54 protein-coding genes and 2 pseudogenes (1 of these 56 only partly in view) are annotated in these 55,463 nt (G+C 63.3%); 26 read left to right on the top strand and 30 right to left on the bottom strand.

Annotated elements, in window-relative coordinates; all coding sequences use genetic code 11:
- The first annotated feature begins 218 nt into the window (after positions 1-218).
- The 3 genes from AB4Y31_RS16565 to AB4Y31_RS16555 all read left to right on the top strand — a co-directional run bounded on the left by AB4Y31_RS16565 (position 219) and on the right by AB4Y31_RS16555 (position 3,080).
- Positions 219-1,007 (top strand): LysR substrate-binding domain-containing protein, encoded by a 789-nt coding sequence (locus AB4Y31_RS16565; RefSeq protein ID WP_368674846.1) that lies wholly within the window; start codon positions 219-221, stop codon positions 1,005-1,007.
- A complete protein-coding gene (locus tag AB4Y31_RS16560; protein WP_368674845.1) occupies positions 1,000-2,109 on the top strand; it encodes an NAD(P)H-dependent flavin oxidoreductase in 1,110 nt (369 codons plus the stop codon). The genes AB4Y31_RS16565 and AB4Y31_RS16560 overlap by 8 nt, the downstream gene beginning before the upstream one ends.
- 83 nt (positions 2,110-2,192) lie before the next feature.
- A complete protein-coding gene (locus AB4Y31_RS16555) occupies positions 2,193-3,080 on the top strand; it encodes a LysR family transcriptional regulator (protein WP_368674844.1) in 888 nt (295 codons plus the stop codon).
- 10 nt (positions 3,081-3,090) lie between these two features.
- Here the strand turns inward: AB4Y31_RS16555 and AB4Y31_RS16550 are convergent.
- Positions 3,091-3,231 (bottom strand): annotated as a pseudogene (locus AB4Y31_RS16550) (glyoxalase); the annotation flags it as partial.
- 179 nt (positions 3,232-3,410) lie between these two features.
- On the opposite strand from AB4Y31_RS16550, the gene AB4Y31_RS16545 reads away from it, so the two are divergent.
- Complete coding sequence (locus tag AB4Y31_RS16545) at positions 3,411-4,394, top strand: LysR family transcriptional regulator (RefSeq protein WP_368674843.1); 984 nt, start codon at positions 3,411-3,413, stop codon at positions 4,392-4,394.
- On the opposite strand, the gene AB4Y31_RS16540 is transcribed toward AB4Y31_RS16545, so the two are convergent.
- From AB4Y31_RS16540 to AB4Y31_RS16525, 4 genes are all read right to left on the bottom strand, one after another.
- The gene (locus AB4Y31_RS16540) at positions 4,322-5,488 is read right to left on the bottom strand and encodes a YbfB/YjiJ family MFS transporter (protein WP_368674842.1); all 1,167 of its coding nucleotides are present in this window, start codon (positions 5,486-5,488) and stop codon (positions 4,322-4,324) included. The two genes, AB4Y31_RS16545 and AB4Y31_RS16540, sit on opposite strands and share 73 nt — an antisense overlap.
- Before the next feature lie 143 nt (positions 5,489-5,631).
- Complete coding sequence (locus tag AB4Y31_RS16535) at positions 5,632-6,516, bottom strand: oxaloacetate decarboxylase (protein ID WP_018438670.1); 885 nt, start codon at positions 6,514-6,516, stop codon at positions 5,632-5,634.
- 42 nt (positions 6,517-6,558) lie between these two features.
- Complete coding sequence (locus AB4Y31_RS16530) at positions 6,559-7,464, bottom strand: amidohydrolase (protein ID WP_368674841.1); 906 nt, start codon at positions 7,462-7,464, stop codon at positions 6,559-6,561.
- A 32-nt stretch (positions 7,465-7,496) separates the two neighbouring features.
- Positions 7,497-8,798: an MFS transporter gene (locus tag AB4Y31_RS16525; RefSeq protein ID WP_368674840.1), complete on the bottom strand. Its 1,302-nt coding sequence runs from the start codon at positions 8,796-8,798 to the stop codon at positions 7,497-7,499.
- A 133-nt stretch (positions 8,799-8,931) separates the two neighbouring features.
- Between AB4Y31_RS16525 and AB4Y31_RS16520 the strand changes: the two genes are divergently transcribed.
- Entirely contained in the window at positions 8,932-9,855 is a 924-nt protein-coding gene (locus AB4Y31_RS16520; protein WP_368674839.1) for a LysR family transcriptional regulator, read from the top strand.
- A gap of 30 nt (positions 9,856-9,885) precedes the next feature.
- Here AB4Y31_RS16520 and AB4Y31_RS16515 read toward each other — a convergent pair whose 3' ends face one another.
- From AB4Y31_RS16515 to AB4Y31_RS16505, 3 genes are all read right to left on the bottom strand, one after another.
- Entirely contained in the window at positions 9,886-10,437 is a 552-nt protein-coding gene (locus AB4Y31_RS16515; protein ID WP_368674838.1) for a cytochrome b, read from the bottom strand.
- Positions 10,434-11,462, bottom strand: coding sequence for a catalase family peroxidase (locus AB4Y31_RS16510; protein WP_368675309.1), 1,029 nt, complete (start codon positions 11,460-11,462; stop codon positions 10,434-10,436). Before AB4Y31_RS16510 ends, AB4Y31_RS16515 begins: the two co-directional genes overlap by 4 nt.
- A gap of 187 nt (positions 11,463-11,649) precedes the next feature.
- On the bottom strand, positions 11,650-12,651 hold the full coding sequence (locus AB4Y31_RS16505; RefSeq protein ID WP_368674837.1) for a cupin domain-containing protein: 1,002 nt from the start codon (positions 12,649-12,651) through the stop codon (positions 11,650-11,652).
- Between the two features lie 114 nt (positions 12,652-12,765).
- On the opposite strand from AB4Y31_RS16505, the gene AB4Y31_RS16500 reads away from it, so the two are divergent.
- Positions 12,766-13,305 carry a carboxymuconolactone decarboxylase family protein gene (locus tag AB4Y31_RS16500; protein WP_368674836.1) on the top strand — a complete coding sequence of 180 codons (540 nt, stop codon included), beginning with the start codon at positions 12,766-12,768 and terminating at the stop codon, positions 13,303-13,305.
- An 86-nt stretch (positions 13,306-13,391) separates the two neighbouring features.
- Here AB4Y31_RS16500 and AB4Y31_RS16495 read toward each other — a convergent pair whose 3' ends face one another.
- Positions 13,392-14,480 (bottom strand): patatin-like phospholipase family protein, encoded by a 1,089-nt coding sequence (locus AB4Y31_RS16495; RefSeq protein WP_368675308.1) that lies wholly within the window; start codon positions 14,478-14,480, stop codon positions 13,392-13,394.
- Positions 14,481-14,730: 250 nt separating this feature from the next.
- On the opposite strand from AB4Y31_RS16495, the gene AB4Y31_RS16490 reads away from it, so the two are divergent.
- Positions 14,731-15,159 (top strand): VOC family protein, encoded by a 429-nt coding sequence (locus AB4Y31_RS16490; RefSeq protein WP_368674835.1) that lies wholly within the window; start codon positions 14,731-14,733, stop codon positions 15,157-15,159.
- Between the two features lie 190 nt (positions 15,160-15,349).
- Positions 15,350-16,276, top strand: coding sequence for a polyphosphate kinase 2 (ppk2, locus tag AB4Y31_RS16485; protein WP_368674834.1), 927 nt, complete (start codon positions 15,350-15,352; stop codon positions 16,274-16,276).
- 93 nt (positions 16,277-16,369) lie between these two features.
- Here ppk2 and AB4Y31_RS16480 read toward each other — a convergent pair whose 3' ends face one another.
- The 3 genes from AB4Y31_RS16480 to AB4Y31_RS16470 all read right to left on the bottom strand — a co-directional run bounded on the left by AB4Y31_RS16480 (position 16,370) and on the right by AB4Y31_RS16470 (position 20,946).
- Positions 16,370-17,953, bottom strand: a complete 1,584-nt coding sequence (locus AB4Y31_RS16480) for an inorganic phosphate transporter (RefSeq protein WP_368674833.1) — start codon at positions 17,951-17,953, stop codon at positions 16,370-16,372.
- 236 nt (positions 17,954-18,189) lie between these two features.
- Positions 18,190-19,887 (bottom strand): porin, encoded by a 1,698-nt coding sequence (locus AB4Y31_RS16475; protein ID WP_368674832.1) that lies wholly within the window; start codon positions 19,885-19,887, stop codon positions 18,190-18,192.
- A 372-nt stretch (positions 19,888-20,259) separates the two neighbouring features.
- The gene (locus AB4Y31_RS16470; RefSeq protein ID WP_368674831.1) at positions 20,260-20,946 is read right to left on the bottom strand and encodes a DJ-1/PfpI family protein; all 687 of its coding nucleotides are present in this window, start codon (positions 20,944-20,946) and stop codon (positions 20,260-20,262) included.
- A gap of 175 nt (positions 20,947-21,121) precedes the next feature.
- Between AB4Y31_RS16470 and AB4Y31_RS16465 the strand changes: the two genes are divergently transcribed.
- On the top strand, positions 21,122-22,111 hold the full coding sequence (locus AB4Y31_RS16465; RefSeq protein WP_368674830.1) for a GlxA family transcriptional regulator: 990 nt from the start codon (positions 21,122-21,124) through the stop codon (positions 22,109-22,111).
- Positions 22,112-22,136: 25 nt separating this feature from the next.
- Here AB4Y31_RS16465 and AB4Y31_RS16460 read toward each other — a convergent pair whose 3' ends face one another.
- Complete coding sequence (locus tag AB4Y31_RS16460) at positions 22,137-23,480, bottom strand: sugar efflux transporter (protein ID WP_368674829.1); 1,344 nt, start codon at positions 23,478-23,480, stop codon at positions 22,137-22,139.
- 79 nt (positions 23,481-23,559) lie between these two features.
- Entirely contained in the window at positions 23,560-24,801 is a 1,242-nt protein-coding gene (locus tag AB4Y31_RS16455; protein ID WP_368674828.1) for an ABC transporter substrate-binding protein, read from the bottom strand.
- A gap of 286 nt (positions 24,802-25,087) precedes the next feature.
- On the opposite strand from AB4Y31_RS16455, the gene AB4Y31_RS16450 reads away from it, so the two are divergent.
- From AB4Y31_RS16450 to AB4Y31_RS16440, 3 genes are all read left to right on the top strand, one after another.
- Entirely contained in the window at positions 25,088-26,122 is a 1,035-nt protein-coding gene (locus tag AB4Y31_RS16450) for a LacI family DNA-binding transcriptional regulator (protein WP_368674827.1), read from the top strand.
- Positions 26,123-26,266: 144 nt separating this feature from the next.
- Positions 26,267-27,820: a carotenoid oxygenase family protein gene (locus AB4Y31_RS16445; RefSeq protein ID WP_368674826.1), complete on the top strand. Its 1,554-nt coding sequence runs from the start codon at positions 26,267-26,269 to the stop codon at positions 27,818-27,820.
- Between the two features lie 137 nt (positions 27,821-27,957).
- Positions 27,958-28,692: a TetR/AcrR family transcriptional regulator gene (locus AB4Y31_RS16440; RefSeq protein WP_368674825.1), complete on the top strand. Its 735-nt coding sequence runs from the start codon at positions 27,958-27,960 to the stop codon at positions 28,690-28,692.
- Positions 28,693-28,723: 31 nt separating this feature from the next.
- Here AB4Y31_RS16440 and AB4Y31_RS16435 read toward each other — a convergent pair whose 3' ends face one another.
- The gene (locus AB4Y31_RS16435; RefSeq protein WP_368674824.1) at positions 28,724-29,320 is read right to left on the bottom strand and encodes a nitroreductase family protein; all 597 of its coding nucleotides are present in this window, start codon (positions 29,318-29,320) and stop codon (positions 28,724-28,726) included.
- A gap of 231 nt (positions 29,321-29,551) precedes the next feature.
- Between AB4Y31_RS16435 and AB4Y31_RS16430 the strand changes: the two are divergent.
- A pseudogene (locus AB4Y31_RS16430) lies at positions 29,552-29,974 on the top strand (ComEA family DNA-binding protein); the annotation flags it as partial.
- A 98-nt stretch (positions 29,975-30,072) separates the two neighbouring features.
- Here the strand turns inward: AB4Y31_RS16430 and AB4Y31_RS16425 are convergent.
- Positions 30,073-31,278, bottom strand: a complete 1,206-nt coding sequence (locus tag AB4Y31_RS16425) for a hypothetical protein (protein WP_368674823.1) — start codon at positions 31,276-31,278, stop codon at positions 30,073-30,075.
- A gap of 303 nt (positions 31,279-31,581) precedes the next feature.
- Positions 31,582-33,165, bottom strand: coding sequence for a DHA2 family efflux MFS transporter permease subunit (locus tag AB4Y31_RS16420; protein WP_368674822.1), 1,584 nt, complete (start codon positions 33,163-33,165; stop codon positions 31,582-31,584).
- 288 nt (positions 33,166-33,453) lie between these two features.
- Here AB4Y31_RS16420 and AB4Y31_RS16415 point away from each other — a divergent pair, with 288 nt between their 5' ends.
- A complete protein-coding gene (locus AB4Y31_RS16415; protein ID WP_368674821.1) occupies positions 33,454-34,299 on the top strand; it encodes a sulfotransferase in 846 nt (281 codons plus the stop codon).
- A gap of 170 nt (positions 34,300-34,469) precedes the next feature.
- Positions 34,470-35,825, top strand: a complete 1,356-nt coding sequence (locus AB4Y31_RS16410; protein ID WP_368674820.1) for an MFS transporter — start codon at positions 34,470-34,472, stop codon at positions 35,823-35,825.
- A 66-nt stretch (positions 35,826-35,891) separates the two neighbouring features.
- On the opposite strand, the gene fusA is transcribed toward AB4Y31_RS16410, so the two are convergent.
- Positions 35,892-37,943, bottom strand: a complete 2,052-nt coding sequence (gene fusA / locus AB4Y31_RS16405; RefSeq protein ID WP_368674819.1) for an elongation factor G — start codon at positions 37,941-37,943, stop codon at positions 35,892-35,894.
- A 188-nt stretch (positions 37,944-38,131) separates the two neighbouring features.
- The gene (locus AB4Y31_RS16400; RefSeq protein WP_368674818.1) at positions 38,132-38,674 is read right to left on the bottom strand and encodes a DUF488 family protein; all 543 of its coding nucleotides are present in this window, start codon (positions 38,672-38,674) and stop codon (positions 38,132-38,134) included.
- Between the two features lie 178 nt (positions 38,675-38,852).
- On the opposite strand from AB4Y31_RS16400, the gene AB4Y31_RS16395 reads away from it, so the two are divergent.
- Positions 38,853-40,598, top strand: coding sequence for an FAD-dependent oxidoreductase (locus tag AB4Y31_RS16395; protein ID WP_368674817.1), 1,746 nt, complete (start codon positions 38,853-38,855; stop codon positions 40,596-40,598).
- Here AB4Y31_RS16395 and AB4Y31_RS16390 read toward each other — a convergent pair.
- Genes AB4Y31_RS16390 through AB4Y31_RS16370 form a run of 5 tightly spaced genes read right to left on the bottom strand, consistent with a single transcriptional unit; the run spans position 40,592 to position 45,345 of the window.
- On the bottom strand, positions 40,592-41,128 hold the full coding sequence (locus AB4Y31_RS16390) for an ABC transporter permease (RefSeq protein ID WP_368674816.1): 537 nt from the start codon (positions 41,126-41,128) through the stop codon (positions 40,592-40,594). The genes AB4Y31_RS16395 and AB4Y31_RS16390 overlap by 7 nt on opposite strands.
- Positions 41,128-41,586, bottom strand: coding sequence for an ABC transporter permease (locus AB4Y31_RS16385; RefSeq protein WP_368674815.1), 459 nt, complete (start codon positions 41,584-41,586; stop codon positions 41,128-41,130). The genes AB4Y31_RS16390 and AB4Y31_RS16385 overlap by 1 nt, the downstream gene beginning before the upstream one ends.
- Before the next feature lie 7 nt (positions 41,587-41,593).
- Positions 41,594-42,613 carry an ABC transporter permease gene (locus AB4Y31_RS16380; protein ID WP_368674814.1) on the bottom strand — a complete coding sequence of 340 codons (1,020 nt, stop codon included), beginning with the start codon at positions 42,611-42,613 and terminating at the stop codon, positions 41,594-41,596.
- 4 nt (positions 42,614-42,617) lie between these two features.
- Complete coding sequence (locus AB4Y31_RS16375) at positions 42,618-44,168, bottom strand: sugar ABC transporter ATP-binding protein (protein WP_368674813.1); 1,551 nt, start codon at positions 44,166-44,168, stop codon at positions 42,618-42,620.
- Between the two features lie 49 nt (positions 44,169-44,217).
- On the bottom strand, positions 44,218-45,345 hold the full coding sequence (locus AB4Y31_RS16370; RefSeq protein ID WP_018438633.1) for a substrate-binding domain-containing protein: 1,128 nt from the start codon (positions 45,343-45,345) through the stop codon (positions 44,218-44,220).
- Between the two features lie 330 nt (positions 45,346-45,675).
- On the opposite strand from AB4Y31_RS16370, the gene AB4Y31_RS16365 reads away from it, so the two are divergent.
- Genes AB4Y31_RS16365 through AB4Y31_RS16350 form a run of 4 tightly spaced genes read left to right on the top strand, consistent with a single transcriptional unit; the run spans position 45,676 to position 48,245 of the window.
- Positions 45,676-46,059, top strand: coding sequence for a GFA family protein (locus tag AB4Y31_RS16365; protein ID WP_018438632.1), 384 nt, complete (start codon positions 45,676-45,678; stop codon positions 46,057-46,059).
- The gene (locus tag AB4Y31_RS16360; RefSeq protein ID WP_368674812.1) at positions 46,056-46,178 is read left to right on the top strand and encodes a hypothetical protein; all 123 of its coding nucleotides are present in this window, start codon (positions 46,056-46,058) and stop codon (positions 46,176-46,178) included. The genes AB4Y31_RS16365 and AB4Y31_RS16360 overlap by 4 nt, the downstream gene beginning before the upstream one ends.
- A 7-nt stretch (positions 46,179-46,185) precedes the next feature.
- The gene (locus AB4Y31_RS16355) at positions 46,186-46,929 is read left to right on the top strand and encodes a response regulator (protein WP_368674811.1); all 744 of its coding nucleotides are present in this window, start codon (positions 46,186-46,188) and stop codon (positions 46,927-46,929) included.
- Complete coding sequence (locus tag AB4Y31_RS16350) at positions 46,926-48,245, top strand: sensor histidine kinase (RefSeq protein ID WP_368674810.1); 1,320 nt, start codon at positions 46,926-46,928, stop codon at positions 48,243-48,245. The genes AB4Y31_RS16355 and AB4Y31_RS16350 overlap by 4 nt, the downstream gene beginning before the upstream one ends.
- A gap of 160 nt (positions 48,246-48,405) precedes the next feature.
- On the opposite strand, the gene AB4Y31_RS16345 is transcribed toward AB4Y31_RS16350, so the two are convergent.
- The 6 genes from AB4Y31_RS16345 to AB4Y31_RS16320 form a co-directional block, all read right to left on the bottom strand.
- Positions 48,406-48,831, bottom strand: a complete 426-nt coding sequence (locus tag AB4Y31_RS16345; protein ID WP_368674809.1) for an organic hydroperoxide resistance protein — start codon at positions 48,829-48,831, stop codon at positions 48,406-48,408.
- Between the two features lie 29 nt (positions 48,832-48,860).
- The gene (locus AB4Y31_RS16340; protein WP_368674808.1) at positions 48,861-49,403 is read right to left on the bottom strand and encodes a thioredoxin family protein; all 543 of its coding nucleotides are present in this window, start codon (positions 49,401-49,403) and stop codon (positions 48,861-48,863) included.
- A gap of 1 nt (position 49,404) precedes the next feature.
- Positions 49,405-50,106 (bottom strand): cytochrome c biogenesis CcdA family protein, encoded by a 702-nt coding sequence (locus AB4Y31_RS16335; protein ID WP_368674807.1) that lies wholly within the window; start codon positions 50,104-50,106, stop codon positions 49,405-49,407.
- Positions 50,107-50,475: 369 nt separating this feature from the next.
- Positions 50,476-50,793 carry a DUF4148 domain-containing protein gene (locus tag AB4Y31_RS16330; RefSeq protein ID WP_368674806.1) on the bottom strand — a complete coding sequence of 106 codons (318 nt, stop codon included), beginning with the start codon at positions 50,791-50,793 and terminating at the stop codon, positions 50,476-50,478.
- Between the two features lie 215 nt (positions 50,794-51,008).
- A complete protein-coding gene (locus AB4Y31_RS16325) occupies positions 51,009-51,422 on the bottom strand; it encodes a hypothetical protein (protein WP_368674805.1) in 414 nt (137 codons plus the stop codon).
- 102 nt (positions 51,423-51,524) lie between these two features.
- Positions 51,525-52,325, bottom strand: a complete 801-nt coding sequence (locus AB4Y31_RS16320; protein WP_368674804.1) for an SDR family NAD(P)-dependent oxidoreductase — start codon at positions 52,323-52,325, stop codon at positions 51,525-51,527.
- Positions 52,326-52,443: 118 nt separating this feature from the next.
- Between AB4Y31_RS16320 and AB4Y31_RS16315 the strand changes: the two genes are divergently transcribed.
- From AB4Y31_RS16315 to AB4Y31_RS16290, 6 genes are all read left to right on the top strand, one after another.
- A complete protein-coding gene (locus tag AB4Y31_RS16315) occupies positions 52,444-53,406 on the top strand; it encodes a GlxA family transcriptional regulator (RefSeq protein ID WP_368674803.1) in 963 nt (320 codons plus the stop codon).
- Positions 53,407-53,544: 138 nt separating this feature from the next.
- Positions 53,545-53,952: a hypothetical protein gene (locus AB4Y31_RS16310; protein ID WP_368674802.1), complete on the top strand. Its 408-nt coding sequence runs from the start codon at positions 53,545-53,547 to the stop codon at positions 53,950-53,952.
- 72 nt (positions 53,953-54,024) lie between these two features.
- Positions 54,025-54,501, top strand: a complete 477-nt coding sequence (locus AB4Y31_RS16305) for a hypothetical protein (protein WP_368674801.1) — start codon at positions 54,025-54,027, stop codon at positions 54,499-54,501.
- Positions 54,498-54,632, top strand: coding sequence for a hypothetical protein (locus AB4Y31_RS16300; protein WP_368674800.1), 135 nt, complete (start codon positions 54,498-54,500; stop codon positions 54,630-54,632). Before AB4Y31_RS16305 ends, AB4Y31_RS16300 begins: the two co-directional genes overlap by 4 nt.
- Positions 54,633-54,668: 36 nt before the next feature.
- Positions 54,669-55,268, top strand: a complete 600-nt coding sequence (locus AB4Y31_RS16295; RefSeq protein WP_368674799.1) for a ProQ/FinO family protein — start codon at positions 54,669-54,671, stop codon at positions 55,266-55,268.
- Positions 55,269-55,309: 41 nt separating this feature from the next.
- A protein-coding gene (locus AB4Y31_RS16290; RefSeq protein ID WP_368674798.1) for a DUF6795 domain-containing protein crosses the window boundary here: on the top strand, positions 55,310-55,463 show its 5' end (the start). Its footprint extends 248 nt past the window's final position; the window shows 154 of its 402 coding nt (coding positions 1-154); its start codon is at positions 55,310-55,312; its stop codon lies beyond the right edge, outside the window.

Genomic DNA, 55,463 nt, shown 5'->3' with positions numbered 1-55,463 from the left:
GGTTTCCCGCGGGGAACCAATGCCATTCATTGTGTCGCCTCGGGAAATAGGATGCGCCGCGCGCATTGTCGCGGCGCATCGCGCATTGGGACGCTGCAAGACTTCCGCTTTTTCCTTGCAGTCAACGCTGTTTTGCCGGTTGGCGATTGACCCGCATCCCCGCAAAAACGAAGATCTCTCTGGACGATACACGTGCAGGGGCACATAGGCGGGAACGGATGGATCTGTCATCGCGCGACCGCGATGGGTTGGCCGGCCGGCTACGAATCGGTGCATTGGAAAGCACCGCGTCGACGCGATTGCCGCCGCTCGTCGCCGACTACCACGCTCGCTGGCCGCGAGTCGAACTCGAGATATCGCTCGGTACATCGGCTTCGCTGACGGACGGCGTACACGACGGCCGAATCGACTGTGCTTTCGTCGCCCGTCCCGAACCGGCATCGACTGTCTCCTCGAACGAGACGTTCCGGCAAGCCGGTGCGAACGACGGTCTCACCGCGACGTACGCCTACACTGAGGAATTGCTGCTCGTGCTTCCCGCAAGCCACCCTCAGGTGCGCGCGGCGGATGACCTGACAATCGCGGCGATAGCCGTCTTTGCCGAGGGATGTACTTATCGGCGCGTGCTCGAGCGCTGGCTCGCATTGAACGCTGGCAAGAGTGCACGGCATTGGGACGTCGTCGAGCAGACCTCCTATCATGGAATCCTGACGTCCGTGGCGGCAGGTTGCTGTATTGCGCTATGCCCGCGCTCAGTGCTCGACGCGCAGCAGACGATGCCGTATGTTCGAACGCATTCGCTCGGAACGGTCGATACCTTTCTGATAGCGCGCGAAGGGTTCATGAGCACGGCCTATGTCGAGTTCGTGCACGCGCTGCGGCGCACGGGCCACGCTTTTCGGCCAAGACGTTGGCGCTCGGAGGCGTCGGCTGAATCGGAAGCAAACGTTCGTCCGCGGTACACCACGTCCTATCTGAATCCGGATCAAGGGGAATCGAATGAATAGCGTTAGCGGAAACCAAAAACAAAAAGCCTTGCTGAGCTTGCTCGGCGTCGACAAACCGATCATTCAAGCGCCAATGGCGGGTGTCAACACGCCGGCGCTGACGGCTGCGGTCTCGAATGCGGGCGCGCTGGGTTCATATGGCGTGGGCGCGATGAACGCCGATAACGCGCGCAAGACCATGCGCGAAATCCGAGCGCTCACGAGCAAACCGTTCAACATAAACGTCTTCTGCCACCAACCGGCCACGGCAAATGAAGCGGTCGAGCGTCAATGGATCTCATGGCTCGCGCCACATTTTGCGCGATTCGGCGCCACGCCGCCCGCGAAGCTGAACGAGATCTACAAGAGCTTTCTCGTCGACGAGGACATGTTCAACGTCTTTCTCGAAGAAAAGCCGGCTATCGTCAGTTTCCACTTCGGATTGCCTTCGCGGAGCGTGATCGACGCGCTCAAAGGGGCCGGCATTCGGCTTTTGGCCTCCGCAACGAACGTCGGCGAAGCTGAGCAGGTCGTGGCCGCGGGCGTCGATGCGATCGTCGCGCAAGGAATCGAGGCCGGCGGACATCGCGGCGCATTCGACCCACGACAGGACGAAGAGCTCGGCACATTCGCGCTGACGCGACTGCTTGCATCCAAGTTCGATCTGCCGGTCATCGCCGCCGGTGGGATCATGGACGGCGCGGGGATTGCAGCGGCGTTCGCGCTGGGCGCCGCGGCGGCCCAACTCGGTACCGCCTTCGTCGCATGCCCGGAAACCTCGATCGACGACGGTTATCGGCGTGCTTTGCTCGGGGACAACGCGCGCCGCACCACATTTACCGAGGCCATTTCCGGTCGTCGAGCGCGAAGCATCATGAACAAGTTCACCGAGCTCGGCGCCGATGCGGAGGCGCCGCAGGTCCCGGCTTACCCCATCACCTATGACATTGGCAAGGCGCTCCATGCTGCCGCGAAGGCGAAGGGCGAATTTGGATACGGTGCGCAATGGGCCGGGCAAGCCGCCGCGCTCGCACGCGATCTGCCTGCGGCGGAACTCGTCGCGCAACTGGAGGAGGAGTTGAAGGCCACCGTTAGGGGGCTTTGCGACCGATGCGCTATCTGAAAGCGTAAAACTGTTCCCTTGGGGGGTGGTGTAGCATTAGCAGCGATGCTTGCGATGTGTTCCACTTCCCCGAGGGGCAAAGCATGGACGTGACCGACCTCAAGGTATTCGAAGCCGTGGCGAGGCATGGCAGCATGAACCGCGCTGCCGCCGAACTGCATACCGTGCAGTCGAATGTCACGGCGAGGATCCGGTCGCTCGAGCGTGAGATCGGCGTGGCCTTGTTTCAGCGGCATGTACGCGGGGTGAGCCTGACGCCGGCCGGCGAGCGGATGCTGCCGTACGCCGCGCGCATCGCGAAGCTCGTGGCCGACGCAAAGCTGGCGGCGCTCGACGACGGCGCGCCGGGTGGCACGCTCACGCTCGGAACGCTCGAGACGACGGCAGCGCTTCGGTTGGCCCCCGTTCTCAGCAGCTTTGCTCGCATGTATCCGCAAGTTCGCCTCTCGCTGACCACGGGCACGAGTTGCAGCTTGACGGCGGACGTGGCCGATTGCCGTCTCGACGCCGCATTTGTGGCGGGGCCGGTCGATCATCCCGATCTTCACTGCGAAACGGTTTTCCGCGAAGAATTGGTGCTCGTCACTGCGCGCGCGATCCGCTCGCGCGAAGCGCTCAACGCGATCGGCGAGCTCAAGACGATCGTCTTCCGACTCGGCTGCTCCTATCGTCAGCGGCTCGATGAACTGCTCGCCGATATGGGCATCGTGACGGCGACGCCGCTCGAATTCGGTTCGCTCGATGCGATTGTCGCCTGCGTAGCCGCGGGCATCGGCGTTACCCTGTTGCCGAGGGGCGTGGTGTCGGCTGCGGCCGATCAGAATCTGGTAACCATCCACACTGTGCCGCCGGAAATCGCCGACGTCGAAACGCTGTTCATCCGTCGACACGATGCGTACGTATCGAGCGCGATGCGCGCATTCGTCGACACTGCCCGTTCACAGCTCGGACCCGTCATGGCCGCGGCTTGAGCGTGACGGTTCAGGCAGGAACGACATCGAACTCTATCCTGATGCCACCAGGCTCGTAGATCATCGTGTGGCGCTTCGGTCCCTTGCCGAGCAGTTCGGGCGCGAATTCGACGATGACACCGGGCCACTTCGAGACGCGCTCGACGATCTCGGCAAACGCGCCCACGGCGGAAATCCGAGGGGTATCGCGCTTTGTGATACCCCTATCTGAACAAACCGCCAGCGTCCCATGCAAACGTTGCTAAAGTTGGTACTAGTCAACGAGGCAACAATCGGCATGCTCTGGAATAGGGCGGGGCGCGGAACCTGGTCATGGATGTAGTGCGCAGCATGAAGATTTTCATCGCGGTCGCGGAATCGGGCAGCTTCACGGCGGCCGCGCTCGAACTCGACGCGAGCACAGGATATGTCTCGCGCACGATTTCGGAGCTCGAGTCGCGCCTGCGCACACGGCTGCTGAACCGGACGACGCGCCGCATCGCGCTGACCGAGGCGGGCGAACGCTATTTGAATCGTTGCCGCGTCATTCTCGCTTCAATTGACGAAGCCGAAGCGGAGGCCTCGGAGGCGCATGCGAAGCCATCGGGCACGCTTCGACTGCATGCGATGTCGAGCATCGGGCAGAACTTCGTCATGCCCGCCATCGCCGCCTACCAGCAGCGCTATCCCGAAGTGACGATCGAGCTCACGTTAACGCAGAACGTACCGGACTTGCTCGAGGACGGGTATGACGTTGCGCTGCGCGTGTCGCTCGATACGCTGCCCGATTCAAACTACATTTCCCATGAGCTCGGGTCGGCTCAAGGCATCCTCTGCGCCGCTCCGCAGTACCTTGCGGCGCGCGGCACGCCGCAGACGGTCGAGGATCTATCGCGGCATACTTGTTTGCAGGTGGCGTTGCCGTCTGTCTTCCCCGCCGATCACTGGCGACTTGTCGGGCCCGACGGCGAACGCCTCTTTCGTTTGCCCGACCATCGATTCAAAGTGAACGTTCCCGACGCGATGGCCGTTGCGTTGCAAGAAGGGATGGGCATCGGCGCATTGCCGGTGTTCGTGGCCCGTGCGTTCCTTCGTAGCGGATCGCTCGTCAGGGTCCTGCCTGAGTGCCATTTGCAGACGCTCAATATCTATGCGGTCTATGCATCGCGCCAATACGTCGACGCGAAGATCAAAACGTGGATCGAATTCCTCCGAGCGTGGAGCGATGATGTGCTTCGCACAAATGAGCTCGCGTGGGCCGCTCATGCGCGGCCTCGTCCGCAAGAGACCGCTGCCGCGACGAACAATGCTACGGCCGCGACGACGAGCGGTTGATCGAACGAGTGCGTGTGCGCCACGAGTCGATCCGACAACAGCGGGCCGACGATTTGCCCGAGCCCGTACGCGGCTGTCAGGGTGGCCATCAGATTGAACTTCACCGCATGAGCGACGCGCTTCGCCGCGGGCATGACGACGGTCACGGTGCCGACGAACGTGCCGCCGACGAGCACCGCGCTACCGAGGAATGCGAACGCCGAGTGATCGAGAACAGGCAGGATGACGCCGGCGGCTTGCACGGCCAGGTTGGCGGCCAAGGCGGTGCGGCTGCCCCAGCGATGATGGAGCCAGTGCCAGAGGAAGCACGACGGAACGGCGGCCACGCCGAACGCTGCCCAGATGTGGACGGGATTGACCTGGGGCAGGGCGTTTCTGACGAGTAGCGGCAGATAAGTTGCCGTGACGATGTAGCCGAGGCCGGCGAGACCATAAATGGCGATTAAGGCCCGAGGGCCGATGACCGCATCATGCGCGCTCGAAGCGCCTCTTGCTCCTTCATCTCTTTCGGAGTACGAACGAACGTTGCGTGCCACCGCCGGCCAAGCAATTGCGGAGAGAATTGCCGATGCAGCGGCGAGAAGAAGCCAAAGCGCCGCGGTCCCTAGCCCTCCCGCATGACCGAACGCAATCAGTTCGGCCGAAATGGCAATGCCTGTCCCCACGCCCGAATAGAGGATGGGCGCGCCGTGATGGTGTCCGATCACATGGAACAGCCATACCGATACGGCAACGAGCGCGAGTGCGCTCATGGCGCCCGCGATGAACCTTGCGCCGATGATGAGCGCAATCGACGGATGCAGCGCAAGGGCGGCCAGGCAAACGACTGTTCCAATGGTGGCGAATTGGCAGAGGCGCACCGCATGCCGATGATCGATCCGGCTGACGGCGAGTGCGCCGAGCAGATAGCCGGCGTAGTTCGCGGACGCCGCGAGCGAGCCCCCCGACACGGTCATGGCCGCTTCCTTCACCATCAGCGGGTACATGCCCGTGAACGAGAAACGGCCGAATCCCATTCCGACGGCAAGAATCAATGCGCCGGCAATCGACTCCAGTACGGGAGCGCAGCGCGCTCGTACTAATGCGTTTTCCATTTGCGTCCACCCACCCATCTTCCAATCCGAACGGCTCGTCACGTCGAGCCTTCAGTTCGTTCAATATTGGTTCGTGGATAGGCGAACGACAATCGCCGGCCGGTAAACACTCTTTTTACCGGCGGCGATCATGCGGTCCTCCGTCAGTCGTCCTCTTTATACCGCGCGTCGAGACTATCGAAGAGGGGTTTCTGAACGAGACGCTGGCGCTCTTTGAAGGGCGCGACGATGGCCGGGTCTTCATCTACGCGTCCCCGCTCGCGCAGCACGCCGAGCGACTGTTGCATGCCGCGCACGGCACCCTGTAGCGCTGCATTCGCGTAGAGCACCAATCCATAACGGAGCGCGGCGAGCGCGTCGCGATCCTGGACGGGCGTCTTGCCGCCGATGACGATATTGATGAGCAACGGCTTCTCGAAGAGACCCGGCAACCGCTCGATATCGGCGCGCGTCTCCATCGCCTCGATGAAGAGCACGTCCGCACCCGCTTCGACGAAGCGATGCGCGCGGTCGATAGCCGCGTCGATTCCATGCGCCGCCGCGGCATCGGTGCGGGCGACGATCAGGAAGTTGTCGTCGGTGCGCGCATCGACGGCGGCGCGTATCTTGCCGACCATTTCCCCGGCGCTGACGACTTCCTTGCCGGAGAAGTGGCCGCATTTCTTGGGCATGACCTGATCTTCGATCTGAATGGCATCGACACCGACGCGCTCGAGCGTACGCACCGCTTGGCGAACGTTGAGCGCATTGCCGAAGCCGGTATCGGCATCGACGATGAGCGGCAGCTCGACGGCATCGCGAACGCGCGCCGCGTGTTCGGCGATATCGGTGAGGCCGATGAAACCGAGGTCGGGAAGCCCGAACGACATGTTGGTGACGCCGGCGCCCGTCAGATAGACGGCGCCGAAACCCATATCCTCGATGAGACGCGCGCTCATGGCGTTGAACGCGCCGGGTACGAGCAGGCCTTGCTTCTTGCCGATCTCGGCGCGAAAGCGTTCTCTACGGGAGGCAGCGGATGAGCTCATGGAGTAGTCCTCGTGTGTGGGACGACGGCGCGGACGCAATCGTCAAGGAATGCGAAATAGCGTACAGGCCGAACTCGTCAGTATCGACCGCCTGCGCGAAACGTCGGGCACCCAGGCTTCGAGTGCTTCAAACGATGAAGGATAATCGATCAGTGCCTCGTGCTGCGTGTGCGGCCAGTCGCTGCCCCAGACGAGCCGTTGCTCGCCGAACGAATCGAGCAAGCGCTCGGTAAGCGCTTTGCCGAGCGCCAGGCCATCGCTGCCCGACGCACTGCGGTAGGCGGCGGACAGCTTGACCCAGACGCGGCCCGAATCGGCCGTCGAAAGCAGATAACGGAAGCCGGGGTCGGCGGCGCCGGCGTGCGGGTCGGGGCGGCCGAAATGATCGACGACGACCGTGCACCCCTGCGACAGCAGCGCATCGACGACGACCTGCAAATCGGCCGCCTGCCGATGCACTTCGACGTGCCAGCGCAACGCGTTCACGCGGGCAAGAAGGCGAGGCCATGCACCCGTCCGCAGGTCGGGCAGCGACAGGCCGATGAGATTGAGCCGGATGCCGACCACGCCGCACTGATCGAGCGCCTGCAGCTCATGCTCGGAGATCTCCACATCGACGACCGCCACGCCGCGAAAGCGCCGCGGATAGCGTTTCGTCGCGGCAAGCAGGAAGGAGTTATCGGTCCCGAGGAAACTCGGCTGCACGAGCACGCCATGGGAGACGCCGTCCGATTTCAAATGCGCGACATAGGCATCGAGCGTGGCATCGTAATCGGGCGCATGGCGCCGAACCGCGGCGAGCGGCAGACCGCGCGTAAAGACGTGAGCATGCGAATCGACGGCCGTGATTTCAGGCGCGCGGTGCTCGAGCCAATCCGCATGGTGCTGAATGGACGGGGCAGCCGTCTCCGTGTCGCGGGCGGCCTTGACGTCGTCTAGATCGTTCATGAAACGTAGCGAGCAAAAAATTGACGATGCACTTATCCGCGCGCGGCAGGCGCGGGGTCCGCCGACGATGAAGACCCGCCGCGCGCGGCCGATGCGGTTGCCGCATCGATTCGCCGGCCGCGCGTCTCGGGCAGCAACAAGGCAGCGATGACGACGAGACCATAGGCCACGCCCGCGTCGATGCCGATGGCGGCGCCGAGCGGCATCGAGCTGCTCATATGCCCGATCAGTACGGGAAAGCCTGCGGATACAATGCGTCCGAAGTTATAGCAGAAGCCGACGCCCGTCCCTCGGACGCCCTGTGGATAAAGCTCGTTGAAGAGCGCGCCGAGCGTGGCCGGGATGCCCGCGGAGAAAAGGCCGAGCGGAAAGCTCAGGATGAGCATCGCCGTATCGCCGATCGGCAGGAACACATAGAGGTTGACCGTCACGACGCAGCAAAGCGCGAAAAAAATCACGTTGAGGCGCCGGCCGATGCGATCCTGCAGCCACGCGCTGACGAAGCAGCCAGTGATGAAGGCGACGATGACGACGGCGAGATAGCCGCCTGTTCCGAGCACAGACAGATGGCGCTCGGTCTTGAGGTACGTCGGCAGCCAGGTCGTGATCGCATGGTAGCCGCCGTGCGCACCGAGACCGATGACACCTCCCACGAGGGTCGTGCGGACGACGGAGCGATCGAAGATGCCCGCCGCGATGGCAAAGACGCCAGGCTTTTTTCCGGGCTGCGCCGAAGTTGCTTTCGGACGCGGCGGCTCCTCGACGTTACGGCGCAAATAGAGCACCAGTAGCGCGGGCAGCAGGCCGAGCGCGAAGACGACACGCCATGCCCATTGCGGCGATACCCACGAGAAGACGATCGTATAGAGCAGCACGGCGCCGCCCCACCCGAAGCCCCAGGCGCTTTGCACGACGCCCATGGCCTTGCCGCGATGCCTGGCGTTGATCGTTTCGCTGAGCAGCACGGCGCCCGCTGTCCATTCGCCGCCGAATCCAATTCCCTGCAGCGCCTTCAGCGCGAGAAGCTGCTCGAAGTTTTGCGCGAATGCGCTCAGAAAAGTGAAGAGCGAGAACCAGACGACCGTCAGTTGAAGCGCGCGGACGCGGCCGATGCGATCCGACAGAATCCCCCCGAGCAGTCCGCCCAGAGATCCGGCCACGAGCGTCGCGCCGCCTATGAGCCCTGCCTGCCCCTTGCTGATGCCCCATGTCGCGAGCAACGCAGGGATGACAAGGCTGAAAACCTGCGTATCGATTGCGTCGAGCGCCCAGCCGGAGAAGCAACTCCATAGCGTGCGTCGTTCGGACTTCGAAATATCTCCATACCACTGCATCAATGTCTCCCGTTTTTTATCGCGTGCAATGGGTGGAAAGAGGCGCTCGCCCACGACACGATCGAAACAGATTCTAAAAAGCATTACAGTAGCGCGATACTATGAAACTGTTGATCTTTCATCACAGAATGATATGGAATCCACGCGGAACCTTCGCTACTTTCTGGCCGTTGCCGATGCCGGCAGCGTGACGGGCGCGGCCGAAGTGCTCGGGATCGCGCAGCCGGCGCTCAGCCAGGCGATCACGAGGATGGAGCGTGAACTAGGCGTGAAGCTGTTTCAGCGCACACGCCGCGGGGCCACCCTGACGGCGGCGGGCGAGGCCATCGTCGACGATATCCGGCTCAGCGTCTCGCGCATCGAGGCCGCGCAAACGCGTGCTCGCGATATCGGCACGCAGCATGGCGGCAGGCTCGCGATCGGATTCGTCTCGGCGGCGCTCTTCGAAGTGCTGCCGGCCGCCATCGGTGCCCTGCGCAAGGACACGCCGAACGTGAAGCTGTCTCTGCGAGAAATGAGCAACGCGGAGCAGGCAAGCGCGCTCGAAAAAGGTGAGATCGACCTTGGGTTGCTCCATACCCCGGTGACCGTCGGCGGCAAGATGCACGAAAAGTTGATCGCGAGCGAGCCGCTTCTCGCCGTCGTTCACGAATCTTTTCCGGTGGCCGGCGACGGCAAGGTCAGCCTCGCCGAGCTTGCGGACATCGGGTTGGTCTGGTTTCCGCAAGACCAGCTTCCCGGCATTCGCGCCGGGATACTGAGCGCCTTCAGGAAGGCGGGCCGCGAAGCCGCCATCGTCCAGGACGCCAATCGCTCCTTGACGGTGCTTGCGTGCGTCGCGGCGGGCTGCGGCGCGTCGCTTCTGCCGCAGTCGACGAAGGCGCTGCAGTTCGCGGGCGTGCGGCTGTGCGAGGTGCGCGACGGGCAATACTTGCCGCCGTTCGAGCTGAGCGCGATCTGGCCGCAACGCTCGCGGCCGACGCTCGCGGACAGATTCGCTTCGTTGCTGGGCGACACGGTCAGTCGTCCACGCACGGTCGCTCGCAAAAAGGCGTAGTCCGACTGTCAGACTACGCCCGCGCCGACGTCAAGCTCGGCCACGTCCCCAAGTCATGCTGGCGAACACCCCGTCACGGCGGATCAGGCCATGCAACAGTGCAGCGGCGAGATGCAGCAGGACGGTCGCGAACAAGGCAAACGCGAGCCCTGTGTGAAGTGAGCGCAGCAGCGCATAGAGGCGCGTGTCATGCGGGAGAATTGGAGGCAGATGAAACGCGCCGAACATCGTCACGGGGTATCCGCCTGCCGACAGCATGCCCCAGCCGATCAAGGGCATCGCGGCCATGAGCAGGTAGAGCACGAGGTGCGAAGCCTTGGCGGCGAACCGCTGCGCGGCGGGCATATCGTCAGGCAGCGGCGGGCTGCCGCGCGTGACGCGCACGAACGTCCGAACGATCAGGAGTGCTAAAAGCGCGATGCCGAGCGGACGATGGATGGCGATCAGCGTCTCATGCGCTCTCGAAACGGTCGTGACCATCGCGATGCCGATGAAGAGCATCGACAAAATCATGGCCGCCATCAGCCAATGAAGCAGCCTTTGCAAAACGCTGAAGTGGATATGAGGGCGGTGGGTGCTCATGAGGGATTGGCCTTGTGCGTGTCGCTGTGCAGCGCGGGATTCAGCGCTTCTTCGTGCGTGCGTCGCTGATAGGAAACGGCGTACGCGGCGGATCGCGCGGCGAGCAGCGGATCGTTCGACGGCTCGATGCCTGCCGGCACGATCGTCGGGTCGAAGTTGACGTCGCGGCACGCGCCGCTCTCTTGCGATGAGGCGCGTTCGACCACGAGCGTGCCGGCGTCGACTTGCGGGCGATCGGCCGGCCACGGCTTCGTCGCATCGTCGACAGGATCGCCCGCCGCGGCTAGTGTCAGGATCAGGTGCCAGCGCAGAGGGCCCGTTCGCAGCCGGTCGTACAGCTCGGACGCGAGGTACGCCGACTCGCCTTTTTCGGTGGCGGTCAACGGGGTATAGGGCAATTCCGGTTGCATCGACCAACGCACCGCATTGCGCTTTCCCGCCGCGTCGACGAGGTAAAACGCGTTGACGCTGTAATAAGCGCCGTTCGCGAAGCTCGACGAAGGTGGATGCTGCTTGATCCAGGTCATGAAGGCTTGCGCTTCGGGGTTGGCCGAGTAGAAGGCCTTCAGCTTCGCCGGATCGGGTTTGCCCGTCGCGGGATCAGGACGCGAAGCGACGAGCTGCTGGTAAAACTGCGCTGGGGTATGCACGGGGAAGAGCGGCACCGAGTTCATCCCCGTACGCCATTGCTGGCCGTCTTGCTCGGTGAAGAGCAACGCCATGCTGCGAATCGGCACGCTGTTATCGGGCGCCTCGGGATTGGTGCCGGGAATCGCGAAGCGTCCGATGACAGGCGTGCGTCCCTGCGCGAACACGGCCGCTTTCGAGAACACGCTCGCGCGACCGTTGCTCTCGAAGTAGCCCGTGATGCACAAGCCCTTGGCATGGTTGCGGCGAAAGCCCGCATGCAGGCCGCCGTTCCGTTCGAAGGTATCGATGAGTTTGGTCGTCGTGAGACGCGACGGCGTCAGCCAGCCCGCCGTATAGGCGAAGCCGCCCGCAAGCAGGGCGACGACGACGCCGATCGCCGCGAGGCGGCACGGCACGCAGATGCGTCCGGGCGGCGAGGAGAAAGGTGCGGTCACGGGGGCTCCTTGATGGGGATTCTTTCGGGGAGAACACCGTTGGAAGTCGGTTATTCCAGCAATCGGCGGATTTCATGTCGCGCGGATGCTGGCGGCCGCCGGATCGTGCCGTCGGCGCGAACGACGCCTAGCCGGCACGTGCACCCGCATCCTCAACGACAACCGAGCCGGCCGCCCCTGACCGCCGTGCCGCACGCCGCCATTCTCCCGGAGTCACGCCCATCCATTGCGCGAAGCTGCGCCGAAAAGCCGCGATCGATTGGAAGCCGGCGAGTTCAGCGGCCGCTTCGGTCGTGATCGAGGGATGCTTCAGGGCGTTGGCCGCCAAGCTCATCCTGATATCGGTCAACAGGTCGTGCGCCGAGCGCCCGAGTGCGTCCTCGAAGTGACGGGCGAACGTCGCGCGCGACATATTGCAAAGTTGTGCCAGTTCCGGCAACGTCCAGGGCTTCGCGGGATCGCCGAACATCGCCGTCACGGCCGGCGCGAGGCGTGGGTGCCCAGCCAATGCCAGCAGCCCTTTCGGCGTCTGCTGCAATTCGCTCGCCGCGCGCAGCGTCAATGCGAAGAGGGCCGACGACAGCACATTCAGCATCGCATGGCTGCCGAGCTTCTCTCCCACGGCCTCGACTCTCATCATTCGCACGAGGCTGGCAAGCTGATCGGCAGCCGGTGCGTTCTCCGCGTCACGAACCGCGTTCGGCGTACGGACGATCAACGTAGTGGGCAGATAGTCGCGAACGAGCCTGTCATGCGGCGGTTCGACGAAGAAGCGACCGCAGAGCATGTCGAGACGCTCGCCCGATCCTGTGTTTTCGTTGACGATGACATTGGCCCCTTCCGTTACGCGAACGGGCGCCGGCGGCCGCGCGCTCCCGTCGTGCAAGACGTGAGCCGAGCCGTGCGGCAGCAGCAGGATGTCGCCCGATGAAAGCGTCTGTGAAGTTCGCGAATCGGGATCTTCAAGGAGCGCGGACCCGTTTACGATGACGTGATAGGGAATCTCCCGCGCGGCCGATTCTTCATACACGACGCGCCACGGCGCGCCGAAGGCGCAGCGAATCTCGAGTTGGCCGGTGACCGTGACGATCTCCAGCAATCGGCTGAGCCAGTCCGGTCCAGGGCGCACGCGCTTCTCCAGCGTTGAGACTTTCGAGCATTCTATTGAGCTCTCATAGTCTCGGCAAGCTCAACGCTCACCCATAAAGTGAGGGCTCCTAACCACCTTTGAAGGAGTCCCACCATGAGCCGCATCGCCGTTCCCTCCATCGATTCCGCCACAGGCGCTACCGCTGAAGTGTTTGCACAAGTGAAGAAGGGCACCGGCGGCAGCGTGCCCAACGCCTTCGCGACGCTGGGTCATGTCGCACCGGGTACATTGTCCGCCTATCTCAACGCCGAGGCCGTGCTGGGGGGAGCAAGTCTTTCCAAGCAAGACCTCGAGACGATCAAACTCGCCGTCAGCGAACTGACGGGCTGTGGCTACTGCGTCGCCGCGCACACGATGCTGGGTAAGTTCGCCGGACTGCGCCCCGAGGTACTCAAGCAAATTCGAGCCGGCGAGCCGACCGGCGACGCCAAGCGCGATGCACTCGTCCGTTTTGTGCGGACGCTCGTCGGCACGCGCGGCGAGATTAGCGCGGCCGATTTCGATGCGATTCGCACGGCGGGCTATAGCGACACACAATTGGCCGACATTTCGCTCGCCATTGCATTGATCACATTCACGAATACGTTCAATCGAATCAACGATACAGACGTGGATTTCCCGCCGGTGCGGTAATAGGCGACGAGTGAACGCGCTGCATCATGAGCGCGTTCACGCTCTATTCATCATGGCAGTCTTTTGGGAGTACTAACCAAGCGCCGTCAACGTACCGCGGCGCTTGCTCGGTAGACCGATATTCCCTCCATCGGGTCGGGCTCTTCTTGCCAGGGCGCGAGCTCGAGCATTTGCTTGGTGTCCTCGTAGCCGGCGCTCCAGCGCTGCTCAATCCCGCTCGCCGAAAAATCGATGTCCCTGTTGAGGTCTCCATCGGACCGCGGTGCGTCGAGCTCGACGACTTGCATCGTCGTGTTGCATCCCCAGCCGAGCAACTCTTTCACCTCGGGCGATTCGAGCTGCTCTTGGGGAATATGACGTCCGAGCTCGCGAATCACGTGCCGAAGCCGATGGATCTGCTTTTGCCGCGCGAGATGGCTTTCCGAGCGGCTCGCATACTGGATGTCCCGCTGACGGCTCAGCACCTGCCAGATCGAGTCCGGCTCGGGGCCGTCCGTCGACCACAACTGCACCGCGAAAATGATGGAGCTGCGTCGAGGCTTGTCGTCCAGCACCGCCTCGAGCGGCGTATTCGAATAGATGCCGCCGTCCCAATACGGCTCGCCTTCCAGCCGCACCGACGGGAAGCCGGGCGGGAACGCCGCCGATGCCATGACATGTTCGGGATCCATGGGCGCGTCGCGATTCGTGAAGTAATGCATGCGCCCGCTGCAGACGTTGACGGCACCTACCGTGAGCCTCGTTTTTCGCTCGTTTAGGTACGTGAAATCGACGAGCGAAGTGAGGGTTTCGCGCAACGGCGCGGTCGAGTAAAACGCGGCGTGCTCGACGCCGACGCGCTGGTGAAGGCCAGCCCAGACGTCAAGACGTGGCGTGAAGAACGAGGCGATGCCTTGCGTGACGATCGCGAGATCGCGCGACCAGTTTTCGAAGCCGGGCAGCCAGCCTGGCGTTGAAATGCCGCGCTGGGAGACACCGTCCCAGAACTGCCGCAGCCGCGTGAGCCGGTCTTCGAATGGATTGCCCGCGATGAGAGCACCGTTTATCGCGCCGATCGAGGTGCCGATGATCCAGTCGGGCTCGATTCGCGCGTCGTGCAGTGCTTGGTAGACGCCGGCCTGATAGGCGCCGAGCGCGCCGCCCCCCTGCAAGACGAGCACGACCTGGCCGGGCATCGGCGCGCAGGCGCTGGTGTGGTCCGAAGCCGCTTCGGGGCTCGTGGTCCGCATTCTCCTGCTCATCGTGGGCTCCACTCTCGTGAACGCAACAGCGACAACCAATCATCTTTTAGCGGGAATCGGCGTCGCAGTCAAAGAATTAAAGGCTTCGTTCGTTCGTGCGTGCGGAATCGCCATGGCATGATGCGTGCGGCTGCCCAGGGTAGCTCGAAGACTGTTCGACGGCCCGGGCTTTCGGAGGCTGACGATGGCGAACAAGGCGGGAAACCGACGTGTCGGCACGGCGGCGAAAGACGACGATGCAGCGGCTGCGGCGCAGCAGCCCAAGATTCTGACGCTGAGCGCGGTGACGCTTGCGACGCACGACATGGCCCGTGCAGTGCGCTTTTATGAAGCGCTCGGTTTCCCGCTCAAGTATGGCGGGCCATCGGAAACCTTCACATCGTTCGAATTCGGCGGTACGTTTTTGAATCTGATCGCCGACGCACGCGCGCCGGCGGCATGGTGGGGGCGTGTGATCGTCTACGTCTCCGACGTGGATCGCCTTTACCGCAAAGCGCTCGCCGCGGGGCTCGAGCCGGAGTTCGCGCCGCTCGACGCGCCGTGGGGCGAGCGATACTTTCATATCGTCGATCCGGACGGCCATGAAATCAGCTTTGCGAGACCGCTTGGCTAGCCGGCCGTCGGCCTCCGCCGTAACGGCGGGTCCGCCCGGCATGGCTGTAAAGGGCGTGGCGGCCGGTCGACGGGAGGCGGAGCGCGCCCGCTCGCAGTAATACGGTTGACACCAGGCGTAACGATAATCACTAGCTTTGCGCCGCCAGCATGGCGGCCGTTGGCGCCTACCCGTTGCCTTGGAGGATACGATGGACAAAGAGGACAGGAAATCCGACGCGGAGCTTTTCGCCGAGCGGCAGCGCCGTTTCGAGGAAGATCTCGTCGATGCCTACGACGAAGAACTCGAAATGGAGGTGGACGACCGCCTCCTCGATGGTTCGTCGGCTTTCACTCCAGAGGCACGCAGCGACCGCAGGCACTATTTCCGCGAGCTTTTCCGCCTGCAGGGCGAGCTGGTGAAGCTGCAGGACTGGATCGTCGCGACCGGCCATCGGCTCGTGGTGATCTTCGAAGGCCGCGACGCGGCGGGCAAGGGCGGTGCGATCAAGCGCATCACGCAGCGGCTCAACCCGCGCGTGTGCCGCGTCGCCGCGCTGCCCGCGCCGAGCAACCGCGAGCGCACGCAATGGTACTTTCAACGATACTCCGCGCACCTGCCCGCCGGCGGTGAGATGGTGCTGTTCGACCGTAGCTGGTACAACCGTGCGGGCGTCGAGCGCGTCATGGGCTTTTGCACCGATGAGGAGTACGAAGAATTCTTCCGCTCGGTGCCCGAGTTCGAAAAGATGCTCGTGAGGAGCGGCATCCAGATCCTCAAATACTGGTTCTCGATCACCGACGAGGAGCAGGAGATCCGCTTCCAGGCGCGCATCCACGATCCGCTCAAGCAATGGAAGCTGAGCCCGATGGACCTCGAGAGCCGGCGCCGCTGGGAAGCCTATACGCAGGCGAAAGAGGTGATGCTGCAGCGCTCGCATATTCCCGAGGCGCCCTGGTGGGTCGTGCAGGCGGTCGACAAGAAGCGCGCGCGCCTGAACTGCATTCACCACCTGTTGAGCCAGGTGCCGTACCACGAGGTCGAGCACCCGGTCGTCACGCTGCCCGAGCGCGTGCACAACGAGGATTACATCCGCCAGCCGGTGCCGGCGTCGATGATCGTGCCCGAGATTTACTGAGCCGTTGCCGGCACCGGGGCTCTACTGAGATGGTGCCGGCATAGACGACGATGTGCTCGAGGCCCACGCATGCCGGCCTCGAGCACCGTTCGATCAAGCCACTTGTCTGAGCACCCAGTAGAGCCCGGCCGAGAGCGCAATCGAAGCGGGCAGCGTGAGCACCCACGCGAGCAAGAGGCTGCGTACCGTGCTCCATTGCAGACCGGAGCCGTTTGCGGCCATCGTTCCCGCTACGCCGGACGACAGCACGTGCGTGGTCGAGACGGGCAGCCCATAAACGTCGGCCGCGCCGATCGTGAGCATGGCGACGACTTCGGCCGAAGCGCCTTGCCCATACGTCAGATGCTGCTTGCCGATCTTTTCGCCGACTGTCACGACGATACGCTTCCACCCAACCATCGTGCCGAGCCCCAGCGCGATCGCAACGGCAACCTTGACCCAGGTCGGGATGAACTTCGTGGCGCCGTCCAACTGCTTCTTGAAGTTGTCGACCGCCTGGAGATCGTCCGCGGAAAACGCCGGTTGCTTCGCCTTTTCCATCAGCCGGATCGCCTCGGAGGCGACGTACATATCGTTGCGCGCGTTGCTGACAGTGTTTGTCGGCACATTGGCCATCGCTCCGGAACTGCCGACCTGTTGGCCGATACGCGTGACGAGCGCTTCCAGCGAGGGCAGTGTGGTCGGCGTCAAGTGCCGGGTCCGTACGTAATCTTCGACGCCACCGCGCACATCCGCCGGCGCCGGCACGCCGTTCGTGTACTTCGAGAGCACGGCCGATGTTTGCTGCGCCACGGCGAGGAACGTTTGCGTTTGAGCGGGCGTCACCGCTTTGTTCAGCGCATAGGCCGTGGGTACTGTGCCGATCAGAATCAGCATGATGAGGCCCATGCCTTTTTGTCCGTCGTTCGAGCCGTGCGCAAACGAGACGCCCGTGCAGGTCAGGATCAGCAAGGCGCGAATCCAGAACGGCGGCGGCTCGTTGCTGGTGGGTTCCGAGTAGAGCTGTGGCACGCGGACGATGCCCTTCAGGATGACGAGCAGCAGCGCCGAGAGCAAAAACCCGACGATTGGCGAAAAGAGCAGCGACTTTCCGACGCCGAGCGCCTGGCCCCAATCGACGCCGCTCGTACCGGAAGCCCCGTGCATGAGTTGATTCATGAGGCCGACGCCGATGATCGAGCCGACGAGCGTGTGCGAGCTCGACGAGGGTAGGCCCAGATACCAGGTGCCCAAGTTCCAGATGATCGCCGCGATGAGCAGAGCGAAAACCATCGAGAATCCCGCGCCGCTGCCGACTTGCAAGATCAGCTCGACAGGCAGCAGTTGCAGGATGCCGAACGCGACTGCGCCGGTCGATGTCAACACGCCGAGGAAATTCCAGGTCCCGGACCAAATCACCGCCGGGATCGGCGCGAGCGAATGCGTATAGATGACGGTAGCCACGGCATTCGCCGTATCGTGAAATCCATTCACGAACTCGAAGCCGAGCGCAATCAAGAGGGCCACGCCGAGCAGCACGTACGGCAGCGCCGAGGGCAGTCGCACGGGCTGCAAATCGGTGACGAGACGGGTCGTGCAATAGGCGAGACCGAGCGCGATGGCGAGCAGGAAGACGAGAAGGCCGAGGCCGCGGCGCGCCGGGGTGGCGGTGGACTGCGGATACGAAAGTTCCGGCATGCCGGTTCTCCGAGTTGAGTCGCAGGGAGAACCCATGCTGCGTGGCGAGTGTGTCGTTAAGATGACAGCACGATGACGAAACTTCCAGCCAGCGCTTGGCAAGGTGGAATCAGCTGGCGTTCGGGCCGGTCGATGCTGCGCCGGCAGGCTGGTAGGCTGGAACCGCCAAAACCCCCGCGAGGATTGCATCTCGCGGAGGTAGGGCGGTTGGCGTCGCTTGGAGGAGGTAAGCGTTCTCAGAACTTATAGTCGAGGCCGACCGAGACCCCCATCTCTCTGCCGCCCGCAAAGCAAAACGGCGCGCCTTGCGAGATCGAGCTGCCATCGTGACAATCGATCGTCACGCTGCGTCCGCCCGCGCCCATCGCGTAGTGCGCGGCCGGGTGATTGAGCACGAGCGCGTAGTCGGCGTAGACGGTCGTGTGCTTGTCGACCGCATGCTTGTACATGGCCGTAAACATGTTGGCGGCATTGTCAGGGTTGGCTGTGCCGAGCGCATTGGTCAGCGGCGGCGTGTTGTGTTGCCCCGGGTCGCCCGGCGTCCGGCCGGCATGCGCCCAGCCGATGCTCACGCTGTCCTTCGGCGTGAACTCCTGCGTGATCGCAAGCCAGAAGCCATTTCTGCTGCGCTCGTTTTGCACCTCGAGGTAGGCGGGCACCTCCCTGCGTATCCACTCGTAGATGCCGCTCAAGATCGTGTGGGTCGGAAGCTTGTATTGCGCGCCGACCTTGAACGCCCACTCGTTGCCGATGTCGTTCGGATCGGTCCCGTCCGGCGACGCAAGCGCGGCGGGGCTCGCGGTCACGTCGCTCGAACGATTCACGTCGCGGTGCAACTCGTACGCAGTGGTGAAATAGAACGGGCCATTCGCGTACGCGAGGTTCGCGCTATACGCTGAACCGTAGCTGCCATCGTTACAGGCCACCGGGTTGCCGCCGCTGCCTGGAACATTGCCGCCCGTGCAGTCGGATTCGCCGGCGGCCTGCGTCGAATTCTCGTACCCGCGGTTTTGTCCCGGCGAAACGAGCGCGTTGAAGGACCAACCATGGAAATTCGGCGATTCATACCAGATCGCATGATCGAGACGCGTGCCGAATTCGACTCGATTATCGCCGCCTGTATTACCCATTATCGCGGAGTAATCGCCGAGCGTTCCGGTAAACGGATTCATGCGCGCAGTGGATGTTTTGTAGGGCGCATCCGTTTTACCAGCTTTGATTGCGCCCCACCTCGCGGAAGCGATGCCGATATAGCTATTGCGCGAAGTCAAAGCGCCTTTGACGGTCGAATCCTGCGCGGAATTGGAATTCGCCGTGCCGGAGGTCGCCGATACGTCGAGCTGCGTTTCCAATTGATAAACGAACGACAGATCGGAAGACGAGCCGAACGGACGCTTACCGCGCACACCGATGTACGACAGATTCGACGAAATGTCGGGCTGCCATCCCATGTGACCTCTCGGAGAGACGACCGTGCCGTCCGGCAGCGTGTACGAGCTCGCCAAGCCTTTCGTCGCATAGTCGACGGAAAGGTCGAGGTTGCCATAGAAATCGACCTCGCCAAGAAACGACAACAACGACTTCAGCTTGGGCGGCATGCCCGCGCCCCAGCCCGACGAGGAGACATTCGGCGCCGGCTCGGGCGGTACATTCGACGCGTGCACTTCGCCGGGATTGGAAGTCGCGCCGGGCGTTACGGCCGACTTCGGATTGCTCGTCACCGCCTGCTGCTGTTGTTGCTGCTGCTGCTTTGCCATGAGCGAATCGAGCTTCTTGCTCAGCATGTCCACTTGTTGCTTCAACAATTGGATTTCCTGATTCTCGTTCGTCGCGGGCAAAGCTTGGGCGAGCGCGGTTCCTGAAAGGGCGGTCCCCCCGGCTGCAAAAAGTAATAGCCGGCACGCCGCGTAAAGCGGCCTTTTTCGCGATTTCATCGATGTCTCCTCCGTATCTCTTGTACGGTATAGAAAGTTATTTGAAATGAATGATGGTTAATTCAGGTATGACCGACGCCTCCCATAGGGCCGAGCACGTTTTCATTCGCTTGCTATTTGCGAGCGAATGCGAGGGATACGAATCGTTCGCATTGCGAAGAATTCGCTCGGATAAAGAATTGAGATCCTGCGATTTGTTACGACGACGTGGCAGCCAGTCTGGGACGAACGGAATATTTTGGAAAGTCAAACGTTTTTATGGGATCTATTAGGACTTCGAAATGCTCCGTGATGGTGCGGATCGCTTGTTCCATTGTGGTGCGCAGGCGCTTCGCGGTCTCTCGCGAGCGCCCCGGTTCCTGCTGCTGGTGCTTATTGGCCGGCACGCGTGGTGGCAATCCGGCTGACGATGCGCTCGCGTTTGGCGAACTCCTGCGCCGATTGCTGCTTGACGAGGTCCACGACCGACCTCGGCGCTGTCTGTGGGCTCCCGGCATCGAACGGCGGTGCAGGCGCGTATTCGAGCTCGAGCTGAATGGCCTGAGCTTCTTGCTGACCCGCGAGTTCGGCCGCGACCGACAAGGCGAAGTCGATACCGGCCGTCACGCCGCCTCCCGTGATCAAATTCCCGTCTTGAACCACTCGGCCATGCACCGGAATGGCGCCCAACGGTTCGAGGAAACCATGCGATACCCAGTGCGTCGTGGCGCGGCGGCCATGCAGCAAACCCGCAGCTCCGAGCAGCAGTGAGCCCGTGCAGACGGACGTGACATAGCGGGCGCTCTCGGCCTGCTTGCGAACGAATTCGATCGTATCCCGGTCTTCGAGCAGCGGCGTGACACCGCTGCCGCCGGGAATGCAAATGACGTCGAGCGGCGGGCAATCGCCGTATGTCATGTTTGGCGTCAGGACAAGGCCGTTGCTCGAAACGACGGGCTCGAGCGTTTTCCAGATCAGATGGACCGTTGCGTCGGGCAACGAAGCGAATACTTCGTGCGGCCCGGTCAGGTCGAGTTGCTGAACACGCGGGAATACGAGAAAGCCGATTTGCAATGCCATATCGATACCTCATGGGGATGCGGGGAGTATCGTCAACCGCCGGTGGCGGCCGACGAGCGAGGGTGGGCCATCGACGACGGCTGGCGCGCCCGGCCATCGATGGACAAATCGATTCTATGCGCGTAGTGTTTGGCGGAAATGCCATATCGCCAACAGTTTCTGCCACTGCGTCAGCATGCATTCCGATAAGCGATCGATCCTCGTTCTCGCGTTCCCGAACGCTCAACTGCTCGACGTGACGGGCCCGCTCCAGGTCTTCGCGTCAGCGAACGAGCTTGCCGTGCTACAGGGGCTCGCGAGGCCGTATGCGCCGCGTGTCGTCTCGTTCGAGGGAGGGCTCGTGACGACATCAGCGGGCGTTGCGTTGATGTCCGATTCGCTTCGATCGGCGGGCAGGCAGGCCGACACGTTGATCATTGCTGGCGGTCGAGGTGTCCATTCCGCGTCCAAGGAGCCGAAGCTCCTCGATTGGGTGCGCAGGCAGGCAGCGAGATCGAGGCGTATCGCTTCCGTATGCACGGGAGCGTTTTTGCTGGCGGAGGCGGGATTGCTCGATGGGCGCCGCGTGGCGACGCATTGGTTCCACTGCGACGAGCTTGCACGGCGTTATCCGAGCCTGCGGGTGGAGCCGGATCCGATTTTCATCCGCGAAGGGGACGTATGGACGTCGGCCGGCGTCACAGCGGGAATCGACCTGGCGCTCGCGCTCGTGGAAGACGATCACGGCCGCGCAATGGCGCTCGATGTCGCTCGCGAGCTCGTCGTGTTTTTGAAGCGCCCGGGCGGGCAGGCGCAGTTCAGCGCGACATTGTCGATGCAAAAGGCGGGCGATCGTTTTGGCGAATTGCATGCATGGATCGCCGAGCATCTGACGGCGGACCTGTCGGTTCCCGAGCTCGCCGAGCGTATTGGCATGAGCGAGCGCAGCTTCATGCGTCACTATCGTGCGGAAACAGGCCGCACGCCCGCGCGCGCCGTCGAGCAATTTCGCGTCGAGGCGGCGCAGCGGTTGCTGGCCGAAACCTCGTGGCCGATAAAGCGCATCGCGGCCCGCTGCGGGTTCGGCGTCGAGGAAACCATGCGGCGCAGCTTCATGCGCGTGCTGAGCGTGACGCCGCAGGTGTATCGGGAGCGGTTTGCGGGGGGATCGACGCCTTCGGCGTGAGGGTCGAGTGACGATCAATCTGCGCTCAGTTCGAGCGCCGCGACGCCGCCCGCCGCCGGGCACGTAGCCGAAAGAGCCGCAATAGCACGCTCGTTGCGCGCGAGCGCATCGCGGGCAGCGCGTCGATCGCGAGCAGTACGAATGCGACGAGCGCGATGCCGAGGCACATCAGGAATACCGACCGATATCCGAATGCGCCGATGATCGTTCCCGAGAGCACGCCCGAGAGGATCGAGCCGACGCGCCAGGCATTGAAGAAGAGCGCGGTCGCGGCGCCGGGTTGGCGAGGCATCAGGTCTTGCACATACGTCATGCCGAGGCACGATGTGACCGAGACGACGTACGCACTGAGCGCCTGCAGCGGGATAACGGCGACCGGGTCGCGAACGGCCGCCACCGCGACGAAATAGCCTGCCTGAACGGCCGCGCTCGTCGTCAACCAGCCCAGCTTGTTCAACTTCAACGAGCGGGCGCCGAGCCACAGCATCATCGGAATCTCGAGGAACGCACCGAGCCCGAGCGTTGCCGATACCGTAAAGCGCGTGCCTTTGAGCGCATGAACGACATAGAGCGGCAGGACGATCATCGTCGCGCTGGCGGCGAGTCCGATCAGCGTCAATGCGAAAAGTGCACGCCAGAGCAGGCCGAGAGGAACCTCGTCGGACGTGGGCAGCGCAACGCGGCGGCTTGCGTGTCGATGTTCATTCGAACGAGACGTGGCTTGCGATGCAGGTCCAACGTCCGCGTCGGCAGCCTTCGCCGCTGCCTCCCCGTGGCGCCCGGACGGTGCCTCGACGATAAGCGAGACGAGTGCCGCGCTCACGGCGAAACTGGCGGCGGCGAATCCGAACAGACCGTTGAAGCCGGCCTGAGCGAGAATCAGCGCTCCGACGGCAGGACCGAAGACCCATGCGACCGACAGTAGCGTGCGAAGCGCGGCGGAAGCGAAATCGCGCTCAGCGTTGTCCGCGACAGGCAAGGCCGCGCGTCCAAACGAAAACACCTGCGACAACGAAGCCGCGCCTGTGCCGAGCAGCAGCACGCCGCTGGCGGTCAGCAACCCATAGTCGCGCAGAAAGCAAAAGGAGAGAAAGCCCAGCGCCGCCGCCACGAGGGAAAGAATGAGCGGTGCGCGATGCCTGCCGCGGCGGTCGGACCAGCGGCCCGCGACGGTGCTGGCCAATACGCCGCTCGCGGAAATGAGCGTCATGAAGATACCGAGCCTTACCGGCGACATCGACGCTTCCTCGACACCGAAAAGCGAGAGGTACGGCGCGGTAAAAGACATCGCCACGCCGAGCATCAGCGTGGCGATCGCAAGCGACGGGAAATGCGGAATCCGCGCGAGGCGGCTCAGTTGAGAATGCACTGATCGATATGTGCTCAATCGACTATACAAGCGGCCAAGTCTATCGCGATGGTAACAACCGCTCGCCGCTGCACGCTGCTTACTTCTTGTAGATGCGCTTGCGCGTCTGCTCGAGGCGTTGAAGGATTGCGTCGAGCTGCGTCGGATCGGAGAAGAACCGCTGCATCGCCTTCATGCCTTCGTCCGCCATTTCCTTCGTCATATCACGATCGTAGAATTGGGCGATCCCTCCCGTTGTGCCCGACAAAGTCTGGAAACCGACCTTCGCAATCGGGTCCTGCGGCTCGGGTGCCTTGTTGTTCGACGGCAGTTGACCCCAGCCTTTCGCGAGCTCGCCGTTGATCTCGGGCTGGCCCATGAAGGTGAGGAGGCGTCGCGCGTCGACCTTGTTCTTGGCCTTCGCGGGCACGACGAGCACGTTGACGGGACCGTCTTCGGCAACCGGCACCGATGCATCGATGATGGGGAAGCGGAAATAACCCATTTCGCCACGCGTCGCCTCCGGCAACACAGCGGAGAAGAACGTGCCCATCAGCATGGTGGCGGCCTGGCCGTTGACGAGCAGCGGCCCGATCGAATCGACGTCGTACGAAAGCGCGTTGTCAATGAAGTACTTGTCGTCGATCAGGGTTTTCCACGTCTCGTAGACTTTGCGTACGCGCGCATCGGTGTAGGGTACGTCGCCGGCCATCAGCTTTTGATGGAACGCGTAGCCGTTGATGCGCAGGTCCAGATAGTCGAACCAGGCGGCCAGCGTCCATGAGTCACGCGCGGCGACGGCGATCGGCGCCACGCCCGAAGCCTTCAGCTTCTTGCAGTCGTCGAGGAATTGATCCCAGGTGGTCGGCTCGCCCGAAATGCCGGCCTTCTCAAACAGGTCCTTGCGATAGAAGAACCCGTAGGCATCGGTCCCAAGCGGCACGCTGTATTGCTTGCCGGCCCACGTCGACGATTGCTTCACCGATGCGTAGGTTTGGTCCCAGCCGTTTTTCTGCCAGTCGCTGCTGAGGTCCTGAAGCAGCCCGCGCTTGGCGAAATAGGCCATGCGTTCCCCATTGTGCCAGCTCAGCACATCGGGCGGATCGGTCGCAAGCCACCCCGAGATCTGCACTTTGTAGGCTTCCTCGCCCACATACGTGACTTTCAGGTCGATGTCGGGGTTCGCCTTCCTGAACTGATCGAACAGGTTTTGCCAGGTGGCGCGTTGACTGCCGCGCGCCGATACGTTGACCGTGAGCGTGCCCGCAATGGCACTGGTCACGGCGCAAAGCGTCGCTGCGGCAATACAGGTGAGCACGAGCCTGCGTGCGTCGAATCTCATCTCCGTCTCCTTGACTTGGCGTTATATGCTGCGCCGTGCCCGATCATTGCAGCGCGGCGGATTTAAGCGCTTAAATTCTTATGGCATCGAGCACCCTCATGGACGTACCATGACGCTGCGCCATCGATAGTGATGGCTCACGACATTAGCGCAGCGATCAATGACGCGCAACTTTTGAGACATCGTCCCACCAAATGAGCAATCACCGAGCCGATGGTTTTGCGGCGCCGCTGACGCTGCCGGTCACCCGGGCGACCGTGAACGGCCCCGACGCTCGGAGGCCGTCATGGTGACGCTTGCCGAAGTTGCGCGGCGGGCCAAGGTAACGGCCGCGACAGTATCGAACGCCTTGCACAAGCCGCAGAAGGTCAAGCCGGCCACGCTCGAGCGCGTGATGGCCGCGATCCGGGAACTCGGCTATCGCCCGAATTTGACGGCGCGCGCCCTTGCCTCGGGCCGTACCTCGACGCTGGCGCTGATGCTTTCGAACGTCACCAATCCGTTCTACCCGGAATTCGTGCTGGCGGCCGAGCGCGAAGCGCGCAAGCGCGGCTACTTCCTGCTCGTTTGCAATACCGACGACGATCCGGCGACTACGCGGGCCTATCTCGGGCAGATCGCAGGCACGCTCGCGGCGGGCGTCATCGTGATGAACACTGATCTGGGCGAGCGGGAGCTGGCCCAGACGGCGCGCAACGGCGCCGCGGTGGTGCTCTGCATGTGGGAGCATGTGAGGGCGTCGCGCACGCTGCCTTGCGTGACAGCCGATTTCGCGGCGGCCGGCGCGCTTGCCGCCGAGCATCTGTCCGAACTCGGGCACAGGAAGTTCGGCGCGCTCGTGGGCGTGGGGTCGGGAGGGCCGCAGTCGCGACGGCTGGGTGGTTTCGCGCAGGCCCTCGCCGCACGCGGTCATCCGGAACGAGCGCTCGCGGTCGCGGAGTCGCGGGATACGATAGAAAGCGGCTACGAAACGGCGAGTGCGCTGCTGCGTGCGAGGCCGACGTTGACATCGCTTTTCGCGACCAACGATTTGATGGCGATCGGCGCGATGCAGGCGGCCGCCGATCTTGGCAAGCGCGTTCCGAACGATCTTTCTGTCGTCGGGTTGACTGACATTCATCTCGCCCACCAGTTCCGGCCGGCCTTGACCACGGTCAGGTTTCCCACGCAGCGCATCGCCGCGCAAACGATCGCGCTGACGCTGGAGATGATCGAGGGCGGTTCACCCGCTCGGAGCGTCTATACCGTTGGCGAGCCGGAGCTCGTCGTGCGTGAATCAACCGGGCCCGCGCCCGTCGCGCGACGCAAATCCGCAGGCTAGCCGATTGTTCTGGCACTCAAAAACGTTCATTGATAAGTGAGCGGTGCTCTGTTATCGTTGAACGCAGACGGTCGATGTCATGCCGTCCAGTCCCGTTTCTGGGATCTTCGATCCGCGAAAACGTCGCAGAAGGAGGGCACTGACATGCTCACGCGTCGTGAATTCATTCGAGCCGCCGCGGGCGGCGTCGCCGCCATTGCGCTCGCCGATTGCGAGACCGATACGGTCGACGCATCCAGCGCGCCGCCGCTGCCGGCCGACCGCAAATGGCTGACGTTACTGGCCAAGGGGATGGACAAGGAATACGACTACCCGGCCGATGTGCAAGGGCGGCTGCCTGTCGGGCTGACCGGGACCCTGTACCGAAACGGTCCTGGCATGTTCGCGCGAAACGGCTTCACCAAGCGGACGATTCTCGATGGCGACGGGATGATCCGCGCGACGCGGTTCAGCGATGGCGGCGCGCGCTTCCGCAATCGGTTCGTTCGGACTACGAAGTATGTGGCCGAGGAGTCGGCGGGCGAGTTTCTCTACCCGACGTGGACGACACCCGCGCCCGGCTTTTTTTCGAACATCCCCTGCATCCCGAGCCGCAGCCAGGCGGGTGTCACGCCGGTGGTCAAAGGCGGCGTGCTCTATGCGTTCGACGAGGTAGGCGGCCCCTATCCGATCGATCCGCGCACGCTCGACGCCGGGCGCGAAGTCAATCCGTACGAAGGCGAAGCCGGGACCGGGCCCGTGAACTACAAGGCGCACACGAAAACGGACGCGAAAACGGGCGACTGGGTGCTCGTCGGGCAGCGAGGTCAGCGCAAACCCGAACTGCATGTCGTCGTGAAGAACAGCGCCGGACATCAGACGCGGCATGTTGCCTATGCGAGCCCCCGTGGTCGCGCGTATTTTCACGATTTCTTCTGGGCCGATCCCTATGTGGTGTTCCATCTGCAACCGGCGATGCTGTCGCCGCTGCCGATGCTGATCGGCACCCGTACGTTTGCCGAGAGCCTTGAATGGCGACCGGAAGAAGGCAGCATGCTGTTCGTCGTCGATACGACCGGTGCGAGGCCGCCGCTCGTGCTCGATGTCCCGGCGTCGTGGATGTGGCATGCATTGAACGCGCACGTGGCGGGAAACACGATCGTCGCGGACTTCGTCGGCTACGACACGCCCGATCATTTTCTCGGACCCGACGCGAGCTTTCGCGCAATCATGCAAGGCCGAGAGGGTGTCGCCAAATCGCCGGGCACGCTGCGGCGCATGACGATCGACCTGGCGGCGCGTCGAGCACAAGTCGAAACCATCCTCACCGGCCGCTACGAATTTCCGTTCGTTCCACAGCGCCGTGTCGGGCAGCCGTATCGGTATGGTTATGTTTCGTCGTCGCGCGTCTCCGATCAAGGATGGTTTCATGACGGTATCTCGCGGATCGACGTGACGTCGGGCAACGAGCAGGCGTTCCACTTCGGCAGCGGGTATTACGTCGGCGAGCCGGTCTTCGCGCCCGACCCGGCCGCGCGCGGCGACGGCGAACACGATACGGGGTGGCTGCTCGCCGAAGTGCTCGAAGGCGCCAGCGGCACGAGCTTCATTGCCGTGTTCGACGCGAACGCGCTTGCCGACGGTCCGCTCGCGAAGGTCCGGCTCCACCATGCACTGCCGTTCAGCTTCCACGGCTGGTGGGACGCGACGCAAACTTGAGCACTCGCCCGCCGCGCGGCGAGAGCGCGGCCGTTGCCGTTTCGACGGCCTGCGCATCGATGCACTTTGTGCGCAAGCGGTGATTTGCCGTATCGTTGAGGCTTCATTCACGATGCCTCGACGCGATAACAGATCAGATGCCGACCAGGAAGACCGGAACGACGGCCAAGACCTATACGATTTCGCTCGCGAATCGCAAAGCGCGGGGATCGGGCCACGAGAGGCTCGGAGAGATTCTCGCCGCGGCAAAGGCGCTTTTCCTCGAGCACGGGTTCGAAAACGTCTCGACGCGCAAGATCGCCGAACGCGTGGGAATCTCGCAGACGGCGCTCTTTGCGTACTACAAGACCAAGGACGACATCTTCGGCCAGTTGATTCGCGACGCGTTCGGCGAGCTCGCGCAGGCGCTCGCCGAGTGCGATCGGACCGCGACCGACGAGCGCGACTGGATGCGCCGTTGCGTCACCGGTTATGTCGCGTTCGGGCTCAGCCATCCCGACGAATACCGGCTTGCCTTCATGGTGATCAAGGCTTACCGCAAGCCCTACAACGCCGAGCAACCCGACGAGAGCGACGAGATCGGCGAGGGCACGCGCGTCGGCGTGCCGGTGTTCATGCAGCTGACGAAGCGAATCGAGCAGGCCATCGAGGCCGGTGTCGTGCGCGCCGATCTCGGGCCGCCGCTATTGGTCGCGCAGGCACTGTGGGCGTCGATTCACGGGCTCGTCGCGATTCTGATCGCGCGGCCGCGCCCGCACTTCCCATGGGAGCCGTTGGACGAGCTGATCCGCGTGCAGACCGATATGTTGCTGAACGGCTTGCTGACCGAGCGCGACGAGCGGGCACCGACTCGCACCGCCCGCCGACGCTGAACTCAGCCAAGCCGCGCGTGTTGCGCTCTCGTCAGGCGACGAATCGGCCTTCGCTCGCGATGGCGGGGAGCGGGTTTCGCGAGCTCGGCACTTCCCGCGCCTGCAGCGCTTCGGGCAGCGTTGCCTTGTCGCCGGGCCGGCCGAGGGCGACGCCGGCCTCGATGGCATAGCCTTCGGGAATGGCGAGCTCGGCGCGGATCTTCTCGCGCTCGATGCCGGCGAGTCCGTGCGCTTTCCAGCCTGACAGGCTCGCCTGCAGGGCGAAGTAGCCCCATGCGGCGCCGGTATCGAATGAATGTGACGGCGCCGGCCGTTCTTCCGTGGCGCCCGGCGGCGTGAACGTGCGCTTCGACAGGACGATCACGATCGCGGCCGCATGTTGCGCCCAGCTACGGTTGAATTCGTTGAGGAATCCTAAAAAGCGCGTCCAGTGCTCCGTGTCGCGCCGAGCGTAGACGAAGCGCCACGGCTGCGAGTTGTACGAGGAGGGCGCCCAACGCGCCGCCTCGAGAAAAGTCAGCAGCGTCGATTCGGGGATGAGGTCGGGTGTGAACGCGCGAGGCGACCAACGATCGAGAAACTGCCGGTCGATCGCATGGTCCGCTGTGCGCGAATTCGATGTCGTCATAGAGGTGTCGATGGTAAAGGTTCAGGACATGGCGATGAAGCGTGCGGCCATCGCGCGGCGCAGCGCGCGGCAGCTACGTGACTTTACATCGAAAAAGGATACGCAACGTTATAGGACATTGTCATTTGCTTTTCGCAATAGCGGCGATTTTCTCCGGTCACGAAACTGAGCTATCCTGCGAACGCAACAATATCGTAATGCACCGGGTTAACGTCTAACGGAGCGATTGCCATGATGAAAAAGCTAATAATGTTGTTCGTTGCCCTCACTCTGTCGCTGTGCGCCGCGTTCGCCTCGGCGGTCGAAGTCAATACCGCCGATCAGGCCGCGCTTGAATCGGTCAAGGGGATAGGACCCGTCCACGCGAAGGCGATCATCGACGAGCGCACGAAGAACGGTCCGTTCAAGGATGCGGACGACCTCGCCAACCGCGTAAAGGGCATCGGACCGAAGTCAGTGCTCAAACTGGAAGCGGCGGGCCTGACGATCAACGGCTCCGCGAAACCGCCGAGCGGCAAGACGACATCGGCCAAAGGCGCCGCGCCCGCTGCAACGGCGCCCGCGACAGCCGCTTCGTCCCCGGCGGCTCCGGCCACGGGGAAGAAAAAGTCCAAGAAGGGCAAGGCCGCTTCGGCCGCGGCTGCGTCGGGAGCCTAGCCAGCGGCGCAAGCAGAGGCAAGCGGCGGTGCGGCCCGCTTGCCCGCCGTCGAACCGCACGCACGGGCGCGTCTGGCGTTCGTGCGGCTTTTCGATCATTCTTCGCCGCTATCGAAGGCCTTCGACGCGGCGACATGCCCCCGTTCCCGTGCGAGCAATTCCTGCTTCAGCGACAGTGCTTCGCTGTTGTCGGGCTGCAGCGACAGCGCCCAATAGACGCCCGAGCGCGCCATGCGCAGGTCGTTTTTCTCGAATCCGTTATGAGCTCGCGCGAGCGCGAGCGACATCAGCCTCTGATTTTTGGCGCTGTACTTGCCGCTCGTCGCCGAGCTTTCCTTCCTCGAGAGAGATGGCGCCGGCTCGGCGGCTTGCTGCGTGATGCGCGCCGGCGGTGCCGCTTGCGGCATGGCGGGTGCCGCGACAGCTTGCGGTGCGCGATTCGTTTCGCGCGCGATATTGGCGGAGGTCGGTGCGGTCGTCGACGCAGTCGCCGGGCGCTGCGCCGCATCTGTACCGGTGCCTTTGACGGCAGCCGCACCTTTCACTGGGCCCGCGCCGCGGGCGATCGCCGATTGTCGCGACGCCGTGGACGCGTCATGGGTGTCTTCCGTCCCAGTCGTCTTCACCGTGCCTTGCACCGATGTCTGCAGCTGCTGCTGCTCGCGAGTCTCGGCGTCGTCGTACCGGTGCAATAGCACCGTTCCTCCAAACAGAGCGAAGAATGCCAGCAGCGTCAGCGCGGTGCCTCGCTTGATGCCCCAGCGACTGTCGCTCCAGCGAGGACTGTCGCTCGAGCGACCGATAGCAGCCCACCGATGAATAGCAGCCGACCGATAAATAGCAGCGGAGCGATGAATAGCAGCCCAGTGGTGGCTAGCGGTCCTGCGATGGGTAGCAGTCCAGCGATGGATGGCGCGGCGAATGGTGCTGCCCCAGCGGTCGATGCCCCACCGAACCGAGCCTGCTCTCTCGGCTGACGGTGCCTGCGCGTCGCCGTAAGGGTCGCTGTCGGCGGAGGCGAACAACGGCGTGGGCCGGGACGGCCAGAGCATTTCGGCGCGCGAGGCGCCGGCCCGCGTTCCGGCCGTGCCGTTCGGCGGCGGCCCCGGTGAGCGGACCGCATCCTGCCTCGTCGGCGGCGTGCGTTCGCCGAACGCGAGCCGCGCGGGTGTGCCGCAATGCGGGCAGAATGAAACCGGCCCCGATAACCTGCCGCCGCAGCGTGCGCAGGTCGTCGGAAAAGTGGGGCCACCAAACGTGGAGCCCCCAATGGCCGGGCCGCGAGCGGTTTGATCGCTCATCGTTGAGTTATCCCCTGTCTCTGAAAGACGCGAACGATGCGTCGGAGGTGGACGATGTGCATGACACGCGGTGCGCGAGCACATGTACGGGCTCGATTCAGCAGACAAGTCGCCTGATCGTTATGACGATCGGAATCGAATCGAACAACGTGGCCAATATCGGCCAGCAGCCCGCGAGCGTCAACCGCCGCGGGTCGTTCCAGGCAGCGCGCATCGGTCAAAACTTAGCCGCTGCGCGCCGATTCGCTGGCAATGGCCGCTATTCGGCGCGCGCGGGCACGACTTGGAAAAAGTTTCACGGGGTCAATGCGCCCCGCCCGCATCCGATTTGCCGCCCTTGACGGGGCGCGTGATCCAGATGAGCGGAATGATGACCACGAAGATGACCGCAGAGATGTAGAAGATGTCGTTCAATCCCATCATCGCGGCTTGCGTATTGACCGTGAAATCGAACAGCGCGTTCGCCGACGGATTGCCGATGTGCAGCACCGATTGCGTCGATTGCATCTGCTGACGAAAAACGGGGTTGTCCGCGTTGGCGACCTCGGTCAGTCGCACGTGGTGGAGCACGGTGCGGTTATTCCATTCGTTGGTCGCGATCGAGGTGCCGATGGCGCCGCAGAAGACGCGCACGAAATTCGACAACCCGGCCGCGGCCGGGATGCGATGCGGCGGCTGGCCCGCGAGAATGATCGCGGTGAGCGGCACGAAGAAGAGCGCCATCGGAATGCCTTGCAGCAGCGTCGGCAGAACGAGATGGAACGTGTCGACCTCGATGACATATTTCGAGCGCATGAAAAACACGACCGCGAAGCCGATGAAGGCGAGCGTCGCGATCATCCGCGCGTCCGTGCGCGGCAGGACCCGGCCCATGATCGGCGCCAGCACGACGGCGAACACGCCGAGCGGCGCGGTGACGAGGCCTGCATCGACGGAGCGGTAGTTCAGGTACTCCTGCATCCACTGCGGCAGCAGCACGAGGTTGCCGAAGAAGACGGCATAGGCGACGGAGATCGCGATCGTGCCGCCGAGAAAATTGCGCTGGCCGAAAAGGCGCAGGTCGATCACCGGGTCCCGCTCGGTGAGTTCCCATACGAGGAAGAATGCGAAGGCGACCAGTGCCGTGATAGCCAGCGTGACGATCACGGGCGAGGCGAACCAGTCGAGGTCCTTCCCTTTGTCGAGCATGATCTGCAGCGGCGCGACCCATGCGATCAGCAAAGCCAGCCCGACGACATCGATCGGCGGCTTGCGGACTGGCGTTTCCCGATGGCGATAGAGCATCCACGTGGCGCCGGCGGCGAACAGGCCGACGGGTATGTTGATGAAGAAGATCCATGACCAGCTATAGCTGTCCGTGATCCAGCCGCCGAGCGCGGGTCCGGCGATCGGACCGACCGTTGCCGTCATCGCCCAGAGCGAGAGCGCCATCGACGATTTTTCTTTCGGATAAGAGCCGAGCAGAATCGATTGCGACAGCGGAATGAGCGGGCCCGCGACGGCGCCTTGCAGCACCCGCGCGCCGAGCAGCACGATCAGATTCGGCGCAATGCCGCAGAGCCACGACGCGAGCACGAACATGAGAATCGCGCCGACGAAGAGCCGGATCTGACCGATCCGCTGCGTCAGCCAGCCCGTCAGCGGAATCGACACGGCGTTGGCCGCGGCGAAGACCGTGATGACCCAGGTGCCCTCGTCGACGGAGACGCCGAGGTCGCCGGCGATCGTCGGAATCGCGACGTTCGCGATCGACGTGTCGAGCACGTTCATGAAGGTGGCGAGCGCGACGGCAAAGGTCGCCAGCACGAGCTGGCCTCCGTGCATCGGCGGCGGAGGCGCAGGCGGCGCCGATGTGGGAGCAGGCGGTGCGGTGGAGGGCTGGCTCAACGGGGACTTCTCCATCGAGAAAAACTCGCCAGGCGCGCGCGAATGCGCCAGCGGCGTTGGTTGCGTCAGCAACTTTCGGGCCGAGACGAAGTGGTACGGCCCGTCGAATTCCGACTAGATCGCCGATGGGTGGCGGTGGTTGTGCACAACCTAATGTAAGCGGACTGCCCCCATCGCGGAGCGCAATTAAGTTTTGCGCGCGACAACGCTTCGACGTCGCGCTTGGCTTCATCTATGCTTCATTCGTGGCGGAACCTCCCCTTTTTCGCGAGAGCCTCGGAGCCGACGATGCAATCCTGCCCGCTTTTCATCATTGGTGCGCCGAGATCGGGAACGACGTTTCTGTGCTCCACGCTCAATGTGCATCCGTCTATTCACTTGACCAACGAATGCCGGATCTTCGCGCTTTTGAAGCAGATGGTGGAAGTGGACAGTCGGCGAGCGGATTTGCTCACGCCGTCATATCTGCAGCGATTCGAGCATTTCAGTCGCCGTACGCTCGGCGCGTGGGTCGAGCGCTTCTATCGCGAGGAGCTTGGCGTCAGCACGCCGATCTGGGGCGACAAGCATCCGCCTTACGCCGACCCTACGATACTGTCGGCGCGCAGCGGCGCCGTCGCGCATCTGCCAATGTCCGGCTCATGCTTGCGCCTCATTCGCGAGACGTTGCCGCAGGCACGCTTCATTCACCTCCATCGCCATCCCGCGCATGTCGCGAAATCGATGGTTCGAAAGCATTGGATCGGGTCCGTTGAAGACGGCGTGCGCGTCTGGGCGCAATACGTTTCCGAAATCATCGAATTCTTCGGCGAGTTGCCGGACGGACAGGCATTGACGTTTTCGTACAGGGACTTGATCGAAAGCCCCCAAACGACAGCGACGAGCATCGGGCATTTTCTCGATCTGGCCGATGTTTCGCCAATCGTCGACTTCCTTGCGCGCCAGCGCGAGCTGCCGACGCCGTTCAGCGAGCCTATCACCGATATCGCGGACCTTTACGCAATACCAACGGCCAATCGGGACGACGATCGTCTTCTTCAGCTCGCGGGACCGGGCGCCGTTCACTTGGGCTATGCCGATGCATCGAAGGGGCCGCTCGATCGTCCACCGGCAGCCGGCCTCGGTGCGCTTTAGATTCGCGCGCCGTCTCACTATTTGAACATTTCGCCCGCGACGCCTGGCAACTAGTGGGAAACCAGTTCTTCCCGCGGCGCGTGCGAGGGGTTAGTCTTGGAACCGGTCCATCCATCGACCGAAGCGTCGAGAGACAACGCGTTCGACGCGCTAACCAGAGGAGACAACCAATGGATTTAGAGAAACGCACTATCGCGCGCGTCACGGCGCGCCTCATCCCGTTCCTGATCCTTTGTTACTTCGTGGCTTATCTCGACCGCGTCAATGTCGGCTTCGCGGCGTTGGAGATGAACAAGGCCATCGGGCTTACCGCGAGCGCATTCGGTTTCGGCGCGGGCATTTTCTTCATTGCGTACTTCTTTTTCGAAGTGCCGTCGAATCTTTTGCTCGAAAAGTTCGGCGCGCACCGCTGGATCGCGCGGATCATGCTGACATGGGGTGTCGTTGCGGGCGCAATGGCGTTCATCCCCAACATCGCTCGCTATACAGGGCTATCGACCACGCACGTTTTCTACATATTGCGGATTCTGCTCGGCATCGCAGAGGCGGGATTCTTTCCGGGGATCATCTTCCTGCTGACGCTTTGGTTTCCCGCGAAGTATCGCGCGCGGATGGTGGGCTACTTCATGGTGGCGATTCCGCTCTCGACGGTGATCGGCAGTCCGATTTCGGGGGCACTGCTGTCGATGGATGGCATTGCCGGTCTCGCCGGCTGGCAGTGGCTCTATCTGATCGAGGCATTGCCGGCGCTGCTGCTTTCGTTCGTCGTCGTGCTCTACCTGACGGACAAACCTGCCGATGCGACCTGGCTCGAAGCCGACGAGCGCGAATGGCTGGTCTCCCGGCTGGCGCGTGAGCGCAGCCAACGTGAGGCAGTGCGCAAGTTCAACGTAGTGGAGGCCCTGTTTAACCCGCGCGTCCTCGTCATTGCGCTGATCTACTTTGGTGCCGTCGCGACCAACTACGGCCTCAGCTTTTTCCTGCCGCAGATCGTAAAAGGCTTCGGCCTCACGAACCTGCAGACCGGCTTCGTCACCGCGGCGCCGTACGCAGTCGGTGTGTTCAGCATGATTTTCTGGGGACGCCGCTCCGATCGGAAGCTCGAGCGCAAGCGCCATGTCGCCGTTGCATTGCTGATCGCGGCAGCCGGCATCGCGGGCGCGGCAGTGATCGACAATCCTGTCGCCAAGATGATCGCGATCTCGATCGCGGGCTTCGGCATCTTCGGCTGCCTGCCTGTCATCTGGACCTTGCCGGCCGCGTTCCTTTCGGGCGCGGCCGCCGCGGGCGGTATCGCGGTCGTGAACTCGATCGGCAACCTGTCAGGGTTCTTTGGCCCCTATGCGATGGGCTGGATCAAGGACAGTACGGGCAGCTTCGGCCCGGGATTGCTTTGTCTCGCGGGGGCGGGCCTGGTCGGCGTCGTCGCGGCGCTGCTGCTGCATCACGATTCCGCGCTCGAGGGCCGAGCCGGCGAACCGGCGGGACACGACGAAGGAGGTCACAAAAGGGTTCTCGATACGTGAGTCCTCATGGGGCGTCAGCCGCTGCCATCGAATCGATGAGTGGCTGACGCTCCGTTGCACGAGCACTCACTGGGCGGCGGCTTCGCTTTGCTTCCTGAATTGCGAGGCGATTCGTTCCTGCTGGTTCGGCGGCACCGGGTCATAGTGGCTGAGCTCGATGCTGTAGCTGCCGTGCCCGCCCGCGAGCGCATTGAGACGCGATTGATAGTCGGCCAGCTCGGATAGCGGCACCTTCCCCATCACGACGCACATGTGACCGGCCAGGTTGCGCGTGCCCTGAACCTGCGCACGCCGCGACGACAGATCGCCGATGATATCGCCCATCACCGCCTCGGGCGCCATGACCTCGATGTTGACGATCGGCTCGAGCAGGATCGGCTGCGCTTTCAGTACCGCATCGATGAATGCCTTGCGCCCCGCGGTGGCGAACGCGACTTCTTTCGAATCGACGGGATGGCTCTTGCCGTCGAAGACCGTCACGCGCACATCCTGCATCGGAAAGCCGGCGAGCGGTCCGCCATCGATCACCTGAAGAATGCCTTTCTCGACGGCCGGCATGAACTGGCCCGGAATCGCGCCGCCTTTGACGGCGTCGACGAACTCGTAGCCGACGCCGCGCGGCAGCGGCTCCACGCGCAGCATGACCTCCCCGAATTGGCCGGCCCCGCCCGTTTGTTTCTTGTGCCGATGATGTCCCTCGGCCTTCGTGCCGATCGTCTCGCGGTAGGCGATTTTCGGCGGCCGCGTGACGACGGCGAGCTTGTACTGATCGGTGAGGCGCTCGAGCATATGCCGCAGGTGCAGCTCGCCGAGCCCGCGAACGACCGTTTCGTTCGTGCCGACCGGGTGATCGATCCTCAGGCACGGGTCTTCCGCGGCCAGCTTTTGAAGAAGCTCCCAAAGACGCTGCTCGTTGCCTCGACGTTCGGGCTCGATCGCAAGCCCATAGATCGGCGTCGGGAAGGCGAGGGGAGCGAGATGAATGTTGCCGTCTTCGGGCGCGTCGTGCAGCACCGCATCGAAGTCGATCTCATCGACCTTCGCCGTCGCGCAGATATCGCCGGGACCGGCTTGCGCGACGTCGACATGATCCTTGCCCTGCAGCAACATCAGATGCGCGACGCGAAACGGCTGCCGCGCATCGCCGATATAGAGCTGATTGTCGCGTCGCACGGTGCCCTGATGAATCCGAAAGACGGCCATCTTGCCGATGTAGGGATCCATCACGATCTTGAAGACGTGCGCGAGCACGTGCTTGTCGGGGTCCGGTTCGGCCTGCACCGTCTCGCGGCGGCTATCGACGTCGCGGTAGAAGAGGGGCGGGTTGCCCTCGAGCGGATTCGGCAGCAATCGAACGAACACGTCGAGCAGTTCTCTTATGCCGGCGCCCGTCGCGGCGGACGCGAAGCAAACGGGGACGAGATGGCCTTCGCGCAGCGCGCGCTCGAAAGGCTCGTGCAGCTGTTCGGGGCGAATCGCCTCGCCTTGCTCGAGATAGAGCTCCATCAGCTTCGTATCGAGTTCGATGACCTGATCGACGAGCGCGTTGTGCGCGGACTCGACGGAGAGAAAGTCGGACTCGCCCGACGGATTGAAAAAGCAATCGACGACGGCCTGTCCGCCTTGCGCCGGCAGATTGATCGGCAGGCACGTGTTGCCGAAGGTTTCCTGGATTTGCGTGAGCAGCTCGGGCAAATCGACCTTCTCTGCGTCGATGCCATTGACGACGATGATCTTGCAGAGCTTGCGCGCCTCGGCGGAGGCCATCATGCGGCGCGTGGTCATCTCGATGCCGGTGCGCGCGTCGATGACGATCGCGGCTGTTTCGACAGCGGGCAGCACGCCGATCGAGAGGCCGGAGAAGTCGGGGTAGCCGGGGGTATCGAGAAGGTAGATGCGGGTGTCGCGGTAGTGGAGGTGGGTGATCGCGGAACTCAACGAGTGGTGGTACTTGCGCTCGAGCGGATCGAAATCGCAGACGGTGCTGCCGCGCTCCACACTGCCCGCCGTATGGACGGCGCCGCCCTCGTGCAGCAGCGCTTCGACGAGCGAGGTTTTGCCGCAACCGGCGTGGCCGACCAATGCGATGGTACGGATGGCTTCGGGTTGGTATTCCATGTCCTCCCCTATCCTGCAATCGTTATCGCGCATTATTGGTGAAAAAGACGCGGCCGGCTAGCTAGGGTATTCGTGCCTGATCGAACCTCGCGCCTCGATCGCGGATACAAAGGCCCGCGGCGAGACGATTGCCGGCATGCGGTTCTCAGTTCAGACGAAAGGGCGCCCCGGTAACGGCTCGCCAGGCGTCACTCTTCTTCTTCCGGCGGATACAGCAGCGTACCGTCGGACTGAGGGCGAGCGGCCGGGGTCATCGTGGCGGACGTGACGTGGTGCGCATCCATGATGTGGCGGACGTCCTTGCGGCGAGCCAGCAGGTAATCCGCAATGATGCGACGGTGGCAGCGCCACCAGACGGCCTCCGAGCACATGATCGCGCAACGACGCTTGCTTCCGAGCTCGATCAGCGTCTGCAGCCCCTCGCTGAACGCCTCGGTCGTCGCATAGTCGGCATAGTTGCGAAACGCCGGATGGGTCCAATAGGCGTTCGGCGAAGCGTGCGCTCCCGCGGCCTTGCCACGGCGTCCGCCGAGCTGTTTCAGATGCAGGTACTCGATGCCCTCCGGCTGGAGGGCGCCCGGCAGCGTTTCCTCATTGAACTGCGGGTTCGTGCGCGACCTGGCGAAGCTGCGCACGTCGACGAGCAGTTCCACCCCGGAGTTCTTGAGCATGTCGATGAACTCGCTCAAGCTCCGGGTCGAATGTCCGATCGTGAAAAAGGGCTGCGACATAGCGGTCAGCGCTCGTCGAATCGACACATAGCGTTTGTCGATCCCAACCACGATTGATTCCCGTCATTTCGCAACGGCGCCGCTGCGCGCGGGCCGATATTTCGGCTATCCGGCGACAAACAAAGATGTCAGAATCGGCCGCGATACTCGATATTCGACGACGCTCGGAGAATCCACGATGAGCAGCGAATCGACGCGCGACGGCGGGATGCCCGTCGACAGGCCGGCTGGCAATGCAGGCCCGACGGATGACGTTGAATCCCGGGACGGCCCGGGCATCCGCGAGCATCCTCGTTACCACCAGATTTTTCCGGTTCTGGGCGATGCGGAGCTCGACAGGATGCGTCGCTTCGGCACGTTATCGCGCTACGCGAAGGGCGAACTGCTCTACCGCGCCGGCAGCCTCTGCCCCGGCATGTTCGTCTTGTTGTCGGGCAAGATCCGCATAGTCGGCCGCGATGGACTGGGCCACGAACGCCTGATCCACACCTATACGCTGCGCGGAGAATTCACGTCCGACGTGAGTCAGCTCTCGAACAAGCCGGCAGTGGTGGATGCGCACGTCGTCGAAGACGTCGAGGTCTTGCTGGTTCGGCCCGACGGCCTGCGCGCGCTGATGATCGGTGAAGCCGAGCTTGGTGAAAAGATCATGCGGGCGCTGATCTTGAGGCGCGTCTGGGTGATCGAGAGCGGGCAGGGTGTCGTGCTTCTCGGTGAGGCCGGCAACCCGCGACTCCTGGCACTGCAGGGCTTTTTACGCCGCAACGGTTTTCCGAGCACGGTTCTCGACGCGGAGCAGGATGCGGAAGCCATCGCGCTGCTCGAGCACTTGACCCCGCAGGCCGACGACTTCCCGCTCGCCGTCTGTCCGGACGGGACGGTCTTGCGGAACCCCGACGCGGGCCAACTCGCTTCGTGCCTCGGTCTGATTCCGGAATTCGATCCGACCCATATCTACGACGTTGCGATCGTCGGCGCCGGCCCGGCGGGACTCGCGGCGGCCGTCTACGGGGCATCCGAGGGATTGTCGGTCGCGGTATTCGATTGCCGCGCACCCGGAGGCCAGGCCGGCACCAGCTCACGCATCGAAAACTATTTGGGCTTCCCCACCGGCATTACCGGACAGGCGCTCGCGGGCCGCGCCTTCGTCCAGGCGCAGAAGTTCGGCGCGCATATCGGCATTCCGTGCGAGGTCAAGGCGTTGTATTGCGACAGGCAACCGTTCGTCGTCGAGCTCGCCAACGACAAGCGCGTCACCGCGCGCACGGTCGTCATTGCGACGGGCGCCGAATATCGACGTCCTGTCGTCGACGGGCTCGCGCAGTTCGAGGGATGCGGCGTCTACTACTGGGCCACCCCGCTCGAGGCGAGGCTGTGCCGCAAGGAGCCGGTGCTGCTCGTCGGCGGTGGCAACTCGGCGGGGCAGGCGGCGGTCTTTCTCGCGTCGCACGCCGATCATGTGCACATGTTCATTCGTGGCCCGAGCCTCGAGCACAGCATGTCGCGCTATCTGATCGAGCGGGTCACCTCTCTGCCGAACCTGACGCTGCATACGCGCACCGAGCTGACGTCGCTCGAGGGCGACGCGCGTCTCGAGCGCGTCCACTATCGCGGCGCCGGCGGCATGGAGGCCAGCGTGGCGATCCATCATCTATTCGTCTTCATCGGCGCCGAGCCGAACACCGGCTGGCTCGACACGTGCGGCGTGTCGGTCGATACAAAGGGGTTCGTCATCACGTGCACCGGTGCCGAGGGGTCGCCGTTGATGCCCTTACAGACCAGCGTGGCGGGGATCTTCGCGATCGGCGACGTCCGTTCCGGATCGACCAAGCGTGTCGCATCGGCAGTCGGCGAAGGCGCCGCCGTGGTCGCGCAAATACACGGTTACCTTGCCGAAAAGCGGGGCGAGCGCGCCGTTCATTGACGCATTAGTTTCTCGCGACCGTAGAGCATCATCATCACGATGATCACGAGTCCGAACACCACTTGGCGAAAGACGTCGGCGGGCAGACGGACGCCGATTTCCGCGAAATAATCCTGCGGCTGCAGCACGGACAGGATCGATTGCAATAGCGTGATCAGGATCACGCCGGCGATGGTGCCGAGATAAGTGCCGCGGCCGCCGAGCACGTTGGTGCCGCCGAGCACGATCGCCGCGATCGTAGGCAGCAGATACGGATCGCCCATCGCCTGGTAAGAGCGATTCGCCCAGCCGGCGAGCAGCACGCCGCCGGCCGCGGCGCAGGCGCCGGAGAGCGCGAAGGCGATCAGCATCACGTGCCGGCTGTCGACGCCGGAGAGAAACACGGCCCGCTCCCGATTGCCGATCGCGTAGATCTGCCGGCCGAGCTTCGTGCGCGTCAGCATATAGACCGTGACCGTCCCGACGGCGATCCATACCAGCAGCGGATTGGGCATGCCGGGAAGGAGCTGGCCGCCGGCGAGCTCGATCATCAGGCCGGTGGCGCGATCCTGCGGCGCGAAGCCGCCGGTGTGATAGACATCAGGCCCTGCGCGACGGCATTCATGCCTAATGTGAAGATCATCGAAGGCGCGCGCAGATAGGCCACCCCCAGGCCGTTCACGAGGCCGACGACGAGACCGCAGAAAATCCCGAACGGGATCGCGAGCGGTACGCCAAGGCCGGGGCCGAGAATGCCCGTGGCACCAGTGGCCATCATGCCGCCCATGGCGATCGTCCACGGGATCGAGAGATCGATCTGCCCCATCAGGATCACGATCATCTCCCCGGTCGCGATCGTGCCGAGGAAGGAGGCGACTTGAAGTTGCTGAGCGAGGTATCCGACCGAGAGAAACCCCGGCTTGGCGGCGGCGCCCACCGCGAGCAGTAAAACGATGCAGCCGAAGGCGATGAGCGTCGCGGCGTCGATCTTGGGCAAGGAGCGAAGCATCTGGCTTCTACCGATAGAGGTCGAGCTTGTTGCGGATGCGCAGCAGGCGCAGCGAGCCGAGGCTGACCGCGAACAGCAGGACGACCCCGACGAACAGCGGTTGCAGCACCGGATTGATATTGAAGACGATGAGCAGATCGCCCACCGTGCGCATGACGAACGCGCCGAAGACGGAGCCGACAACACCGCCCGAGCCGCCGAAGAGCGACGTGCCGCCGATCACGAGGGCGGCGATCGAATTCAGCGTGTAATCGCCGCCGAGCGCGGCTCGCGCCTCGCCGGAATAGGTGATGCAGGTGAGCAGAAGCCCGCCCAGTGCCGCGAAAAGCCCCCCAAGGGTGTAGGCGCAGAGCTTCGCGCGCGCGATCGGAACACCGGACATGTAGGCTGCCTGCTCGGAGGAGCCCACGGCATAGGCCGCGCGTCCGAGCGTGCAATTGCGGTAGGGCATCCAGACGAAGATGAGAGCGGCAACGATCAACAGTACCGAGGACGGGATGCCGTAGGTTGAGCGCGTCATCAGGTCGGCGAAATCGCCGTTGATGTCGCCGCCCGGCTGAGGACGCAGGGCGAGCGCGACGCCGAAATAAATCGCGCTGGTCGCGAGCGTCGCGATGAGCGGCTGCAGCCGACCGTAGACGACGATCAATCCATTCAACCCGCCGCAAGCGAGGCCCGCGACCAGCACGCCGACGATGCCGAGGGCGGTCGTCGCCGCATCGCCGGTGACGATCGTCGATGCGAGGCAATTGGCGAGCATGAAGATCATGCCGACCGAAAGGTCGAGGCCGCCGGTCAGCACGGGCAACGTCTGCGCCATCGCCACGAGCGCGAGCAGCGCGCCTTTGTTGGCCGCCGTATTGACGACATCGACGGTGAGCCCCATCGGCTGGGCCGCCCCGTAGACGCCGAACATGGCGACGAAGATGGCCGCGGCGGCAAGCGCGCCGCGATGCGCCGCCAACCCGTAGCGCCAGCTTCCCTCGCGCCGCCTGCTCGTCATGATCATTCCTCGCTCGACGCTCATTCGGCTACCTCGCGACGGACGAAGCGGGCCGCCTGGCCGCCGACGTCAGGTTCAGCGCGGCGCCGATCAGATTGTGCTCGGTCAGCTCGGCACCTTCCAGCATCCGCGTGATCGTGCCATCGTAGAAGACGGCCACGCGGTCGCAGCATCCAATCAGTTCATCGTAATCGGTGGAATAGAAAAGGATGGCCGTTCCTTGCTCCGCCAGCCGCCGCAGCAGTTGGTAGATCTCCTGCTTAGTGCCGACGTCGATGCCTCTCGTCGGGTCGTTCAGCAGCACGACGCGCGGCTTAGTCATCAGCCATTTGCCGATCACGACCTTCTGCTGATTGCCGCCCGAAAGCGCGGCCACGGGACCATCGAGCCCGTCCGACTTGATCGCGAGCTGGCGCACCAGCGCGTCGATCAACGCCGCTTCGGCTTTACGGTCGATCCGGCCGAAACGGCTGACCGCGTCGAGCGCGGCGAAGGACAGGTTTTCGCGCACCGTCATCGGCAGCATCAGGCCTTCGTTCTTCCGATCTTCGGGAATCAACGCGAGCCCGAGCTCAGCCGACTTCGCGCGCCGGGGGCTCGTGATCTTGACCGGCTTACCGGCCACTTCGATCTCGCCGCCCACTCCAATCAGTGCGCCGAAGAGCGCCAGCAGGAACTCGCGCTGGCCTTGACCGTCGAGCCCGCCTAACCCGACCACCTCGCCCGGACGGACTTCGAGCGAGACATCGTTCAATTCGCCGGCCCAGGAAAGATGGCGGACCGCAAGCGCCGGCGTTCCTTCGCGCCGGGTCCCGCCGAGCGGCGGAAACGCGCTCGAGTATTCCCGGCCGATCATCATTTCGACAATCGCATCGTCCGAGCGGGTGCCGGCCGCGAACGTCTCGATGTAGCGGCCATTGCGGAAAACCGTGCATTCGTCGGCCAGCTCGGCGATCTCGTGCATCCGGTGAGAGATGTAGATGATCGCCATCCCTTCCGCCCGCAGGCGCTTGAGAAGCGCGCAGACCTTCGCCACATCGGCGGCCGTCAGCGCCGACGTCGCTTCATCGAGGATCAGCACTTTAGGCCGCCGCGCCAGCGCCTTGGCGATTTCAACCATCTGCTGGCGCGACAGAGGCAGGCTGCCGACCGGGGCGGCGGGGTGGATGTCCTCGCCGCCGATAATGGCCAGCATCTCTTCGGCCCGCCGCCGCTCGGCCGCTCGATCGATCAGCCCGAACCGGCGCCGCCGGTCGGCGATGCAGATGTTGTCGGCCACGGTCAGATCGGGCAGCAGCGAAAGCTCCTGGAATATGCACGAGATGCCCGCGTCCGCTGCCGCTTTGGGCGTGTCAAAGCTGACCGGCACGCCGCCAAGAAAGATGCGGCCGCTGTCGGGCCGCACGACGCCGGAGAGGATCTTGATTAACGTGGACTTGCCCGCCCCGTTCTCGCCCAAAAGGGCGTGGATCGAGCCCGCGCGGCAGGAGAATTGCACGTCCTGCAGCGCCCGGACGCCGCCGTAGTGCTTCGATACCCCCTCGACCCGCAGCAGTGAGCCCGGCGTTTGCTCCACCATCGTGTCGCGTCTCCCTCCCGCCCGGCGGCGATCGCCGCCGCGCTCCGGTTCAGTTGTTCGTGCCGCTTTGCGTCGCGATTTCCTCGGCCGAGAAACCGATATTGCAGCTTGGGAAGTTGTTGCCGGCGAAGAAGCTGCCCGGCAGTTTCGGGAAGACGTTCTCGCCCGGCTTGAACGGTGAGTAATCGACGGACGTGGGCAGCGCGATGCTTTGTGGGATTGCGTCGCCCTTGAGCGCGGCGATCGCGGTCTTGATGGCCACGGCGCTCTGCGCCGGGCCCGTGCCGCCGGACTGGCAGGTGAGATCGGCCTTGTCGCAAAGCATGCGGTAAGCGTTCTCCGTCTCACCGGAGATCGGCGCCTTGAACTTGTTGGCGTCGAGCATCGCCTGCACCGCGCCTTGCGTTCCGCCCTGAACGTAGAGGCCGTCGAACACGCCACCCGCGGCGATCGCGTCGGCGGTCGCCTTCTGCGCATCCCCGGGCGCCCAGTTTCCGATGACGTCGACCACCTTGACCTTGCGGCCCGACTTGTCGAGGACGTCATGAAAGCCCTTGTCCCGGGCGAGGTCCACCGGCTGACCGGACGGGCCGCGGACATGCAGGAACGTCAGATCGCCCGCCTTCTTGGCTTTTTCCAGCAGAAACTTGGCGGCCATTTCGCCGAGACCGAGTTGGTTCACGTTGACCGAGATCTGGTCCGGGCTGTCGATTACGTTATCGAACGATACGACGACCACGCCCTTCGCATTGGCCTTGTGGACCACGCTTTTGAAGGCCGCGGCGCTATTGGCGTCGACGATGATCGCGTCGAAGCCCTGATCGATGAAATTGTTGGCGGCGGCGATCTGCGCGGCGACGTCCTGGCCGACCGAGACGACCTTGAATTCCTTGATGTCCTTCTTCACCGCGGGCTGGGCGACATAGGCCTTGGCGACCCGGATCATCTGGACGCGCCAGTCGTTGGCGATGAACCCATTCACGAGCGCGATTCGGTAAGGCCCCGGCTTCGCTGGCCACTGGAAGAATTTCGTGCTGGCCGATTCCGGCTTGAAGCAGCCTGGCTCCGCGCCGGGCCCATTGACTACCTTGGGACCGGCGGAAAAAGCCGGCGTCGATAATGACAATGCCACCGTCATCAGTATTGCAGTTGCCGTGGGATACAGAACTTTCTGCATGCTTCTCATTGATTTTCCCCCATCGACCAGGTGAGTACCGCCTGATCCGAAAACGTTAGATGAGTGGCGAAAGACCTGTCAAGCGGCACCGCAACCCTACCACTTAATGGGACGTCCCTGAAATTGAAAGGTGGCGTGATCGAAAGGTGGCGCCATAGCTCGGCTCGAGGCGTAGCGAGTTCGCCGCTTCGCTAGCCGGACGGACCTCCAGTCGTTTGCTCGCCGGGCAAGTGCAACGTTTTGTGTCGGCGGATCGGCCGGATACACGGAGATACAAACCGCGGCGGCCTTCGCGGTATAAAGCGAGCATCACCATCATTGGAGAGTGTCATGAGCCATACCGATGACGATGCGCCGCTGCACGGATCCTGCCACTGCGGGGCCGTGCAGTTCGAGGTGCGCACCGCGCTACAGCCCGCGACGCGCTGCAACTGCAGCCTCTGCCGACGCCGGGGTGCGCTGATGTCGCCGCCGTTCGAAGCGGACCATCTGACGATTGTCCGCGGCAACGATGCGCTGACGCTCTATCAATTCAACATGCACGTGGCCAAGCACTATTTTTGCCGGCATTGCGGTGTTTATACATTTCATCAGACGCGGATGAACCCGAAGCTTTGGCGCGTCAATGTGGGCTGTCTGGAAGGCGTCGACCCCTATGCGCTCGAAGCTACCGTTGCCGATGGCGCGAGCCTGTCTGTCGCGGAGGACGCATGAAACGCCTCCTTGCGATCGCTGCGTTCCTCGTGGGTGGCCTGGCGGCCGAACTCGCGCATCCAGTGCAGTGCATGCTCGTGAGTGCCAGTCCGGTGCGCGTCAAGCGGCGCGGCGTATGATCCGCTCATGGACAAAATCGACCATGTGCTGGTCGTCGACGACGATCGCGGCATCCGCGAGCTTGTCGGCGACTACCTCGAGAAAAACGGCATGCGCGTGTCGCTGGCGGCGAACGGTCGCGAGATGCGTCAGGTGCTCGAAGGCGGAGCGCCCGACCTGATCGTGCTCGACTTGATGCTGCCTGGCGAAGACGGGCTTGTCCTTTGCCGCGATCTGCGTGCTGGCAAGCACCGCGCGACGCCCGTATTGATGCTGACGGCGCGCGGTGAAGAGACCGATCGCATCGTGGGGCTCGAGATGGGCGCCGACGATTACCTCGCGAAGCCGTTCGCCGTGCGCGAGCTGCTAGCGCGCGTGCGTGCCGTCTTGCGCCGCACGCGCATGCTGCCGCCAGGCATGCAGGTGACCGAAACGGCGAACATCCTCGCGTTTGGCGATTGGCGGCTCGATACCACCGCGCGCCACTTGCTCGACTCGGAAGGAACGATGGTCGCGTTGAGCGGTGCCGAGTATCGTCTGTTGCGCGTCTTTCTCGATCACCCTCAGCGCGTCTTGACGCGCGATCAGCTGTTGAATCTGACGCAGGGACGGCAGGCCGACGCGTTCGATCGCTCGATCGACCTGCTCGTCAGCCGGTTGCGCCAGCGGTTGCGCGACGTCGCGCGCGAGCCGCGTTACATCAAGACCCTGCGCAGCGAAGGCTATGTCTTCTCCGCGGCCGTGACGGCCGTGGACGGACCGGGGCAATGAAGCTTTTCGGCGCCTGGCATTGGCCGCGCACGCTATTCGCGCGACTGGCGCTGATTCTCTCGATCGGACTCGCGCTGGCCCAGGGCATGTCGTTCTGGTTGACGGTGACCGAGCGCGATCAGACCACGACGAGCATGATGGTCAGCTACATCGACAGGGAAGTGACGACCTCAGTCGCCTTGCTCGATCGGATGCGGCCGGATGAAAGGGAGGCGTGGCTGCCGCGGCTCGCGAGACGCACCTACCGTTTCGTGCTCGGCCCGGGCATCGCGGGCAGCACGCCTGACGAGAAGCTTTCGGCGCGAATCGCGCAAGCGATCGAAGAAGGCGTCGGCACGCGATATCCGGTGACCGCCAACGCGGTGCCTGGCGAGCACGATCATCTTCAAGTGCATCTGCGGCTCACGGACGGCACGCCGCTCACGATCGATTTCCACCCCATGTCGAGCCTCCCGCTCTCGGGATGGTTGCCATTCGGGTTGATGCTGCAGCTTGCGGTGCTCCTTGCTTGCTGTTGGCTTGCGGTGCGGATCGCGACGCGACCCCTCGCGGCGCTTGCGAGCGCGGCCGATGCGCTCGGACCCGAGCTGAAGCCGACTAAGCTGTCGGAGGAAGGGCCTTCGGAGGTGGCGCGCGCGGCTCGGGCGTTCAATGCAATGCAGGAGCGCATCGCGATCTACACGGCCGAGCGGATGCAGATACTGGCGGCCATTTCGCACGATCTCCAAACGCCGATCACGCGGATGCGCCTGCGGCTGGACGTCGATGACGATGGGGAGCGGGCGGGCAAGCTGCAGCAGGATCTGCGGGAAATGGAAAACCTCGTGAAGGAGGGCGTGACCTATGCGCGCACGCTCCACGGCACGGGAGAGGAGCCCCGCAAAATCGACCTCGACGCGCTGCTCGAGAGCATCGTCTACGACTATGTGGACGCAGGCGCGCAGGTATCGATGGGCAGCCGCGCCGCGCTTGCGGTGACGGCGCGGCCGCAGGCGTTGCGTCGCATCGTCGGCAACCTCGTCGACAACGCGCTCAAGTTCGGGGGAACCGCCACCATCGACGTCAACGCGTTGCCCGATGGGCGTGTCGCTATTTCGGTGCTCGACAGCGGCCCCGGAATACCGGCCGAATCGCTGGAGGCGGTGTTCGAACCGTTCTACCGGCTTGAAGCGTCGCGCAATCGCCATACGGGCGGCACGGGCCTCGGACTCGCGATTGCCCGCCAACTCGCGCGCGCGATGGATGCGACGTTGAGCCTGGCGAACCTGCCTGAGGGCGGGCTTGCTGCAACGCTCACGCTGAAGAGCGCTAGTTGAAGACTGCAAGCTGAAGAAGTGAATGGGACTCGGCTGCTTGCCGTTCGAATGGTTCGAATCGATCGATTCGGTGGATCGAACTTCAAGCGCGCCGAGTCCGACTTCGGACACCCACGGCGGACAAACACGGAAAAACACTCTGGCGTGGGAAGAACGAGTCCTACGCTGCAACGACGTTCAGCGTCACTTCGATGTTGCCGCGTGTCGCTTTGGAGTAGGGACAGGTTTCATGGGCGGCGTTGACGAGCGCCTGCGCGGTGTCTCGTGTGACTCCGGGCATGCTGACGTTGAGGCGGGCCTGCAAAGAGTAGGCGTCGCCGGCCTTGCATAAGTCGACCTCGGCATCGACGGCGAGATCAGGCGGCAACGCCACTTTCATTTTCTTCGCCGCGAGCCCAATTGCACCGATGAAACAAGCCGACCATCCGGCCGCGAACAATTGCTCGGGGTTCGTGCCGTTTCCGGCACTGCCGGGAGACGAAAGCGCGATGTCGAGCCGGCCGTCGTCGCTGCGCGATGTGCCGTCACGGCCTCCGGAGGTCGTGTGAGTCTTGCCTGTGTAAAGGACAGTCGTGGTCATTGTCATTCCTCGTTGGTTGGGTGTTGAGAAGGTGCTTACTTTTGTGCAAGAAGATTGCGGATTTGCTGCTCGGTCTGGGCGTACTCGCCTTCGCCGTAGTGCGTATAGACCACACGGCCTTCCTTATCGATCAGATAGAAAGCGGGCCAATACTGATTGCTGTACGCGTTCCAGGTCGCGTATTCGTTGTCTTGTGCGACGGGGTATTCGATGCCGAAGCGCTTGATCGCGGTCTTGACGTTATCGGTGCTGCGTTCGAACGGATATTCGGGCGTATGCACGCCCACCACGACAAGACCCTGATCCTTGTATTTCTGGTACCAGGTCTTGACGTACGGCAGCGTATGAATGCAGTTGATGCAGCTATAAGTCCAGAAATCGACGAGCACCACCTTGCCTCGAAGCTGTTGCTGCGTCAGCGGCGGGCTGTTGATCCAGTTGTCGATGCCGGTGAATTCGGGCGCGGTCTTGCCGTTCCCAGCTTGGCCGGCTGTCGCGGTGCCACCGGCGGTGGCTACCGCGGCCGCGATCGCGACGGCAACCGCCGCCGCCGCGAGGGCCTTGAATCGAGAGAGCATGTCAAACTCCTTTGAACGAAGGAAAGAACGACGAGATCCAGCCGTAGACGAGCACGTCGTATTGCAGATAGATCGCGAGCGCAGTGAGAATGATCAGTACACCGAACAATTGCTGGAGACGCTCGGCGTGCCGCGCGACGAGCCGTACATGACGGACCATGTATTGGCCGCCGTAGATGATCGCGAGCATCGGAATGGCGGCTCCGACGGCATACAGGATCAGCAGCAGCGCGGACCATTCGAGGTTCTGCGCTTTGACGACGAGCACCAGGATCGATGCGAGAACCGGGCCCGCGCACGGTGTCCATACGGCGCCGAGCGACATGCCCAGCACGAAGCCGCCTGCGTTGCCGTTGCCGGCTGACGTGCCTGAGCCGACTTGCAACAAAGGGGCGATGCGTGCGACCAGCCAGTCATACGGGCGAGGCCAGAGGCGCAACAGTCCGAACAATCCCAGCAAAGCGATAGCCGTATCGCGCAGTGCGCTCTGCGCGACGTGAACCGCGGTAGAGACGGCACCGAGCATCAGCGCGACGGACGTGAATGTAACGATGAAGCCCGCGATGATGAGAAGCGGGCGCCCGCGGCTCGGCCTTTCCACCGACGTACCGAGCAGGATCGGCATGACCGGCAGGACACAGGGCGAAGCTACTGTGAAGAGGCCTGCGAGCAGGGCCAGAGGGGGTTCGAGCAGATTGTGCATGATTGGCGCTCCTCGTTTTGCGCATGCTGTATTGGAGCGCCCTTACGTATCTCGCTTGTGTCGCCGACGCCGCTTCGTTGCAATGCTTTGTATCGATACTCGGCTCGGATACATTGCGACACAATCCGGCGTTTGTCCAAATCTGCGAAGCCGACGGGATGGGTCGGACCGAACGACAGAAGGGCGACGAAGCGGAGTAGCGAAGCGTCGATGAGCCCGATGCTTTTTACGCTAGACGGGCGAGGCAAACAGCAAAGGCCGGCGGCGGAGCTGCCGCTCCGTGCCGGCCTTTAGTGGGGGACTCCACGCCGCAATTAGCGCGGCGTATGAGAGCGGGGCGATCAAGTCGCCCGCTCGTGGTACTGGATCTTATTGCCCGAAGTAGATGGACTTCGTGCCGGTCGTATCGCTGGCGTGGCCCGAAGCGGCCGAGCCCGTGCTTACGCCGCCGACATCGGCCGCACCCGCTGCGCTGCCGTTTTGCGCGGCGACGCGCGCTTCGGCTGCCTGGATGTCGCTCGGATAGTACGGATCGGCGCCGCGGGTGGGCGAGTAGCCGGCCTTTTCGAGTTGCACGAGATCCGCGCGAACTTGCGCACGGGTGATGGGTTGATTCGATTGCGCGAACGACGCGACGGGAGCGGCGATGGCGAGCGCGACGGCAACGGCTTTGATGAGCGAGTTCATGGTGTAACCTCCTTAGTTCTGTTCAAGTGAGCTGTGATTCGATATCAGCAGCAGGTGCTTCGCAGTCTAAGCATGCTGGCTTATGAGTTAAATGCCTGCTTCGTGAAATCACTGGCTCGCGGCGCAGAACAATCCCGGCCGATGCCGTGCAGGGAGCGTTGGAGGTTTCAGCCTTTGCCGTCGTAGCGCTCCCTTCCTGGCCGCGACCGCGGCGATTACTCGATGTGGTTGCTGATGCGACCCACGAACGTCCAGCCCTTGTCGCGATTCCAAACATACGTGTAGCCGGTCGGACCGTCGATGAATACGCTCGTGGGCTGGCTTCCGCCCGCGTTCCGATCGCGTCCTTCCGCATCCGCACGTACGGCGCGTTCGGCGGCCGGCTCGGCGTCGGAACCGGCAGGCGCGGAGGAACTCCAACCTCGTCCGGGTCGATAGGCGAGTTGCTCGATGCGCCCAGTGGGAGCTTCGACCCGCAACCTGATCGGCGAATTTCCGGGAGCATGACGAGCCACCGTCGTCGGAGCCGGATCGTGCCGATTGGCGTCGGCAGCTTCGGCAGTCTGGAACGTCACTGTGACGAGCGCTGCGATGAGCGCCGTCATCCATCGTTTAGCGTTTTCCATCATGGTTCTCTAGTTTGCCGAGGGCGTGCCGATGAACGGGTTGTGTTGCCAACGCCGCACCGGGCACCGCTCTCGGCGGGATTCATACGACTGCGGAAAGCAGCATCATTGCGCGACCGTATAGCGCGGTGCGGGGACGTTGCTCGTGAGATGCGGCGACATGGTCAAGCGCGCCGCCTCGTAAGCGTCCCATTCTTCCACCGCATGCAGCGACGGAATCGTGACGAGTTCGCGCCGATCGAAGCCGGTCAACGCCGCGTCGACCATCGCTTCAGCCGACATGACGATTTCCTTCGGAAGGTTTTCGAGCGGCAGACCGCCTGTCTGCCAAAAATCGGTGGCCGTGGCGCCCGGCAAAACCGCTTGCACTTGCACGCCTTTGTCGGCGAGTTCGTGGTGCAACGATTGAGTGAAGGCCAGCACGAACGCCTTGCTGCCGCCGTAGACGCCGTTGAGAACCTCCGGCGCAATCGCGACAATCGATGAGATGTTGATCACGGCGCCCTTGCCGCGCGCCACGAAGCCAGGTACCGCGGCATAAGTGAGACGCGTGAGTGCCGTCACGTTCAGATCGATCATCTTCGTCATCGCTTCGACGTCGCTCTCGAGCAGTGGAGTGTGCGTGCCCACGCCGGCGTTGTTGACCAGCAGCGTAATGCTCGCGTCCTGCCTGAGTTTCGCTTCGACGGCGGAGAGGTCGTTCCGGTCGCTCAGGTCTGCATCGACGATCTCGACGCTTTGGCGCGTCTCGTCGCCGATGCGCGCGGCGAGCGCGGCGAGACGGTCGCGGTTGCGCGCGACGAGAATGAGGTCGTAGCCGCGGCGGGCCAGCTGGTTCGCGTAGACGGCGCCGATGCCCGACGATGCGCCAGTGATGAGGGCTGTGCCTTGATGTGCTTGCTTCATGTCGTTTCTCCGATTAGAACGTTGCAAGGAATTGCGTGAGGACACTTTGACGCGGTTTGACTGTGGCGTAAATGACGTATAAGGTATTGATTCAGGACACAGGGGCGGGAGAACGGACATGCATCGGATTGGCTTTCTTCTGAGCGACGGCTTCCAGGTCATGGCGCTCGCCACACAGGCCGTTTTTGAGTGCGCGAATGTGGCGACGGGCGATCCGTTCTATGAGCTCGACAATTTTTCGGTCGACGGAGGCGACGTGCGTTCGTCATTGGGCATGGTTGTCGGCACCCGGTCGGTGCGTGAGCGCCGCGAAGTTCATACGTGGATCGTGGCGGGCGTCATCGATCCGACCACTTCATCCGCGCCTGCCGAGGTCCTCTCATTCCTGCGCAAAGCGGGCGAGCGCGCGCGGCGCATCGCGGGCATTTGCACGGGCGGATTCGTGCTGGCCGAAGCCGGGTTGCTCGCCGGGCGGCGCGCAACGATGCACTGGGCTTTCGCGCGAGAAATGCAGAAGCGCTTTCCTGACATTCGCGTCGAAGACGATCGCATTTATATCGTCGACGGTTCCGTCTGGACGTCTGCCGGGATGACCGCGGGCCTCGACCTGGCGCTCGCGATGGTGGAGAAGGATCTCGGTGCGGATGTCGCTCGATCCGTCGCCCACAAGCTGGTCATGCATCAGAGGCGATCGGGCGGGCAGTCGCAGCACTCCGAAATGCTGGATCTTGCGCCGAAGTCCGATCGCATCCAGAGTGCGTTGGACTATGCGCGCAAGAACCTGAGCCGACCATTGACCGTCGAGGAATTGGCCGAGGCTGTCCACTTGAGCCCGCGTCAATTCAGCCGCGTGTTTACGCTCGAAACGGGCAAATCACCGGCCAAGGCGATCGAAGGACTACGCCTCGAAGCCGCGCGCCTGATGATCGAGCAAAGCCGGCATCCGCTGGATACGATCGCGAAGGAAACGGGTTTCCGCGATCGTCGCCATATGCGGGAGGCGTTTATGCGCGGCTTTGGTTTGCCGCCGCAGGCCGTGCGACGCGATGCGCGCGTCGACGGCAGTGGGAACACGATATGATCGAGTTCAATGACAGCAGTCTGTTCGCGACGAGCGGCGAAGCACTTCCGTTGTGTTCACTGACATGGTCAAGCTCGCCGATCGTCGAGATCCAACCCTTGGGAAAGCGAGAACGGCGCCTCGGCCATCAATCTCACGATGCGCCAGGATTGGGGCCCGCCGGCCTGCTGGATCGGCGAGCAGCATGTCGCCGCCTTGTGGGGGCTCGCAAACTGGGACGATGAAACCTACGAGGACAGCGAGGGTGCCATGGAGGGGCCGGGCGTACGGATTCTCGATGTCACTACGACAGTGCGGTCCCCGCATTCGCGATGGCCCATGGCGGGCGCGGACGACCGGGTGGTGGAAATTTTCAGCGACGGCTCACGTCTGTACGTTGCCGCGATATCGGGAACGACGGTGTGGGACATTGCCTCCCGAACGCAAACCTTGGCTTTGCCGGGCTTCGCCGGCCGCCTGCATGACCCGATACGCGGCATGATTTTCGCGATCGAGTCCGACCGGATCTCGGCGTTGCAACTGCCGTGGAGAGGCGTGACGTACTGAGTATCGCGTTGCAGGTTGGGGATAAAGACAGAAGCGGAGACAATCGTTGGTCTCCTCCGAAACGGCCTACACATGAAGTGCGCCATCTACTATTGCAAATCGTGGTTTCGAGCCAAGAAGCGGCCAACCGAAATCTGGACGGAGGAGCAGGCCAGGGCTGCCCACGCCGCCAAGAAGTTTTATACAGTCGTCGTTGGCTCTCCTCAGAGTCCGTCTTGCTTCCTCGAGGTCAATGACAAATTCATTGGCGTTGGCTTTCTCGATGAGCAACTACGTGAGTCGCTCTATTACGCATTCAAGGAAGTCGAGCCACGAAGACTGTTCTTGAGTATGGCGACATACCGTGAGTTCGACGGTGACTCGGACATCGTCGAGACAGGGACGACATACATCTTCGATCGTGACGGTACCGTCAAGACCACGAGGCAATGTCTCAATCCGCACAGCGTTGAAGCGACGGAAGCGGCCGCCGACGTCGACGGGAACTACGAGAGTTGGCCGGAATTCGGCGAATACGAAGATCTGATCAAGGTTGAGCGCAGCAGGTGAAGCTTTCCGAGAGCTTCGAGGCGTTTTTCTCGATTCGTGATGGTCAGGAAGGCCCGCAACGCCGCCCGGCACGTCGCTGGCTCATGAGTTCCAAGGGGCGGTCATCGACGCTCGCCGGCAAAGGGCTGTAATATTCCCATTATTGGCGGACGGTTACAGGACGTAGCATGGGTTTCGAGCAACTGGCAGTACTTAAGCAACAACTTAAAAAGGCGGCGCAAGAAGAGAGGGAAGCAAAGCGGCAACCGGCGAAGCCCGTTCGGCCCGCTGGGCCCACCGCACCCAAGACGAACGCCCGGCCCAGCGCAAAGAGCGAGCCGGTCGATCCGGTCCTGCGCACGATCGGCAAGTTGCAAAAGCGTTTTCCGGCGGCTTTCCCCAAAAAGCCGGCCCCTAAAGTGCCGCTGAAGATCGGCATTCTGGCGGACCTTCTCGCGCACGCGGAAGAGCTCAAGCTGAAAGAAGACGAGATCCGCCTCGGGGTTAGCACTTGGTGCCGCGGCAGCCGCTACTGGGCGTGCCTTACCGATGGAGCCGTGCGCGTCGACTTGACCGGCGCGCCGGCGGGCTCGGTCACCGCACGCGACGCCGCGTTCGCGCGCAGGCAAGCGCACGGCGCGCATGCTTCGCGCCGCCAAGCGAAAGGGGCAACCGAGCCTGGCAATGCGGCAGCGCAGTCGAGCGCCGCGGCGACGGATCAACCGTCGGCGGCTGACCCTATCGATCAAGCTGCTGCCGATCAAGCCGCTTCCGATCGAGCCGCCTGACGTTCTTTGCCGCAATGCTTTGACAGCACGAGGGATCGGCGATGGGAGTGTTTGATCGTCTGGTTCTTTTCTCCGAAGTGCACGGCACCGTGTTGATGGATGGCAAACCCGTACAGGGGGCGGAGCTCGTCGAGCAGGTTATCTGGTCGGAGAACGAGAACGAAATTCCGCCACAGCGTTGCACGACCGATGCAC

Origin of the sequence: Trinickia sp. EG282A (genome assembly GCF_040965455.1) — a bacterium.
GTDB classification, from domain to species: domain Bacteria; phylum Pseudomonadota; class Gammaproteobacteria; order Burkholderiales; family Burkholderiaceae; genus Trinickia; species Trinickia symbiotica.
The sequence above is the reverse complement of the archived record's forward strand: the minus strand, read 5'-3'. Positions and strand labels throughout refer to the sequence as shown.

What these genes read in the sequence shown, in the direction of transcription:
- AB4Y31_RS16310 (WP_368674802.1), top strand. Translation starts at nt 53,545, where the DNA reads ATGCGCCAGGATTGGGGCCCGCCGGCCTGCTGGATCGGCGAGCAGCAT.
- AB4Y31_RS16375 (WP_368674813.1), bottom strand. Translation starts at nt 44,168, where the DNA reads ATGGTGGAGCAAACGCCGGGCTCACTGCTGCGGGTCGAGGGGGTATCG.
- AB4Y31_RS16340 (WP_368674808.1), bottom strand. Translation starts at nt 49,403, where the DNA reads ATGCTCTCTCGATTCAAGGCCCTCGCGGCGGCGGCGGTTGCCGTCGCG.
- AB4Y31_RS16325 (WP_368674805.1), bottom strand. Translation starts at nt 51,422, where the DNA reads ATGATGGAAAACGCTAAACGATGGATGACGGCGCTCATCGCAGCGCTC.
- ppk2 (WP_368674834.1), top strand. Translation starts at nt 15,350, where the DNA reads ATGGACAAAGAGGACAGGAAATCCGACGCGGAGCTTTTCGCCGAGCGG.
- AB4Y31_RS16525 (WP_368674840.1), bottom strand. Translation starts at nt 8,798, where the DNA reads ATGCAGTGGTATGGAGATATTTCGAAGTCCGAACGACGCACGCTATGG.
- AB4Y31_RS16450 (WP_368674827.1), top strand. Translation starts at nt 25,088, where the DNA reads ATGGTGACGCTTGCCGAAGTTGCGCGGCGGGCCAAGGTAACGGCCGCG.
- AB4Y31_RS16560 (WP_368674845.1), top strand. Translation starts at nt 1,000, where the DNA reads ATGAATAGCGTTAGCGGAAACCAAAAACAAAAAGCCTTGCTGAGCTTG.
- AB4Y31_RS16435 (WP_368674824.1), bottom strand. Translation starts at nt 29,320, where the DNA reads ATGACGACATCGAATTCGCGCACAGCGGACCATGCGATCGACCGGCAG.
- AB4Y31_RS16355 (WP_368674811.1), top strand. Translation starts at nt 46,186, where the DNA reads ATGGACAAAATCGACCATGTGCTGGTCGTCGACGACGATCGCGGCATC.
- AB4Y31_RS16470 (WP_368674831.1), bottom strand. Translation starts at nt 20,946, where the DNA reads ATGGCATTGCAAATCGGCTTTCTCGTATTCCCGCGTGTTCAGCAACTC.
- AB4Y31_RS16425 (WP_368674823.1), bottom strand. Translation starts at nt 31,278, where the DNA reads ATGAGCGATCAAACCGCTCGCGGCCCGGCCATTGGGGGCTCCACGTTT.
- AB4Y31_RS16520 (WP_368674839.1), top strand. Translation starts at nt 8,932, where the DNA reads ATGGAATCCACGCGGAACCTTCGCTACTTTCTGGCCGTTGCCGATGCC.
- AB4Y31_RS16515 (WP_368674838.1), bottom strand. Translation starts at nt 10,437, where the DNA reads ATGAGCACCCACCGCCCTCATATCCACTTCAGCGTTTTGCAAAGGCTG.
- AB4Y31_RS16350 (WP_368674810.1), top strand. Translation starts at nt 46,926, where the DNA reads ATGAAGCTTTTCGGCGCCTGGCATTGGCCGCGCACGCTATTCGCGCGA.
- AB4Y31_RS16535 (WP_018438670.1), bottom strand. Translation starts at nt 6,516, where the DNA reads ATGAGCTCATCCGCTGCCTCCCGTAGAGAACGCTTTCGCGCCGAGATC.
- AB4Y31_RS16385 (WP_368674815.1), bottom strand. Translation starts at nt 41,586, where the DNA reads ATGCTTCGCTCCTTGCCCAAGATCGACGCCGCGACGCTCATCGCCTTC.
- AB4Y31_RS16465 (WP_368674830.1), top strand. Translation starts at nt 21,122, where the DNA reads ATGCATTCCGATAAGCGATCGATCCTCGTTCTCGCGTTCCCGAACGCT.
- AB4Y31_RS16330 (WP_368674806.1), bottom strand. Translation starts at nt 50,793, where the DNA reads ATGAACTCGCTCATCAAAGCCGTTGCCGTCGCGCTCGCCATCGCCGCT.
- AB4Y31_RS16490 (WP_368674835.1), top strand. Translation starts at nt 14,731, where the DNA reads ATGGCGAACAAGGCGGGAAACCGACGTGTCGGCACGGCGGCGAAAGAC.
- AB4Y31_RS16400 (WP_368674818.1), bottom strand. Translation starts at nt 38,674, where the DNA reads ATGTCGCAGCCCTTTTTCACGATCGGACATTCGACCCGGAGCTTGAGC.
- AB4Y31_RS16530 (WP_368674841.1), bottom strand. Translation starts at nt 7,464, where the DNA reads ATGAACGATCTAGACGACGTCAAGGCCGCCCGCGACACGGAGACGGCT.
- AB4Y31_RS16415 (WP_368674821.1), top strand. Translation starts at nt 33,454, where the DNA reads ATGCAATCCTGCCCGCTTTTCATCATTGGTGCGCCGAGATCGGGAACG.
- AB4Y31_RS16500 (WP_368674836.1), top strand. Translation starts at nt 12,766, where the DNA reads ATGAGCCGCATCGCCGTTCCCTCCATCGATTCCGCCACAGGCGCTACC.
- AB4Y31_RS16390 (WP_368674816.1), bottom strand. Translation starts at nt 41,128, where the DNA reads ATGATCGAGCTCGCCGGCGGCCAGCTCCTTCCCGGCATGCCCAATCCG.
- AB4Y31_RS16335 (WP_368674807.1), bottom strand. Translation starts at nt 50,106, where the DNA reads ATGCACAATCTGCTCGAACCCCCTCTGGCCCTGCTCGCAGGCCTCTTC.
- AB4Y31_RS16410 (WP_368674820.1), top strand. Translation starts at nt 34,470, where the DNA reads ATGGATTTAGAGAAACGCACTATCGCGCGCGTCACGGCGCGCCTCATC.
- AB4Y31_RS16545 (WP_368674843.1), top strand. Translation starts at nt 3,411, where the DNA reads ATGAAGATTTTCATCGCGGTCGCGGAATCGGGCAGCTTCACGGCGGCC.
- AB4Y31_RS16360 (WP_368674812.1), top strand. Translation starts at nt 46,056, where the DNA reads ATGAAACGCCTCCTTGCGATCGCTGCGTTCCTCGTGGGTGGCCTGGCG.
- AB4Y31_RS16295 (WP_368674799.1), top strand. Translation starts at nt 54,669, where the DNA reads ATGGGTTTCGAGCAACTGGCAGTACTTAAGCAACAACTTAAAAAGGCG.
- AB4Y31_RS16565 (WP_368674846.1), top strand. Translation starts at nt 219, where the DNA reads ATGGATCTGTCATCGCGCGACCGCGATGGGTTGGCCGGCCGGCTACGA.
- AB4Y31_RS16480 (WP_368674833.1), bottom strand. Translation starts at nt 17,953, where the DNA reads ATGCCGGAACTTTCGTATCCGCAGTCCACCGCCACCCCGGCGCGCCGC.
- AB4Y31_RS16455 (WP_368674828.1), bottom strand. Translation starts at nt 24,801, where the DNA reads ATGAGATTCGACGCACGCAGGCTCGTGCTCACCTGTATTGCCGCAGCG.
- AB4Y31_RS16555 (WP_368674844.1), top strand. Translation starts at nt 2,193, where the DNA reads ATGGACGTGACCGACCTCAAGGTATTCGAAGCCGTGGCGAGGCATGGC.
- AB4Y31_RS16305 (WP_368674801.1), top strand. Translation starts at nt 54,025, where the DNA reads ATGAAGTGCGCCATCTACTATTGCAAATCGTGGTTTCGAGCCAAGAAG.
- AB4Y31_RS16365 (WP_018438632.1), top strand. Translation starts at nt 45,676, where the DNA reads ATGAGCCATACCGATGACGATGCGCCGCTGCACGGATCCTGCCACTGC.
- AB4Y31_RS16345 (WP_368674809.1), bottom strand. Translation starts at nt 48,831, where the DNA reads ATGACAATGACCACGACTGTCCTTTACACAGGCAAGACTCACACGACC.
- AB4Y31_RS16395 (WP_368674817.1), top strand. Translation starts at nt 38,853, where the DNA reads ATGAGCAGCGAATCGACGCGCGACGGCGGGATGCCCGTCGACAGGCCG.
- fusA (WP_368674819.1), bottom strand. Translation starts at nt 37,943, where the DNA reads ATGGAATACCAACCCGAAGCCATCCGTACCATCGCATTGGTCGGCCAC.
- AB4Y31_RS16540 (WP_368674842.1), bottom strand. Translation starts at nt 5,488, where the DNA reads ATGGAAAACGCATTAGTACGAGCGCGCTGCGCTCCCGTACTGGAGTCG.
- AB4Y31_RS16320 (WP_368674804.1), bottom strand. Translation starts at nt 52,325, where the DNA reads ATGAAGCAAGCACATCAAGGCACAGCCCTCATCACTGGCGCATCGTCG.
- AB4Y31_RS16495 (WP_368675308.1), bottom strand. Translation starts at nt 14,480, where the DNA reads ATGCCCGGCCAGGTCGTGCTCGTCTTGCAGGGGGGCGGCGCGCTCGGC.
- AB4Y31_RS16370 (WP_018438633.1), bottom strand. Translation starts at nt 45,345, where the DNA reads ATGCAGAAAGTTCTGTATCCCACGGCAACTGCAATACTGATGACGGTG.
- AB4Y31_RS16380 (WP_368674814.1), bottom strand. Translation starts at nt 42,613, where the DNA reads ATGAGCGTCGAGCGAGGAATGATCATGACGAGCAGGCGGCGCGAGGGA.
- AB4Y31_RS16315 (WP_368674803.1), top strand. Translation starts at nt 52,444, where the DNA reads ATGCATCGGATTGGCTTTCTTCTGAGCGACGGCTTCCAGGTCATGGCG.
- AB4Y31_RS16440 (WP_368674825.1), top strand. Translation starts at nt 27,958, where the DNA reads ATGCCGACCAGGAAGACCGGAACGACGGCCAAGACCTATACGATTTCG.
- AB4Y31_RS16445 (WP_368674826.1), top strand. Translation starts at nt 26,267, where the DNA reads ATGCTCACGCGTCGTGAATTCATTCGAGCCGCCGCGGGCGGCGTCGCC.
- AB4Y31_RS16475 (WP_368674832.1), bottom strand. Translation starts at nt 19,887, where the DNA reads ATGAAATCGCGAAAAAGGCCGCTTTACGCGGCGTGCCGGCTATTACTT.